The 47866-nt window shown below is 51.4% G+C and carries 69 protein-coding genes, 2 tRNA genes and 2 pseudogenes; 50 read left to right on the forward strand and 23 right to left on the reverse strand.

Annotated features, from left to right (window positions below; genetic code table 11):
• Positions 1-89: 89 nt before the first annotated feature.
• The 19 genes from ACERJC_RS24070 to ACERJC_RS24160 form a co-directional block, all read right to left on the reverse strand.
• On the reverse strand, positions 90-290 hold the full coding sequence (locus ACERJC_RS24070; protein ID WP_111925777.1) for a helix-turn-helix transcriptional regulator: 201 nt from the start codon (positions 288-290) through the stop codon (positions 90-92).
• 126 nt (positions 291-416) lie between these two features.
• Positions 417-719 (reverse strand): hypothetical protein, encoded by a 303-nt coding sequence (locus ACERJC_RS24075; RefSeq protein WP_373672652.1) that lies wholly within the window; start codon positions 717-719, stop codon positions 417-419.
• A 9-nt stretch (positions 720-728) separates the two neighbouring features.
• Positions 729-968 carry a DUF4222 domain-containing protein gene (locus tag ACERJC_RS24080; RefSeq protein ID WP_373672653.1) on the reverse strand — a complete coding sequence of 80 codons (240 nt, stop codon included), beginning with the start codon at positions 966-968 and terminating at the stop codon, positions 729-731.
• 195 nt (positions 969-1163) lie between these two features.
• A complete protein-coding gene (locus ACERJC_RS24085; RefSeq protein WP_373672654.1) occupies positions 1164-1385 on the reverse strand; it encodes a TraR/DksA family transcriptional regulator in 222 nt (73 codons plus the stop codon).
• Positions 1386-1476: 91 nt separating this feature from the next.
• On the reverse strand, positions 1477-1668 hold the full coding sequence (locus ACERJC_RS24090; protein WP_373672655.1) for a DUF1382 family protein: 192 nt from the start codon (positions 1666-1668) through the stop codon (positions 1477-1479).
• Positions 1665-1883 carry a hypothetical protein gene (locus ACERJC_RS24095; RefSeq protein WP_373672656.1) on the reverse strand — a complete coding sequence of 73 codons (219 nt, stop codon included), beginning with the start codon at positions 1881-1883 and terminating at the stop codon, positions 1665-1667. Before ACERJC_RS24095 ends, ACERJC_RS24090 begins: the two co-directional genes overlap by 4 nt.
• Positions 1880-2950 (reverse strand): DNA cytosine methyltransferase, encoded by a 1071-nt coding sequence (locus tag ACERJC_RS24100; protein WP_373672657.1) that lies wholly within the window; start codon positions 2948-2950, stop codon positions 1880-1882. Before ACERJC_RS24100 ends, ACERJC_RS24095 begins: the two co-directional genes overlap by 4 nt.
• Positions 2947-4068, reverse strand: coding sequence for a DNA-methyltransferase (locus ACERJC_RS24105; RefSeq protein WP_373672658.1), 1122 nt, complete (start codon positions 4066-4068; stop codon positions 2947-2949). Before ACERJC_RS24105 ends, ACERJC_RS24100 begins: the two co-directional genes overlap by 4 nt.
• Positions 4065-4829: a phosphoadenosine phosphosulfate reductase domain-containing protein gene (locus tag ACERJC_RS24110; RefSeq protein WP_373672659.1), complete on the reverse strand. Its 765-nt coding sequence runs from the start codon at positions 4827-4829 to the stop codon at positions 4065-4067. Before ACERJC_RS24110 ends, ACERJC_RS24105 begins: the two co-directional genes overlap by 4 nt.
• On the reverse strand, positions 4826-5290 hold the full coding sequence (locus ACERJC_RS24115; RefSeq protein WP_373672700.1) for a hypothetical protein: 465 nt from the start codon (positions 5288-5290) through the stop codon (positions 4826-4828). The genes ACERJC_RS24110 and ACERJC_RS24115 overlap by 4 nt, the downstream gene beginning before the upstream one ends.
• A complete protein-coding gene (locus tag ACERJC_RS24120) occupies positions 5287-5910 on the reverse strand; it encodes a lambda exonuclease family protein (protein WP_373672660.1) in 624 nt (207 codons plus the stop codon). The genes ACERJC_RS24115 and ACERJC_RS24120 overlap by 4 nt, the downstream gene beginning before the upstream one ends.
• The gene (gene bet, locus ACERJC_RS24125) at positions 5907-6653 is read right to left on the reverse strand and encodes a phage recombination protein Bet (protein ID WP_373672661.1); all 747 of its coding nucleotides are present in this window, start codon (positions 6651-6653) and stop codon (positions 5907-5909) included. The genes ACERJC_RS24120 and bet overlap by 4 nt, the downstream gene beginning before the upstream one ends.
• A gap of 17 nt (positions 6654-6670) precedes the next feature.
• On the reverse strand, positions 6671-6955 hold the full coding sequence (gamL, locus tag ACERJC_RS24130; protein ID WP_373672662.1) for a host nuclease inhibitor GamL: 285 nt from the start codon (positions 6953-6955) through the stop codon (positions 6671-6673).
• A 7-nt stretch (positions 6956-6962) separates the two neighbouring features.
• The gene (locus ACERJC_RS24135) at positions 6963-8039 is read right to left on the reverse strand and encodes a coiled-coil domain-containing protein (RefSeq protein ID WP_373672663.1); all 1077 of its coding nucleotides are present in this window, start codon (positions 8037-8039) and stop codon (positions 6963-6965) included.
• 70 nt (positions 8040-8109) lie between these two features.
• The gene (locus ACERJC_RS24140; protein ID WP_373672664.1) at positions 8110-8319 is read right to left on the reverse strand and encodes a cell division protein FtsZ; all 210 of its coding nucleotides are present in this window, start codon (positions 8317-8319) and stop codon (positions 8110-8112) included.
• On the reverse strand, positions 8316-8474 hold the full coding sequence (locus tag ACERJC_RS24145; protein WP_373672665.1) for a hypothetical protein: 159 nt from the start codon (positions 8472-8474) through the stop codon (positions 8316-8318). The genes ACERJC_RS24140 and ACERJC_RS24145 overlap by 4 nt, the downstream gene beginning before the upstream one ends.
• Complete coding sequence (locus ACERJC_RS24150) at positions 8471-8746, reverse strand: hypothetical protein (protein WP_373672666.1); 276 nt, start codon at positions 8744-8746, stop codon at positions 8471-8473. Before ACERJC_RS24150 ends, ACERJC_RS24145 begins: the two co-directional genes overlap by 4 nt.
• A gap of 146 nt (positions 8747-8892) precedes the next feature.
• Positions 8893-9111: a hypothetical protein gene (locus tag ACERJC_RS24155; RefSeq protein ID WP_373672667.1), complete on the reverse strand. Its 219-nt coding sequence runs from the start codon at positions 9109-9111 to the stop codon at positions 8893-8895.
• 21 nt (positions 9112-9132) lie between these two features.
• Positions 9133-9402 carry a hypothetical protein gene (locus ACERJC_RS24160; protein WP_373672668.1) on the reverse strand — a complete coding sequence of 90 codons (270 nt, stop codon included), beginning with the start codon at positions 9400-9402 and terminating at the stop codon, positions 9133-9135.
• 721 nt (positions 9403-10123) lie between these two features.
• Between ACERJC_RS24160 and ACERJC_RS24165 the strand changes: the two genes are divergently transcribed.
• Positions 10124-10333: a hypothetical protein gene (locus ACERJC_RS24165; RefSeq protein WP_175136094.1), complete on the forward strand. Its 210-nt coding sequence runs from the start codon at positions 10124-10126 to the stop codon at positions 10331-10333.
• A 30-nt stretch (positions 10334-10363) separates the two neighbouring features.
• Here the strand turns inward: ACERJC_RS24165 and ACERJC_RS24170 are convergent, their stop codons facing one another.
• Both ACERJC_RS24170 and ACERJC_RS24175 read right to left on the reverse strand, forming a co-directional pair.
• Positions 10364-11230, reverse strand: coding sequence for a DUF7946 domain-containing protein (locus ACERJC_RS24170; protein ID WP_147692221.1), 867 nt, complete (start codon positions 11228-11230; stop codon positions 10364-10366).
• A gap of 46 nt (positions 11231-11276) precedes the next feature.
• Positions 11277-12053, reverse strand: a complete 777-nt coding sequence (locus tag ACERJC_RS24175; protein WP_252066651.1) for a LexA family transcriptional regulator — start codon at positions 12051-12053, stop codon at positions 11277-11279.
• Positions 12054-12137: 84 nt separating this feature from the next.
• Between ACERJC_RS24175 and ACERJC_RS24180 the strand changes: the two genes are divergently transcribed.
• From ACERJC_RS24180 to ACERJC_RS24400, 47 genes and pseudogenes are all read left to right on the forward strand, one after another.
• Positions 12138-12383 (forward strand): helix-turn-helix domain-containing protein, encoded by a 246-nt coding sequence (locus ACERJC_RS24180; protein WP_023277195.1) that lies wholly within the window; start codon positions 12138-12140, stop codon positions 12381-12383.
• A 30-nt stretch (positions 12384-12413) separates the two neighbouring features.
• Positions 12414-12956: a toxin YdaT domain-containing protein gene (locus tag ACERJC_RS24185; RefSeq protein WP_373672669.1), complete on the forward strand. Its 543-nt coding sequence runs from the start codon at positions 12414-12416 to the stop codon at positions 12954-12956.
• Between the two features lie 88 nt (positions 12957-13044).
• Positions 13045-13944 carry a replication protein gene (locus tag ACERJC_RS24190; protein ID WP_373672670.1) on the forward strand — a complete coding sequence of 300 codons (900 nt, stop codon included), beginning with the start codon at positions 13045-13047 and terminating at the stop codon, positions 13942-13944.
• Positions 13941-14630, forward strand: coding sequence for a replication protein P (locus tag ACERJC_RS24195; protein WP_373672671.1), 690 nt, complete (start codon positions 13941-13943; stop codon positions 14628-14630). Before ACERJC_RS24190 ends, ACERJC_RS24195 begins: the two co-directional genes overlap by 4 nt.
• 1 nt (position 14631) lies before the next feature.
• Complete coding sequence (locus tag ACERJC_RS24200; protein ID WP_063452516.1) at positions 14632-15207, forward strand: hypothetical protein; 576 nt, start codon at positions 14632-14634, stop codon at positions 15205-15207.
• Positions 15204-15707 (forward strand): YfdS family phage-associated protein, encoded by a 504-nt coding sequence (locus tag ACERJC_RS24205; protein ID WP_373672672.1) that lies wholly within the window; start codon positions 15204-15206, stop codon positions 15705-15707. The genes ACERJC_RS24200 and ACERJC_RS24205 overlap by 4 nt, the downstream gene beginning before the upstream one ends.
• Entirely contained in the window at positions 15704-16132 is a 429-nt protein-coding gene (locus tag ACERJC_RS24210; protein ID WP_373672673.1) for an ead/Ea22-like family protein, read from the forward strand. The genes ACERJC_RS24205 and ACERJC_RS24210 overlap by 4 nt, the downstream gene beginning before the upstream one ends.
• 3 nt (positions 16133-16135) lie before the next feature.
• Complete coding sequence (locus ACERJC_RS24215; protein WP_373672674.1) at positions 16136-16321, forward strand: hypothetical protein; 186 nt, start codon at positions 16136-16138, stop codon at positions 16319-16321.
• Between the two features lie 3 nt (positions 16322-16324).
• Positions 16325-17012, forward strand: a pseudogene (locus ACERJC_RS24220) (hypothetical protein); the annotation flags it as partial.
• A complete protein-coding gene (locus ACERJC_RS25545; RefSeq protein ID WP_444861460.1) occupies positions 16988-17452 on the forward strand; it encodes a DUF551 domain-containing protein in 465 nt (154 codons plus the stop codon). The pseudogene ACERJC_RS24220 and the gene ACERJC_RS25545, both read left to right, overlap by 25 nt.
• A gap of 228 nt (positions 17453-17680) precedes the next feature.
• Complete coding sequence (locus ACERJC_RS24225; protein WP_373672675.1) at positions 17681-17821, forward strand: hypothetical protein; 141 nt, start codon at positions 17681-17683, stop codon at positions 17819-17821.
• A 78-nt stretch (positions 17822-17899) separates the two neighbouring features.
• Positions 17900-18157 (forward strand): DNA polymerase III subunit theta, encoded by a 258-nt coding sequence (locus tag ACERJC_RS24230; protein ID WP_198447833.1) that lies wholly within the window; start codon positions 17900-17902, stop codon positions 18155-18157.
• 184 nt (positions 18158-18341) lie between these two features.
• Positions 18342-18779, forward strand: coding sequence for a recombination protein NinB (locus ACERJC_RS24235; protein ID WP_200100320.1), 438 nt, complete (start codon positions 18342-18344; stop codon positions 18777-18779).
• Positions 18772-19062 carry a DUF1364 domain-containing protein gene (locus tag ACERJC_RS24240; RefSeq protein WP_015964709.1) on the forward strand — a complete coding sequence of 97 codons (291 nt, stop codon included), beginning with the start codon at positions 18772-18774 and terminating at the stop codon, positions 19060-19062. Before ACERJC_RS24235 ends, ACERJC_RS24240 begins: the two co-directional genes overlap by 8 nt.
• Positions 19059-19421, forward strand: coding sequence for a crossover junction endodeoxyribonuclease RusA (rusA, locus tag ACERJC_RS24245; protein WP_373672676.1), 363 nt, complete (start codon positions 19059-19061; stop codon positions 19419-19421). Before ACERJC_RS24240 ends, rusA begins: the two co-directional genes overlap by 4 nt.
• Complete coding sequence (locus ACERJC_RS24250; RefSeq protein ID WP_112001838.1) at positions 19418-19540, forward strand: PPVAKH motif-containing phage-derived small protein; 123 nt, start codon at positions 19418-19420, stop codon at positions 19538-19540. Before rusA ends, ACERJC_RS24250 begins: the two co-directional genes overlap by 4 nt.
• Positions 19537-20181 (forward strand): DUF1133 family protein, encoded by a 645-nt coding sequence (locus ACERJC_RS24255; protein WP_373672677.1) that lies wholly within the window; start codon positions 19537-19539, stop codon positions 20179-20181. Before ACERJC_RS24250 ends, ACERJC_RS24255 begins: the two co-directional genes overlap by 4 nt.
• A 142-nt stretch (positions 20182-20323) precedes the next feature.
• Positions 20324-20398, forward strand: a tRNA-Asn gene (locus tag ACERJC_RS24260).
• A gap of 5 nt (positions 20399-20403) precedes the next feature.
• Positions 20404-20479, forward strand: a tRNA-Thr gene (locus ACERJC_RS24265).
• A gap of 191 nt (positions 20480-20670) precedes the next feature.
• Complete coding sequence (locus tag ACERJC_RS24270) at positions 20671-20976, forward strand: phage holin family protein (protein WP_373672699.1); 306 nt, start codon at positions 20671-20673, stop codon at positions 20974-20976.
• Positions 20963-21403 (forward strand): lysozyme, encoded by a 441-nt coding sequence (locus tag ACERJC_RS24275; RefSeq protein WP_373672678.1) that lies wholly within the window; start codon positions 20963-20965, stop codon positions 21401-21403. Before ACERJC_RS24270 ends, ACERJC_RS24275 begins: the two co-directional genes overlap by 14 nt.
• The gene (locus tag ACERJC_RS24280) at positions 21400-21786 is read left to right on the forward strand and encodes a DUF2570 family protein (RefSeq protein WP_373672679.1); all 387 of its coding nucleotides are present in this window, start codon (positions 21400-21402) and stop codon (positions 21784-21786) included. Before ACERJC_RS24275 ends, ACERJC_RS24280 begins: the two co-directional genes overlap by 4 nt.
• Entirely contained in the window at positions 21770-21940 is a 171-nt protein-coding gene (gene lysC, locus ACERJC_RS25550; protein ID WP_001472852.1) for an Rz1-like lysis system protein LysC, read from the forward strand. The genes ACERJC_RS24280 and lysC overlap by 17 nt, the downstream gene beginning before the upstream one ends.
• Positions 21941-22082: 142 nt before the next feature.
• Positions 22083-22601 (forward strand): Rha family transcriptional regulator, encoded by a 519-nt coding sequence (locus ACERJC_RS24285; protein WP_032676284.1) that lies wholly within the window; start codon positions 22083-22085, stop codon positions 22599-22601.
• A gap of 152 nt (positions 22602-22753) precedes the next feature.
• Positions 22754-22957, forward strand: a complete 204-nt coding sequence (locus ACERJC_RS24290) for a hypothetical protein (RefSeq protein ID WP_032638867.1) — start codon at positions 22754-22756, stop codon at positions 22955-22957.
• 3 nt (positions 22958-22960) lie between these two features.
• Positions 22961-23599 (forward strand): putative metallopeptidase, encoded by a 639-nt coding sequence (locus ACERJC_RS24295; RefSeq protein WP_373672680.1) that lies wholly within the window; start codon positions 22961-22963, stop codon positions 23597-23599.
• 31 nt (positions 23600-23630) lie between these two features.
• Positions 23631-24119: a DUF2280 domain-containing protein gene (locus ACERJC_RS24300; RefSeq protein WP_373672681.1), complete on the forward strand. Its 489-nt coding sequence runs from the start codon at positions 23631-23633 to the stop codon at positions 24117-24119.
• Positions 24116-25687 carry a terminase gene (locus ACERJC_RS24305; RefSeq protein ID WP_200016061.1) on the forward strand — a complete coding sequence of 524 codons (1572 nt, stop codon included), beginning with the start codon at positions 24116-24118 and terminating at the stop codon, positions 25685-25687. Before ACERJC_RS24300 ends, ACERJC_RS24305 begins: the two co-directional genes overlap by 4 nt.
• A 3-nt stretch (positions 25688-25690) precedes the next feature.
• Entirely contained in the window at positions 25691-27094 is a 1404-nt protein-coding gene (locus ACERJC_RS24310) for a DUF4055 domain-containing protein (protein ID WP_373672683.1), read from the forward strand.
• The gene (locus ACERJC_RS24315; RefSeq protein ID WP_373672684.1) at positions 27081-28193 is read left to right on the forward strand and encodes a phage minor head protein; all 1113 of its coding nucleotides are present in this window, start codon (positions 27081-27083) and stop codon (positions 28191-28193) included. The genes ACERJC_RS24310 and ACERJC_RS24315 overlap by 14 nt, the downstream gene beginning before the upstream one ends.
• 104 nt (positions 28194-28297) lie before the next feature.
• Complete coding sequence (locus ACERJC_RS24320) at positions 28298-29062, forward strand: DUF6651 domain-containing protein (protein WP_373672685.1); 765 nt, start codon at positions 28298-28300, stop codon at positions 29060-29062.
• A 90-nt stretch (positions 29063-29152) separates the two neighbouring features.
• Positions 29153-30295: a major capsid protein gene (locus ACERJC_RS24325; protein WP_373672686.1), complete on the forward strand. Its 1143-nt coding sequence runs from the start codon at positions 29153-29155 to the stop codon at positions 30293-30295.
• A 48-nt stretch (positions 30296-30343) separates the two neighbouring features.
• Positions 30344-30622 (forward strand): hypothetical protein, encoded by a 279-nt coding sequence (locus tag ACERJC_RS24330; RefSeq protein ID WP_373672687.1) that lies wholly within the window; start codon positions 30344-30346, stop codon positions 30620-30622.
• 3 nt (positions 30623-30625) lie between these two features.
• The gene (locus tag ACERJC_RS24335; protein WP_373672688.1) at positions 30626-31036 is read left to right on the forward strand and encodes a protein singed; all 411 of its coding nucleotides are present in this window, start codon (positions 30626-30628) and stop codon (positions 31034-31036) included.
• Between the two features lies 1 nt (position 31037).
• Positions 31038-31421 carry a glutamate 5-kinase gene (locus ACERJC_RS24340; RefSeq protein WP_373672689.1) on the forward strand — a complete coding sequence of 128 codons (384 nt, stop codon included), beginning with the start codon at positions 31038-31040 and terminating at the stop codon, positions 31419-31421.
• Position 31422: 1 nt separating this feature from the next.
• On the forward strand, positions 31423-31803 hold the full coding sequence (locus tag ACERJC_RS24345) for an HK97 gp10 family phage protein (protein ID WP_286487592.1): 381 nt from the start codon (positions 31423-31425) through the stop codon (positions 31801-31803).
• On the forward strand, positions 31800-32192 hold the full coding sequence (locus tag ACERJC_RS24350) for a phage tail terminator-like protein (RefSeq protein ID WP_060816049.1): 393 nt from the start codon (positions 31800-31802) through the stop codon (positions 32190-32192). Before ACERJC_RS24345 ends, ACERJC_RS24350 begins: the two co-directional genes overlap by 4 nt.
• 24 nt (positions 32193-32216) lie before the next feature.
• Positions 32217-33149 (forward strand): annotated as a pseudogene (locus tag ACERJC_RS24355) (phage tail tube protein); the annotation flags it as partial.
• On the forward strand, positions 33147-33380 hold the full coding sequence (locus ACERJC_RS24360) for an Ig-like domain-containing protein (protein ID WP_311048316.1): 234 nt from the start codon (positions 33147-33149) through the stop codon (positions 33378-33380). The pseudogene ACERJC_RS24355 and the gene ACERJC_RS24360, both read left to right, overlap by 3 nt.
• A gap of 62 nt (positions 33381-33442) precedes the next feature.
• The gene (locus ACERJC_RS24365) at positions 33443-33910 is read left to right on the forward strand and encodes a phage-derived protein YdaY family protein (RefSeq protein WP_373672690.1); all 468 of its coding nucleotides are present in this window, start codon (positions 33443-33445) and stop codon (positions 33908-33910) included.
• A gap of 89 nt (positions 33911-33999) precedes the next feature.
• Positions 34000-34230 carry a hypothetical protein gene (locus tag ACERJC_RS24370; RefSeq protein ID WP_071258613.1) on the forward strand — a complete coding sequence of 77 codons (231 nt, stop codon included), beginning with the start codon at positions 34000-34002 and terminating at the stop codon, positions 34228-34230.
• Between the two features lie 39 nt (positions 34231-34269).
• Complete coding sequence (locus ACERJC_RS24375; protein ID WP_373672691.1) at positions 34270-37605, forward strand: phage tail length tape measure family protein; 3336 nt, start codon at positions 34270-34272, stop codon at positions 37603-37605.
• Positions 37605-38069 carry a hypothetical protein gene (locus tag ACERJC_RS24380; RefSeq protein WP_373672692.1) on the forward strand — a complete coding sequence of 155 codons (465 nt, stop codon included), beginning with the start codon at positions 37605-37607 and terminating at the stop codon, positions 38067-38069. The genes ACERJC_RS24375 and ACERJC_RS24380 overlap by 1 nt, the downstream gene beginning before the upstream one ends.
• The gene (locus ACERJC_RS24385) at positions 38066-38548 is read left to right on the forward strand and encodes a DUF1833 family protein (RefSeq protein ID WP_130097135.1); all 483 of its coding nucleotides are present in this window, start codon (positions 38066-38068) and stop codon (positions 38546-38548) included. The genes ACERJC_RS24380 and ACERJC_RS24385 overlap by 4 nt, the downstream gene beginning before the upstream one ends.
• 9 nt (positions 38549-38557) lie before the next feature.
• Positions 38558-38938 (forward strand): nitrite transporter, encoded by a 381-nt coding sequence (locus tag ACERJC_RS24390; RefSeq protein WP_373672693.1) that lies wholly within the window; start codon positions 38558-38560, stop codon positions 38936-38938.
• On the forward strand, positions 38935-41652 hold the full coding sequence (locus ACERJC_RS24395; protein ID WP_373672694.1) for a host specificity factor TipJ family phage tail protein: 2718 nt from the start codon (positions 38935-38937) through the stop codon (positions 41650-41652). Before ACERJC_RS24390 ends, ACERJC_RS24395 begins: the two co-directional genes overlap by 4 nt.
• Positions 41653-41708: 56 nt before the next feature.
• Positions 41709-43835, forward strand: a complete 2127-nt coding sequence (locus tag ACERJC_RS24400; RefSeq protein ID WP_373672695.1) for a putative phage tail protein — start codon at positions 41709-41711, stop codon at positions 43833-43835.
• A 38-nt stretch (positions 43836-43873) separates the two neighbouring features.
• Here ACERJC_RS24400 and ACERJC_RS24405 read toward each other — a convergent pair whose 3' ends face one another.
• Entirely contained in the window at positions 43874-45745 is a 1872-nt protein-coding gene (locus ACERJC_RS24405) for an acyltransferase family protein (RefSeq protein ID WP_373672696.1), read from the reverse strand.
• 158 nt (positions 45746-45903) lie between these two features.
• Between ACERJC_RS24405 and ACERJC_RS24410 the strand changes: the two genes are divergently transcribed.
• Together ACERJC_RS24410 and ACERJC_RS24415 are read left to right on the forward strand one after the other, a co-directional pair.
• Positions 45904-46143: a DNA polymerase V gene (locus tag ACERJC_RS24410; RefSeq protein ID WP_090050952.1), complete on the forward strand. Its 240-nt coding sequence runs from the start codon at positions 45904-45906 to the stop codon at positions 46141-46143.
• Position 46144: 1 nt separating this feature from the next.
• On the forward strand, positions 46145-46534 hold the full coding sequence (locus ACERJC_RS24415) for a HumD family translesion DNA polymerase (RefSeq protein ID WP_373672697.1): 390 nt from the start codon (positions 46145-46147) through the stop codon (positions 46532-46534).
• On the opposite strand, the gene ACERJC_RS24420 is transcribed toward ACERJC_RS24415, so the two are convergent.
• Entirely contained in the window at positions 46535-47692 is a 1158-nt protein-coding gene (locus tag ACERJC_RS24420; protein WP_373672698.1) for a tyrosine-type recombinase/integrase, read from the reverse strand. It abuts the gene before it with no gap.
• Positions 47693-47866 lie beyond the last annotated feature (174 nt).

Here is a 47866-nt window from a genome sequence, read left to right on the forward strand (position 1 = left end):
ATGGTGTCCCCTGCATACATCGAATTGGCATGGCAGGGGATTGTTAGGAAAGGGATTTTTCAGAAGTGGATTTTATTTTACCCGCAGTTTTACCCATCATGGCGATTCAGGAGCTTTTCTTTGAATGCGCAATGCTCACTATATAACCAGCGGGCTCGACCGTGGATGAGTCTGCTTTTTGGCAGAGTGCCATCTTTGATGCGGTCATAGATGAAGGTCTTTCCGAAACCAGTATCTGCCATGATGAATTTCAGATCAACCAGTGAGTCGGGTTGTAATTGGTGTTGCATGGGTTTTATCTCCGGTTTGGGAATCGAACCTGGAAGCCAGACAAAAAGAACCCGGCACGAGGCCGGGGAAAAGGGATAACGGGCTTTCGCACCCAATAGCCAGCTCATAACTGGCTATCAGTTGCGTCATTCGTCTTCAATTTTTAACGTGGTATCGTCAGGAACTTGAATGGTGAGTAATGAGCTATATCCACTTTCGTGCACCTGATATTGCACAGGCCATGCTGGCAGCGGCACGTCTTCGGCAATTTGGCTGATACCTACGCTCCACAACCCGGAGTCGAGGTAATAACCGACTACCTGCATTTCACCTTCGCCAGATTTCAGGTGATAAATGCCAGGTTTGTTAAGGCAGCCAATTTCCTCGCGAATTGCACCCTCGCATTCGAAAAGGTCATCACTTGCGCCATAAAAATGTAATTCCTTCATATTCTCTCCTCATGCCGCACGTTGAGCGCGCAGCGATTTAATGTGCTCGCTCGTCTCCAGTTCGGCGCGTATCTGTGTCGCCTCACGGTGATCGAGGTGCTCAAAATCATTGTTAAAACGGTCTATTGAAGCGGTGTTTATCCAGCCCTGTCGCCAGTAGCGGACTATCTGTGATGTGACGGAATGGATGATGACGGGCCAACCGTGTTGGTCAGCGTAAATCTGACCCCGTTGAATTAGCTGGAACATTGGCTGACTCCTGACTGCGTTTTAACTCCTCGCGGTATGCAGAAACCTCTTTAGTCTTTCTTTTCTGCCGAGGTGATGGCTTTGCGTGCTCCCAAACAAAAGGCCAATTGCTACCCCATACCAACCAGCGTCTATTGCTGATTCGATATGTGTTATTGATGTGAGCACCAAGCAGTCGTCGGGCTTGTCGATTGTTCATGGATGGCCCCTCTGCTTACTCTTCAGCTCGATAACAGATTGGCACTCCGCGCACGTCTGGCAGCCAGGAACGGCAGCGCGCCGCGGAGCCGGGATGTCATCGCCGCACTCAACGCAATGCTCTGCTGATACGGCGTTTCTGTTGCTGTGGTGAGCGGAAAGGGCAGCGTTACGCTGAAGCTCTTCAATCTCTGCTGCGGTATCGATGATGTCTGCCATGGTCAATGCTCCCGGAACTGTCGGTTAATACGGTTGAAGGTGAACGCCAGTAATAAAAAAGGCCGCGATAGCGACCTGGTGATTAGTTCTTTCATACTGCACCGCCTTCATTCTTCTCGGCTTCGACCGCCATTTGCTCAAGCCTCCGTGATAGCTCGGCAGACAGCGTCTGGAATTCTTCCTCGGTCACCACCGGGATCGGAACAAAGCGAATGCCGATGTGAGCGAGGTTATTGGCAATTTCGAGGCTTTTCCTCAAATCAACTGGTGAGGCTCTGTTCATGAGGAACGTTCCTTCAGAATGCCGTTAATCTGGCCGATAGTGACGAGGAATAGGGAGAATGGCTGGCAGATGGTTTTTATCTTGTCGTAATGACGAAGGATGATTGGTCGAGTCACTGAATCGCGATTCCCCGGATTAGCGGCGATGGCAGCCTTGCATTCAACGATGCATTTGCGTGCCTGGGATCGGATGATGTTTTGATGTTCTGGCGTCATAACCCCTCCATATAGGCCCGGATAAATTCAGCCGCAGCCTGTGCATTTATGGCGTTACCGTAACCTTTGAGTCTGCCGACGCGGTTGCTGCTTGCCACTCTTGCCAACCCGGGCTCGACTCGTCCCAGGCGTGCGGCAGCCCCATCAACCAGCGGGAATGTGCCGGGTTCAACTGGACGCCATTTGCCATCTCGACATAAGAGCCAGTCCGCATCTCGCCAAAAACCGTTAACCTCAAGGGCCCGGAAATCCCTGCGAAGTCCTGCAAACGCTGCTGGGTCTTGCTGCCGTCCTGTCGATACATGTTCATGGCCGCATCCACTGATGGCGATCGGGTGTTGTTTGTTGTCGGCGTAGGCCAACCAGTCATGAAAGCCTGGCGTGGTAACTGATCCAGCCGCTCTTTCCCTTCCCGCTGTGCTGTCATTCCCGCAGAGTCCTTCCAGTCGCGTGACGTTGGAGTTACCCAGCCCGCCAATGCCGACGCCGATTGCAATCCCGGCGCCGGTCCGCGCTTTTTGTCTGCAGGTCTCGGTCCACCCGTCGCATCTCCCACTACTGGCGTTGGCCACCCAGTAGGCCCGCTCTCTGATGTGCGGCGCACCGACGCCCGCTGACGTAAACGGCACAAGCCCGAAGGCGTAGTCCATTCCTTCCAGGTCTGCTTGTACAAGGTCGAACCATGCGTTTGCGTTACCTGCTGCAACCTGTTCGCCAAAGACATGCTGAGGTCTGCACTCGCTGATGAGATGGAAGAAGTGGGGCCAAAGGTGCCGCTCGTCAGCAAACCCATCTCCTTTGCCTGCCGCGCTGAAAGGCTGGCACGGGCAGGAGCCAGTCCAGGCTTGTTTATAGTCAGGCCATCCGGCGAGACGCAGGGAATGAGACCAGACGCCGATCCCGGCGAAAAAGTGGCACTGGGTAAATCCTCTGAGGTCGTCAGGTGTGACATCTTCAATACTCCTTTCGTCTACTTCGCCTGGCGCGATATGACCGCTGGCGATCAGGTTACGCAGCCACTGCGCCGCATACGGATCGATTTCGTTGTAATAAGCTGCTGGCGTCATGCTGCCTCCGTCATCTTTTTGAAGGAGTGAGCAATTCGAGCAGAAGCAATGGTCACGTAATCCGGGTTCAGGTCGATACCGATGAAGTTAAAGCCTTCCTCAATGGCTGCCCGGCCTGTGCTTCCGCTGCCCATCCACGGATCAAGCACGGTACCGCCAGGCGGAGTAATCAGCCTGCAGAGATAACTCATCAAAGCGATCGGCTTAACGGTGGGGTGATTGTTCCTCGCGCCATTGGTGCGCCCGGCACCGGCGCGCGGGTCGTTAATGCCGACGCTTCCTTCCTTGCGTCCACCGGTCATGTCGCTGGCTGATGTAGCAATGAATTTCTCGAGGCCTTCATCGCGCTCTTTCGGTTTGACCTTGGCGCAGTAGAAGAAGCGCGCCGCATTGCCTTTGTCGCCGTGGTGGACGGTAGCCACGCGCTTTCGCATGCCCAGCACCTGGCCAGTTGACGCTGCAGACGGTTCGCGTCCGGTTACTGGTGCTGCTGCGCCAGCATTGGCAGGGAAGCAGGCGATCACTTCATCGCTACCGTCGTGAATGATGTTTGCTGGCCAGCGCCCCTCCGGTGCCTGTTCGTATTCGCCAACCGGTTCGGTACCGTCACGCTGATGAGAAAGCAGGCCTCCAGCGCCACCACTAAGCGCCTCGGCGGTCGGTATCCTGCAGGCGTCGATATTGATTGCGCCGGTACCATGCTCTGCCATGTTAGCCGACACCGTTTTTTTGAATGGTTTGCGAGCCATGACTATCGGTTCGTGTGCAGGCTTCAGAGCCGTTCCCCAGCCATCAAAATCACCATCGAGGTTATGCGATTTTGGGAAGCCACTGCCGTAAATCCAGAGGATTTGGTCGCGTATTTCGAAACCAGCATCCTCCGCGTTAACTACAAGTCGGTGATAGGTGCGGGAACCACCGAAAGCCAGCAGGTGTCCGCCAGGCTTAAGAACTCGCAGGCATTCCTGCCACTGCTCAACGGAGGGAACGTCGTAATCCCATTTGTGGTTCATGAAATTTAGGCCGTACGGCGGATCCGTCACGATAGAGTCAACAGAGTTATCTGGCAGCGCTTTCAGAACCTCCTCGCAGCGCCCAACATGCAATTGATATGTCATGCAGCCAACTCCTTTATCGGGATGCGATTCATGTGCATCGTGTAACCCGTCTTCCCCTCCAACGCCGCATACTGCTCCAGCAACTCAGGGTGGTGCGCCCCTCCGATCTTCAGGTCGTTGCGGCTAGCCATGATGCAGAACACGCAACTAAGACGCTCATTTCCCAGCGCGTAAGCGTAGTGTGGTTCCTGACCAGCCTCGCGGATGGAGGCAAACACCTCGCCTGCGTTCAACTCATGAATAGGCAACCACTCGTACCAGGTCAGCACCGAGTTGGAATCCGTCTCGTTCTTGCGGAACGCCTGACGCTTTGCGCGGCCAGGCGACTCCTGAGCGCGCAGACCAAGGCAGTTGACGATCACCTTGAAACCGTTAGCCTTTGCGTAGGCTCTCACCTCACGCTGGATAGGACCGCGCTTCAGGTCACTGGTACATTGTCTGGTGCTGGCGGATGGCCAGCTTGGTACTTCCGGACGGTTCTCAAAACGTCGTGCGACCATTTCCAACAGAGTTTTGTGTGCGGTAGCGACGACGAACGGAAGATCAGCAGCCTTCGCCTGGTCACGAGCCAACTCGAGCGCACCTGGCCATTCAACTGCGCCAAGCGACGCATGTACAACGACGAGCTGGCGCGCCGGGATGACATCAAGCAACTTGATCAGCATCGCCTGGCTGTCTTTTCCGCCTGAGTGGTTAGATACGAACAACGCGCCAGTACGAATTAAATCGCTAATTTCTTTCGGAATGGTGGTGATGTTCATACAACCTCCCGTTCCGGGTCTTTAACGTCCCAGCCATTCCGCTCAATATTCACCTGCAGCCGTTTATCTCCGACCTCTTCGATACTCCGACCGGTAATCTCTGCGACCTCTGCGTTTGTGTGCCGCCACAGGTATGCAATTTCTTCTGCTGTCCATTCAGGCATGACTTTTCCTCCTGACGTTCTGGTCAGAGACTGTAATTTACTGCGTACGGAGTAGATGGAGCGCCCGGTTGCCGCGGCGACTTCTTCAGGAGTAAACCGGCTGAGAAGGAATAATTCGGCTTTGGTCCAGCGTCTACCGGTCATTCGACTGATGAGCTTTATATCAAGGCGATCCGCCTTCCTCTTGACTGCCTTCTCTGAGCGCTCGAGCTTTTCAGCAATAACCGCTACCGGCATTGTCCTTCCAACTTCATGCAGGAACAGGTTTTCCCACGGTTGCCATGGTGAGTTGTTCATGCCGCTTTACCATGCATCCTGATTTTCTGAATCTCCGATTCCAGATCTACAAGGAAGCTCTTAACTTCAGATTCGATTTCGCGCGCCAAGGCTTCATCGAGGTGAATGCGCTTCTTGAAATAGGCGAGGTCAGGCGGCAGACGATCATCGAAACTAACGAAATCACACCATTTCCGTCCGGTGCACATCATCTGCGCATGCATTTGCAGCATGTACTGGCGCTTTGGCTCGCCAGTTTTCAGCGTTTCAAGATGGGTCCATGTATTCGGGCATTTAATTTCGATAAGCCCATCATCGTTAACCAGCCCGTCAGGACTGGCAGCGAAACCGGATATTGTCGGATGATCAACAAGTCCTACCTCAGTGATAATGGCGTCGAATTCGTTGAGCGCGTACATCTCGCGCGCCACTGGCTCAAGTTCTGTACCGCGCATCATCGCGGAATTGGAAAATCCTTCTTCCAGTTTACCGGTAAGCCGCTGGCAAATAAGCTCGGCCATATAGTTCTGCCGGCTGGCTGAATAACCTGATTTTGTGCGTGCCATGACATCAGCCAGACGGCTGGCTGTAACTTTTCCGCAGCGTGCGGCAAACCATTCTGGTGTACGTTGTTCCATCATTCCTCCTCCACGCAATTGGCATCAACCGGCGATGCGTTGCTGACAGCAAGGCTCATGTCATACATGCGGCGTTTTTCTGCCGCACCGATGATTTGTTTCTCTTCAGGGGTCAGGGCCACCCAAAACTCTTCATATTTGGCCGAACCGAGTCGCGCAGCAGATTCACCTTTTGCAATAAGTTCCGGTCTGCGCGTATCAGACTCGTGACCAACCTGAACTTCTGCGGTCGTGCCTTCAATGACGCGCTCAGCTTCGTCCTGGTCGAAGATGCCAGCAAAGCCGAACGCCAGGCGAGCGCACTGGATCAGCGTTTTATGACGTAGCATACGGGTAGGGTGGGACTGCCATGGTTGAGTGTTGCGTTTGCACTCGCCCATGTACTCGGTGACGATAGTCGGGTGCTTACGATCTTTGCGGTAAATCTTGCAGGTGCACGCGCCTTCTTCCTTGTCGTAAGAAAACTCCATGCCGTCAAACTGTGGGTGCTCGTTGATAATGCGCGCCCATCCATCGACTCCGACGACCGGGACAATCCCGCCTTTATCGGGGAAGGCGTAAATCTCTTTGGTCCATGGGTTCAGACCGTACTGGTTGGCAACGATCAGCAGGGCTGTAAACTGCTCGTCCGTTACGTTGCCGCCTTTGAATGCTGTGTTCTTCAGCGTATTCATCAGGTCCGTACCGGCATCCATGCCGAGGCGTTCGGCCAGTTTCCCGGCCATGGTGGAAAGTGCAGTACTCATTGTTAAATCCCTCAAAGTTAAAACGGGCAGCCGGTACGGTGCTCCCAGTCGTATTCCGCCTGGGCGTAAGCAACTGCCGAAATGAAATCGTTGTAGGCTTCGCCAGCTTTATCGCTGCGAAGTCCTTCGTATGGGCTGGAGTCAATCGGGACCGAGAAGTGGAAGAGGCCGGACGGCTCTTTTGGCATCATGTCGATGATTTGCTGTGCCCGGTCGTCGATCCACTTCTCCTTCTCGTCGGTGAACTGCTGATCAGCCCAACGCCGATCTTCGATGCGGTCGTAAGTGAGGTATGCGTTCATGGTTGCCTCAATATTTGATGTGCGCGTCCTGCACTTTTCCGCCAGCGATAGCCAGCATTGCTTTCTGCGCGAATTCTTCGGGGATACCATGAGCTATAAGGTCGGCGATGACGCGACGGTTGATGGTGCGGCGGTGCTCTTTGTCTGCGGCGCGGCGCGCTTCTTCTTCAGCTTTGCGCTTCTCTTCGGCCAGGCGGGCTTCTTCTGCCTGTTTTGCCTTGAGGCGCTCAGCTTCCACTGCCGCGGCTTTTTCGCGTTCTGCCCGGGCTTCTGCTTCCTGCTTCTCGCGTGCCGCACGCTGTTCGGCTTCGACGCGCTGGCGTTCAGCCAGCTCTGCACGTGCTTTCTCTTCAGCTTCACGGCGCGCTGCGGCTTCAATCTCCGCTTTGTGCTTCGCTTCGGCATCTCGGCGGGCCCGTTCAGCTGCTTCCCGTCGAATATTTTCCTCACGTTCCAGTCGAGCTTTTTCTTCCGCTTCTTTACGAAGGCGCTCAAGCTCTGCAGCTTCATGCTCACGCTGCTTTGCGACGATTAGGGCAGCTTCGAGTTGTTGGATGGTGGCGTCTTTAGCCACGCCAGCTTCAGCTGCTGCTTCCTGCCAGCTTTCATCAAGTGCAACGGCTTTTGCTGACTCAATGCGCTGCTGAATTTCAACTGACGGCAGATAGCTACCCACGCCATCAATCACATCAGCCAGGGATCGCAAATCAGCAAGCCGCTGCTGCAATGCGTCCTTTCTTGCCGACTCGGCGTTTTCCCATTCAGTGAGTGGTTTGCGCACCTCATCCTTAAGCGCGTCAAGTCGCTCACGAACAATGCGGCGGCTTTCATCGATCTGCTTCGGCAGGGCTTTAAGTTCGGCAACCAGATCTTTACCGGCGTTGTCGATGTAGGTTTTGGAACGGGCAACCTTGTGCGCCATGGATGCGATAGCGTCGCGGCCTTTACGGGTCGAAACATCCGGAACCAGGCTGCGAGCTTCTTTCTCGATCGCCTCAATAATCGGGTCGAGCTGCTCTTTGGTGGTGAATACTGCCATTGCGCTCTGTTTCTCAATGACGACTAAATCCGTTACTTCGCTCATGGTTTCTCCTGAAATTTGGATGTGCAGATCCCGCCCGCGTAATGCCAGGCCGATCGGTTGAATAGGGTGGTTAGTGCTGGATAGGGTTACCGTGACCGTCCAGGAGGACGTCAATCACGCAGTTACTAAGGCGGATGATTTCTGCATCGGTGTGCAGGTAAACCCATTTGCGCTCCTGAATGACTGCTGAGACGCGATAGGTTCGGCCTTCATGCATTGCCATCATGCCGGGCGTGACGCACTGGCGAATGAGCGGGGTGGTGCCGTAGTGGTGCATCATACCTTCACCTCAACCTGTTTCAGGAGGCCAGCGATATGCATCTGCCAGCGGTTCATCGTCAGCTTTTCGCGTGGTTTCGATACCGACGTCAGCTGCCACTCGTTATCGTTGAGCTTTTTGGCGGTGTACTGCTTGCCGTTGTGGGTGACTGTCATGATGCCTCCCGGGCGCTAAGCATTGCGTCTGCAACGTCATAGGCGACTTCTGCAACAGACTGAGCGAAAGTTTCAAAAGAACTTTCATGGTTCTGTTTTGATGCCAGTAGCGCGGATTGCATAGCCTTAGCTGCGAAGTAGTCGCGCAGCGTCATGCCGCCAAAGTCAGCCGTCTTTCCGGGAGCCAGTTCAATACCGAAGGTGTTCATTGGATCACTGGAGTTGTTAACAAGTACGTATGGGAATGCTGGTCCGCCTGCCTGAATTTTCATAATCATCTCCGCGCTTAAGGCCGCGCCGCCGAACGTTAAACATGACTTCTGCGCTAATGGGCGGTGGATGGCCGCCGGTTGTCATAACTAAGCCGCCTCGGTGAAGCGACTGAGGTATGAGGCATTAAAAAACCCTCCGGAGAGGGTCATTCAGATGCTGCTTTCAACTTGTTGAGGAGATTCGACGCCGACTCTGCATCAGGTCTTGTGCAGCAGTCGAACACCGCATAGCTCAACTCGCCAATGCGCTTGTAAACCGTCCAGAACTTCGCTTCTTCATCACTCACCCGCTCAACTTCACCATCGCGCTCAATCGCGCCATGCACGAAGTATTCATCCATACCTAACCCTCTGTATGTACACATAAAAAAGGGCGCCTAAGCGACCTATTCGACATCTTTCACCAATTTGAAAATGCTTTGACCGTTAATGCAGTCTTCCATCCCAGATCGACTTCCATTTAAGTGCCTCATCATTGAGCTGCCATCTTTCCATGCATAAGTGACCTCAAGAAGAGTGCCATCGAGTGGGCATTCGTAAACCTGACCAATCTTTTTCATTGGATATGCACTTTTCATCACCTTACCCTCTGTCGTTACCCGCTGATGCGGGAGAAATGCTTTGGCGATTGGATGGCCGGTGCTGATCTCCGGCATAAGGCGCTTTTTAGGCGGCTGGAGCTGACTTATTTGCTTAGCTATCCTCGGGAGTCAGTCACGTCCCCCTGCGCATCAGCCTGCGCATTCATCAAATCCCAAAGCACTTCGCCACACTCTCGCAGTGGCCAGCGCCGGTCACCCGGTCACATTTGAAGCTGCTTACGCGTTAACCGGGCGCTAACCGGTCACTCAGTGATGCTTTACGCTTCCTTTCCCTCACTACGCCGCCGTGGGAACCCGACCGTATGAACGCCGTCGTCACGCTGCCTGAAGAGGCAACAAAGTGCGGTCTATCCGCTTTAGTGCTTCATTGGAATAACTCCTCTATGTTGATTCCCCGATGTTCGGGAACTGAGCAACCAACCATCACCGGAGCGTCATCCTCTGCGTGTGCTATACCCGCCGCGCGTTACACACCTGCCTCAATCCTATTGGGCGCTCTGTTCAATTTGCCAGGAGCGATCCGGGTGATTGTGTTGCTTATCTGATTTGTTAAAGAAGCAGGCGACTTGCTGTCCGCCGCTGGCTAACTTCGCTCAGCTGTCGATGTTTCGTTTCGATGGATTGATTATTAACCATTGGTTATTTTCAGTCAATAACCAATGGTTAATTATTTCTGTGTTGGTTATTAAGGTTATGATTTATTGGTTAATTTAGTTTGGTTATGGATTTGCTTGGCATGTGATATGCTGAAAAAAACATCAAAAAGGAGTGGGTAATGGGCTTGGATGAAGAAAGAGTGAACATGATGGTTCACGCCATGGGGCGGGCGGTCATGGAGTTGTCACTGGCAGATTTACCTATGACCCAGCAAAACATCATCGACAAGCTGGAACGGTACCGGAAGGAAACGGGAAACGTGATAGGGAAGGGGGTGAACAGGGATGCGGCGGAGATAGTCAGGAAGGGTAGTAAAGCTGTGAAGTAGGCACAAAAAACCCGGCGCGGTGGCAGGTTGTTAAAGCTCAATATCAACTATGAAAAGTTTACTAATAGCCCCTTTTCTAACTGCTGCTTTGGCAGTTACTTTTACCGCTGACTCATGACTTAGACCCGTTGACAGAAAACGACTAAGTGAAATGAGATACGGGTTGTCTGCCTTTGAAGCAGATGGATCGCTTATTTGTGCTGAGATGCGCTTATCTGAATCATCACCTTCTATAATGACTTTAGCGGTCATTCGGTGAGCGTCGAATTCAGTAAGGAAGATTCGATACTCCCTTAAGCCAAGAACTTCGTCGTCGTCCAACTGGTCTATTACTGCTTTATCTTGCTCATCAATTACAGCAGGCTTGAAACCATTCCCCGGTGTGACGCTTATCTTATTACAGGTGGTACCGATGGGGGAAACTGCCTGTCTAACTGATGGGCGTAACTCACTAGCCATCTTGTCAATCACTGAGATTAGACCTGAGATGGTATCTTTATCTTTATTTCCGAGGGCCTCAATTGCCTTCTCAAGTGCTTCTTTTAGGTATTTCATTTCCTCTTTCTTCTGCGAGTTTTTAGCGAAGATATAAGGCACTAATGCGCCAAGTATAGCCCCCGCAGACCCTGAGAACAATTGAGACTGACTGATAAAATTCATGACAGTATCAAGAGAAAAACAATTGGCCCTAGCTTCGGTAGCGTAAATTTTAACCTCTTGAGTTGAGGTGCTTCGCGAGTACTTTTGGGTTAATGCGAAGGTTCCAGCTGTAGCTAATATCTTCGAAAATCCCTTTAGCGATTCACCGAGCGAAGAAAGTTCAATCTCATGCTTTTCAGCATCCAAACCGTCATATCTAAGTGAAAAATTAACATCGTGTAAGCCAGTGTTTTCCATCACCAGTCCTTATATGCTTTCACCAAAACGTCTCATCAGGCCACCGCTACAGCAATACCGAGTACCAGAAGAGGCGGCCGATTATCTCAACATCATCAATGTCAGCTTCTTCATCAGGGTAGGCCTCATTGTTGTAGCTGCGGATAATTAGCTTTCCGCCTGGTTTCCTGTAGAGCTGCTTAATTCTTTTTAGTTGCCCTTCACCACCATCGCCTTGTCCAATAGCGTAAAGTTTTCCATCGACAACGCGTTTGTTATTTGTATCCACAGCCACAGTGGTTCCATCTGGAATCATTGGCTCCATGCTGTCACCGGTTGCCGGGAAACACAGAACGCCAGAACCATCGGTGTTAGCTCCTACCCGGCGAAGCGTTGCCTTGGAGAACCTCAGTTTAAAGCCGTTATGATCTTCGCTATGAACACGCCCATCACCACACGCAAACTCGATATCCTTCAGAAACGGTACTTCCACCTCATCGTCAGGTAGGGGGGTATTTTTGTCCCAAGCGTCGACAGTTCCCCACTCAGATTCAGGCGGGATGGATGATACCCTGTGCAGTTCAGGTTCAGGATCATTCCTTCCGTATTCCAGCCACTCAGGGCGAACCCCAAGCCAGCGGCTAAGTGCAAGGATATTGGTTTGGTCTGGTATTGCTGATGCGTTAAGCCACTTCCAGATCCCGGGCTCAGATACAGCAATCCCTTGGGACTTCATAGCTTCCCTGATCCTGCCAGCCTGCCCACGCCCACCCACGCCAGCATCAAGCAATGCAGCGCGAAGTCTCTTCGAGAATTCTTCTTTTAAATCGTCTTTTTTAACCATGTGTTAATTATCAATTAGAGTTGACATAACTGTCAGTTAAGATATAACCTTAACTCGTAGTTAATATAGTTAACGGAAAACACTATGAACCCAATGCAATTTGCAATCGAAGCTGTAGGCGGACAAACCGCAGCGGCACGCCTATGTGGTCTGTCGAATGTTGCTATTCACAAGTGGGTAAAGAACGCGGCGTTGCCTCGCACTGAGTACACAGAGAAAACCAACTATTCACAGCTTTTGGCTGACGCATCAAAAGGGCAGTTTACGGCAGAGTGGCTACTACAGGCTGCAAACCCTGACCGAATTAAAAATGAATCGACAGCCGCCTGACCGGCGGCCCTAACCACGAAAGGGAAAGCAATGCATTCACTTGCGTATCAACACAATACCGGAATACACCCGGGAGCGATGATAAACCGCGCTCAAGCTAAAGCGGCGCCAGACCACGAAAAGATCCGCGATGCGGTCCGGGCATGGTCATCGGCGCTGGACAATCAGGACGTCGTTTCGGCGCTGATCATCAACGAATACCGGGAGCAGGGCGGGACTGCCATCAGCTTTCCGGACGACATCAGCCGGGCGCGCCAGAAGCTGTTTCGCTTCCTGGATAACCGTTTCGACTCCGAACAGTACCGCGAGAACGTTCGCCAGCTGACGCCAGCGATTATGGCTGTCCTTCCCCTTGAATACCGTACGCGGCTGCTTCCACAGAACGACACGATGTCTCTGATTGCTTCTGCGATGAAAGAGTGCGCTGAGGCTAAGCAGGCTGTACTCCTCGGCGCGCCTGAGCATCAGAAGCTGAAAGAGGTAAGCGAAGGTATAGCCTCGCTGTTCCGCCTCATGCCGGAGCAGGTAGGGCCGTTGATGACGATGGTCACTTCGATGCTAGGGGTTATGTGATGGGAAGTATCAAAAAGTCGAAAGCCCCTCTGCGGGAACAGAAAGGGCTCTCAGGTGGAATTAACTGGATCAATTCACAGGAGTAATTATGGCAAACACTGCTGAAGTAATCAAATTCCCTGTGCCAGAACCGGCGCAGCAGGAGAATCGCATGGCTGATCTGGACAATGGCTATCTTCGCCTTGCCAACCAGATTCAGGATGCCCTGTGTATCGTAGAGCTTTCGGGTCGTGAGTTTCGCGTACTGAATGCGATAGTTCGCCTGACATATGGCTGGTCCAAAAAAGAAGACCGGATCACCAACAGCCTCATTGCTGATAAAACCAGCCTGGCGGTCAAGCACGTTTCTGAAGCTGTGCTCAGCCTGGTCTATCGCAACATCATCAAGATGCGCAGAATCGGGCAAACACGTTACATCGGGATTAATACCTGTCTGGATAAATGGGCTTATACGAAACCGAAATGCGCAAAGTGCCCGGTTAATTTCTCTCAACCTGAATTAGTAACGCAAGTTATCACCATCCCTGAAAACAGGGATGCCAATTTCACCATAAAAACCATCCCCGAAAACAGGGATAACCATCCCCAAAATCAGGGAGAGGTATCCCTGAAAACAGGGAACACCAAAGACATTATTCCAAAGACAAATATAAAACCTAATACCCCCTCTAATCCCCCAAGGGGGAAGGACAAGTTTGATCCGCTGAGTATTCTGGTTCCTGAGTGGCTCAATCCAATAGCCTGGGAGGAATGGGTAGCCTACCGCAAGCAGTCAGGCAAACCGATCAAAACGGAGCTGACCGTTACCAAGGCCTTCAAGCTGCTAAGAGAGTGTCTGGACGAAGGGCATAACCCGGTCGATGTGATTAACACCAGTATCGCCAACGGATATCAGGGACTATTCAAGCCAAAGTTCGCGGTTAAACCAGCCGCTAAACAGGATTTGGACTTCAACAACACTGACTGGGCCTATGGGGTGATTCGATGAAAACACTTGCAGAGCAGATGCACAATCTCGACCGCGAGCAGATGCGCCGCATGGCTCATAACCTGCCAGAGCAGTACCAGGAGCGACCGCAGGTCGAACAAACGGCGCAGATTTTCAACGAGCTGTTCAACCAGCTTCGAGCGGCTTTCCCGGCCAGCATGGCGAATTTCCGCACCCAGGATGACCTGAACGAATTCCGCCGTCAGTGGCTGCTGGCGTTTCAGGAGAACGGGATCCACTCAATGGCTCAGGTTGATGCCGGTATGCGCATTGCCCGCCGCCAGGAGCGTCCATTCCTGCCGTCGCCGGGCCAGTTCGTCGCCTGGTGCAAGCAGAGTGGCGGGGCGCTGGGTATCACAGTTGACCAGGTGATCGCCGAATACTGGGACTGGCGTAACCGCTCGTTCGAATTCACCTCCAGCGAACAATTCCCCTGGTCGCAGCCGGTCATGTACCACATCTGCGTAGAACTGCGGCACCGCAGCACGGAACGCCAGTTAACGCATGGTGAGCTGGCACGCGAGGCAGGTGATCTGCTGGACATGTGGGCGAAGCGTGTCGCTGAGGGTAAGCCAGTGCCACCAGTGCGCAGGGCAATTGCAGCACCGGCTGCCCAGCACGGGCCGACGCCGATACAGCTGCTCCAGGCGAAGTACAACCGCAACAAGTCGAACGGGATGGTATGAGATGGACAGCTTAAAACAACGCATCGTTGATTACGTGGCCGCTAACCAGCCTGTTAAGCGCGCTGACCTCATCGTGGTGATTGGCATCAGTGGTAAGGGTCTAGATCGGGAAATTGCTGCACTGCGCGGCCTGGGGATGATTTTCAGCATGGCTGGTTTCGGATACTTCACCAGTGAAGCTGACTACCAGGAATGGCGAAAAGGCGCTGGCGCTCTCCACCTGAAGAACCGGGCGTTGAATGGCGCATTCAGCAGTGCTGCAGCACGCAGAGTGAGTGATGAGAGTTATCCGGCGCGGATCGCATCCGTACTGAGTGATGGCAGCAAACTGGGAGCTACTCAAATTGCTGAGGCCATGGGTACCAGTTACCGGAGTATCTCCAGCGTTATTTCGGTGATGGTCAACTCTGGCGAACTGAAGTTTGAAGGCCCAAAAGGTCACCGAGTTTATTCGCTGGCGCAGGCAAAAAAGAAATCAGGCCGCCGTGCTGAGTCGGTGAACGTGATCTGCCAGGAGTGCCGGAACAGTCCGGCGATGAAGCGAGTATTGATGGTTTGGGGGAGGGTAGGGGTATGAAATTATTTGAGATGGAAGGTTTTCTGCGTGGCAAATGCTTGCCTGGCGACATGAAGGTTAACGAAACGAACGCCGAATACCTGGTGCGTAATTTCACAGAGTTAGAGCAGAAGCTTGCAGAGTCTCAGCGCAAGTTCCGTGCTGCTGATGCGACTATCGAGAATCTGCAGATGCAGCTCGATGCAGAGCGAGAAGCGAAGTTGGCGCTGGCTGCGGAGAATGCCTGCCTGAAACAGAGCATCGAAGAGGTAGCAGAGGTATTTGAAACCGGTACTGATGGTGCTCTTGCTACTGCTATTGACGAGTCTTTAAACCTGCTCACTCCGGAAACTGATGCGGTATTAAAAAGGATTCAGGCGCAGGGTGTGGCTATGTTCGCTTCAAAGTGCAAAGAAGAGTCGAAGCGTGCCCACTCTTCAGAAACCAGGGATTCCTGGTGGGTCTCGGGTGAAAACGCTGACGACTTCGCCGCCCAGCTTCGCCAGGAGGCCGCCCAATGAGCAACATCGACAAACGCGCGTTACGTGAAATCGCCGAGGCAGCAGTTGGCGCGCATGAGCGCCTTAGTGTTATGCCGCCTGATGACATTTTCGATATCTCACTGGCAGAAGGAACTCAGCTTGATGCAGATATCACTGCCTTGAACGCGCTTAACTCCGCAGCCAACCCCGCCACCGTGCTGGCGCTGCTGGATGAGCTGGAAGCCAAAGATTCCATGATAGCAGCACAACAACATGAGATCCGTACGTTACTGAATGCGCTTGAGGAAAAACTATGCCCGAAATGCAACGGAACAGGAATGGCTGATAGTGGCGGTACGCAGCCATGGGGCGAGCCTATTGAGATTGAATGCGACTGCCGACAGCAGGATGTCAACACCGCAGAACTGGTATCCGCTGGCATCATCACTAAGGCGGGGGAGTAGGGTATGGCTGACAAATTCAAGATTCGAGCAGAAGACGTTGAGCCGGGTGATGTGGTGATCACCCATGAAGGTAAGCGCTACACGGTGAAGTCGTTCTGGATGGAGGATGACATCGTGACCCTGTTCGGCACTGACGGCTCTGAAACTGAATACGACTACGACGACTTGCTCAACGTGGAGAGGGACTAACCCATGACCAAATTCACCAAAGAACGCCTGGAAGAAATCGCAGAGCTTGCAAGAAAAGCGATGTACAAGCCGTGTGCAATGCACATGACGAATTTATTGGTAGTATGCGATAGCGAAGTTATCGAGGAAATGGCCCGCCAACTACTCGCCAGCATGGAGAAGGAGCCTGAAGGATGGCAATTCCTTGGCGTAAATGGGTTGTGGGTTAGCGTTACAGAAAATGGCATGAGGCAAGCGCTGAAGGAGGGCTGCGAAGTAAGGCCACTATACGCAGCACCACAGTTACCGCAGCCAGCTTCGGTATCGCCAGAATTAAAACCGGTTGGGTATCTGTTCGTATCCGATCAGGGCGCCGTCGTTTACTCTCCGACTGACTGGGGCATGGCTGGGTTCAAACTGGCAGGTCAAATTTTTTGCGATATTGACGCCTGTCGCGCCGCCATGCTTCAGGGTAGCCAACCTGTAAGTAATCGTGATGAGTTGCCGCTGGGCTATCTGCAAGGTCACAAAGACGGCCTTGAATGGGCGGCGCAACTGGCAGAGGCCAATCATCCGCAAACAGGTGACTGGCTTTACGATGACCCGACAGAGCTTGCAAAGGCTATACGCAAGGGCCCGGATATGCCATTCTCCGATGGCAACTCTCCGGTGATTCCGGATGGTTGGGTGGCTTGCAGTGAGCGACTTCCTGATGAAACGAACGATCCAGATGGTGGCGCTACAGGATATCTAGTGCTGTATGCAGATGGAAAATGGCCAGATGGAGGTTTCAAGGTTGGCGTATGGAATGTTACGTATCTTCGTCAATGGTGGCGGGGCTTTATAACCCACTGGATGCCACTGCCAGCAGCACCACATTTTCGGGAAATCGGGAATTCGTCAACCAACAATTTTCGGGAAAAATCGGAAACGTCAACCAATCCGGTAAATCTTAACTTCAATGGGGCGACTGACTGCTGGTGCAGAACCTGCCGCCCAGTGACCGTTACAGATATGCGTTTTGTCGTATGCCCTGATTGCGGCAACAAGCGCTGCCCTCGTGCAAATGACCACAGGAATGATTGCTCTGGAAGTAACGAACCCGGACAGGCTGGTAGCACATATCCAGCAGCACCGCAGCAGGAGGAGTGAGGTGAGTACTTATCTTTTTTTCGGTTTCCTTATTGTTTGCACTCTGTTTTGTATGGTGATGCTGTGGCGGGTGGTCAAGGTGACAGAGTGGCGACTCAAGGCCCTCGAAATGAGTGCTGATGATTATCGGGCACTACCTGAATTTAATAAGATGTTGTGGATGATTTGGATATGGAGGCTAGAACGCTTCCCGAGATGTAATAAGCGGGCATGGCGGGAGGTGAAGTGATGGCTAAGTTAACTTTCGTCATTGAGTTTGAAGATGGCAAAGAGCCTCCTGTGCATGCTCACATGGAGGCGTTCGGCGGGAAGGTTGTTGCGGTGGAGTTCCGTGACGCACTGGAAGAACCTGATAAGGATGAAGGCTGATGCCTAAATCCCCAGCAGAGCGTAAAGCAGCCCTACTGTGATGTATAATCCCTCTCAAAGCATCGAGGGGGATTCATCATGTCAGACTGGAACATCGCAGCAAAACCGAAAGATGAGCAGGACAAAATCAACGTGGATTTAGCGGCAAGCGGCGTGGCGTACAAAGAGCGTCTGAACATGCCGGTTATCGCTGAACAGGTAGCGCGAGAGCAACCAGAGCACCTGCGCGAGTATTTCATGGAGCGAGTACGTTACTACCGTGAGCAAAGCCTGAAGCTACCGAAATCATCCGATCCGCGCTACATCGAAATGGCGGAGCAAAACGCCAAAAAGTAGTTTTGATTTTCTGTTATCAAGCAGCCATAATTAAGTCGCAGTCGGCCTGAACACCCGGTTGTGACTTCTGCGCATTTAAGGGGACTTAAATGCGACCACAATCTGAAACTCTTCACCCGTCACAGATGCTTAGCGGCACCTGCGATTTTCTGCATTCTGCGTTTTACCTCTGCGGAGGTGGCGTATGAGGCAGCAATATCTCCTCCGTAACACCAACATACGCGCCAATGTCATCAATGCGATTAATCAGTTGCAGATTGACGAGAAGCGTCCGGTCGTCATTGAGATAAAAGAGATGACGCGCTCCATCGACCAGAACGCGAAGCTTTGGTGTTGCCTGAGCGACGTCAGCCGCCAGGTTGAATGGCATGGTCGCAAACTCTCATCTGAATCGTGGAAACATATCTTCACCGCCGCGCTGGTTAAGCAGGAAGTGGTGCCTAATCTGGCTGGTGACGGCTTCGTGGTTCTGGGCCAGTCAACCAGTAAGATGACCGTCAGCCAAATGCGCGACCTTATCGAACTCATTCATGCCTTTGGTGCAGAGCGCAACGTCAAATGGGGCGATGAATCACGTTTGGCTATGGAGTGGGCTTCTCGTTTCGGAGGTCAGCGTGGCTAATTTATGCAAAGCCGCTCGTGGTCGTGAATGCCAGGTGCGTATTCCCGGCGTGTGCAATGGCAATCCTGAAACTTCCGTTCTGGCGCATATCCGCCTGGCCGGTTTGTGCGGCACCGGTATTAAGCCGCCTGACCTGATCGCCACCATCGCATGCAGCAGCTGCCACGATGAGATTGATCGCCGTACACGACTTGTCGATGCTGAATACGCAAAAGAGTGTGCACTGGAAGGCATGGCTCGCACGCAGGTTATCTGGCTGAAAGAGGGGCTCGTGAAAGCATGAACCAATACCGTATCTCATTGCCATGGCCTCCGAGCAACAACCGCTACTACCGGCATAATCGCGGGCGCACGCACATCAGCGCAGAAGGCCAGGCGTACCGCGATAGTGTCACCAGAATCATCAAAGACTCGATGCTGGATATCGGCCTGTCCACACCGGTGAAAATCCGTATCGAGTGCCACATGCCGGATCGCCGCCGCCGCGACCTAGACAACCTGCAAAAAGCTGCGTTCGACGCGCTGACAAAATCCGGTTTCTGGGTCGACGACCAGCAGGTTGATTACTACAGCGTGAAGAGAATGCCGATCGTCAAAGGCGGCAGGCTTGAACTGACTATCACCGAACTGGAGGTCGCATGAACCATATCGACTTCCTCCGGTACCAGGCCGAAAGCGTTAAGCGCGCCATGTTGCCGCCAGTAGCAAAGCACAGCCAGCAGCAGCAAAAAACAAAACAGACCGCAGGAGAAGCCGCATGAAACGCGCAGACAAAAATATTGCATGGTCAGAATTGGCTAAGGTTCCTCGCCGTTCGTACCTTGGGAAATACCGCCGTCTCACTCCTGCGCAAAACCGCTGGGTTCGCTCACTGCTTGGCATGTGGGGCCGAGAGTTTGGCGGAAGCGGAACGGAGCATCTTACTGACAGTGCTGGAATGTGGTCGATGATTCTTACCGGCTGGACTGGCGAACAGCAGGAGCGGATCACTACGGTGCTGGCAGGACTGCGCAAGATGGGATATTCCGGTGACCAACTTATCACTCAGGCAAAAGCTATCATTTGGCCTAAGAAGTCACTTTCTGATTTGATGGAGAAAGCCAGTGATGAGGAAGAAGCTGAGTTCATGGAACGGGTAATCCTAAAATCCTTCGCCAAAAACAGCATCGTCTACGAGATCGGAAGGGATTATTACACCTGGCGCAAGACCATTAACGATATGGCGCGTTGGATGCAGTACCATCACGCTCCCTTTCTGACTGAAAAGCAATGTATAGATCGCGTTCGTTGGTGCATTGAATTGTTCAATTCTGCCGTCTTCTTCACGTTAATTGCAGAACTTGGCATCGAAAATAAAGAAACTTGCAAAAAAGACTTGAAAACAAGTTTTGAAGATGCATAATTACTGTATGCTCGGACGTCAAAGGCGAAAGAGCGAGGTGGTGAGGAAATAAGTAAACATCGCACACCGGGTCGATAGACGCCTTGAGATGAAACCACCAAAAATTAATAGCCTCGCAGAAGTGCGGGGCTTTTTGCATTCAGGGTCAGAAGCACAGCGGTTGTGCGTTCGGCTGTTAACCGAATGGTCGAAGGTTCGAATCCTTCCTGTCCCGCCAAATCTGCCGGTTTAGCTCTAATGGTAGAGCGGTCGCCTTGTAAGCGAATGGGTAGCGGTTCAAATCCGTTAACCGGCACCAAAAACCCAGCCAGGGTATCTTCAGCCGCAGAGCTGACATTGCCACACCCTCACATTCCCGCCGCGAGCGGGTTTTTTATTTCAGGCCCCGGGAATCATCATCGACATGCCTCGTTGTTAAATCCAGCCCGAGGGCCTGACCCCTAACTACAAACAGCACCCCGTTCCTTCGGAGGTGATATGGCTAAACGTATGCAAGATAAAGAAAGCATTGCAGGAGTGTCATGGCTGATTGTCCTTGCTCTGTCATGCTGGGGAGGCCTTGTCCGATACCTTATTGATGTGAAGCAGAACAAAGCCACCTGGAGCTGGATCAACGCGCTGGCGCAAGTTGCAGTGTCCGGCTTTACCGGTCTTATTGGTGGCCTGATAAGCGTCGAAAGTGGACTGAGCCTATACATGATTCTGGTAACGTCAGGCATTAGCGGCGCGATGGGTTCCGTGGCACTTACTTACTTCTGGGAACGCCTGACGGGGATGAAGAATGCAAACCAGTGAGAAAGGCATTGCCCTGATCAAGCAGTTCGAAGGCTGCAAGCTTACCGCGTACCAGGACAGCGTCGGTGTATGGACGATCGGCTATGGCTGGACTCAGCCTGTCGACGGGAAACCGATCCGTGCCGGTATGACGATCAAGCAGGAAACGGCAGAGCGCCTGCTGAAAACTGGACTGGTCAGCTACGAAAGCGACGTGTCTCGCCTGGTTAAAGTCGGCTTGACTCAGGGGCAATTCGACGCCCTGGTGTCGTTCACGTATAACCTCGGCGCTCGGTCATTGTCGACATCGACACTCCTGCGAAAACTCAATGCCGGTGATTACGCTGGTGCTGCTGATGAGTTCCCGCGCTGGAACAAAGCAGGTGGCAAAGTCCTGAACGGGCTAACCCGTCGGCGTGAGGCGGAGCGCGCTCTGTTTCTGTCGTGATTAACGCACTGGTTAAGCGTTACTGGCTGCAGTTGCTGGCGCTGGCGTTAATCGGCGTGCTGGCGTTCTTCGTGAACCACTACCGCGACAACGCCATCACCTACAAAGACCAGCGCGATAAAGCAACGGTCATGGCAGACACATCAGAGGCGATCACCAACAACGTGATCACCACGATGAACCTCATTCGCGATATCTCACAGGCTACCCAGAATGCAAAGAACGAACTGGCCCAAAAAGGCGAAACGCGCATTGTCTACATCAGGCAGGCACTTGAAGGCGATCCGTGTGCTAACCAGCTTGTTCCTTCTGCCGCTGCTGACAGCCTGCGGGAATACGCAGACAGTTTACGTTCCGGCCCCGGTGGTGCCGATAAGCGCTGACCTGACCGCAGACACACCGATCCCCGGAATGGTGGTTCCGTTCACATGGCAGGCAAGTCTCGAGTTAAACGCTCAGCTCTACACGGCGCTGGGGCAGTGCAATCTGGATAAGGCAGCAATCAGGAAAATCGAATCATCAAGAGCCTCGCAATAGCGGGGCTTTTTTATGCGCATCTCACGCGCACATCAACGAGAGCCTTTCAGTAAGCGAGCCTGAGAAATGCCGTTATAGGTGGCGACCTCTCTCGGGCGGCTTTTCTGTGAGACAGGCTCACTTTCTAAAAGGTAAAGACGCTATGAATAATCCGTCAGTTATTCCGGCCTTCGACTTCCGCGAAATGGTCACGACCCTCGACAACAAGATAATCACCACATCACTCAAGGTGGCGGATTACTTTGGCAAGCGACACAAAGACGTTTTGCGTGCCATACGTAACCTGAAATGCTCCGATGACTTCACCCAGCGCAATTTTGCGCCCATTGATTTCATTGATAAAAATGGCGATGTTCAGCCTATGTATAACATCACCCGCGACGGATGCATGATGCTAGTGATGGGATTCACTGGCAAAACAGCTGCCGCAGTGAAGGAGTGTTACATCAATGCCTTCAACTGGATGGCCGAGCAGCTAAACCGGCGCATGGCGATGGGTGAAGAATTGCAGCATCGCTACGCCATCAAAGAAACGCGCTCAAAGCTGAAGGGAACGATCGGCAGCCGGTTGATGAACGAACGGAAGAAGGAAAAACGCGTGCTGAGGCTCGAACATGAGCACATCATGCAGGTAACGCAGCCGGAATTACTTATTGGCTGATCGCGGCATTACAGAAGCCCTTCACTGAGGGGCTTCGATAATGATCTGTGTAACCCCGCAAGGATGGTGATCACATCTTGCTGACGGGTAAGCCGTAAGTGGCTAAGCACTTCTGAGAAGCAGGGCAACAGCTGCGACACGTGGAGAACGAAATGGCTACCGTCTACCGAATCACAATCACCAAAAAATCCAAAGAGTCCTTTACTGGGCTCATGACCCGAAGCCAGCCAGAAATCGTCAATGGTTTTGTCGCTCTGGCAATGGATAACGGCAAATGGCGCTACTTCAGCCAGGACAGCATTGATGACTTCCTGTTTGAGCCTGTAGAGCAGCCAGCAGAACAAACGACGGAGTAATCCATGGCTAACGATGACGAGCGCAGGCCATACCCGCCAGTTAACTTCATCGACTCCGACAACTGGCAGCCATACACCAGGCTGATACCCGCCAACGAAGTGCGTGAGTGGATAATCCGGCAAATCATCAGCGATACCGGCAGCATCCATAACCCTGACCACGAACACCTGTTAGAGGCTGATCTCTGCTTCATGTGGGCATCCGATTCGTTTGCGAAGAAAGGGCGACATGTCCTCGGCCAAGCCGAGCAGGTAATGCTCCGCGCAGGTGGCTGGCAGAAGGCCAGAATGGAACAGCAGATGCATGAATGGTTCGGGCGAATCCCGAAGTTCATCATCACGCTGGCAGCTGACTACTGCTCGCAATGCAGCGACATTGAGTTCTGCGCACTGGTAGAGCATGAGCTTTACCACATTGCCCAGGCCACCGATGATTTCGGCGCGCCTAAGTTCAACAAAGAGACCGGGCAGCCAGTTCTCACACTGCGCGGCCATGATGTCGAAGAATTCACTGGTGTCGTACGTCGATACGGTGCTAGCGCCGACGTGCAAGAACTGGTGGACGCAGCCAATCAACCTGCGGAGGTTGCACATCTCAATATAGCCAGAGCGTGCGGGACGTGCATGCTGAAACTGGCTTAAATACTGGACTGTATAAGACGAATGGTGATTTATGGCTGCATTAAAACCTGATGTGAAAGCCTTCATCATTCAGTCGCTTGCGTGTTATGACACGCCATCGCAGGTGGTCGAGGCTGTCCAAAAAGAATTCGGGATCAATATAACCCGGCAACAGGCCGAATCTCACGACCCTACGAAGGCCAGCGGTAAGACGCTCGCAAAAAAGTGGGTTGATCTGTTCAACGCAACTCGCGAGCGCTTCCAGACGGAAATTGCAGAAATCCCGATCGCTAATAAGGCTTATCGGCTCCGCGTACTGCAAAGAATGTCTGTGACTGCCGAGAACATGAAAAACCTCGGCATGACGGCCCAGCTTCTCGAACAGGCTGCGAAAGAAGTTGGTGACGTTTATACCAACAAGCAGAAGGTTGAACAGAACGTTATATCCACTCACAACGTTATGCCCGTTCCATCCTGTGACAACGTTGACGAATGGGAAGCTGCTGCGCAGAAACAACAAAATGAGGTTCTTGGTGGATGAATTACAAGGCTGTATGGAAGCCTCTGCCCGGATCACAGTCTCTTTCGCTGAGTTGCCCATGCAATGAGATCCTTTACGAGGGAACACGTGGACCAGGCAAAACCGCTGCGCAGTTGGCGCGTTTTCGCCGTAATGTCGGTGTCGGTTATGGTTCATTCTGGCGCGGTGTCATTTTTGACACTGAGTATAAGAACCTGGCAGACATCATCACGCAGTCTAAGCGTATGTATAACCTGTTCGGCGACGGGGCAAATTTTCTTCGGTCCGCGAGCGAGTTGCGATGGGTTTGGCCTACTGGTGAAGAGTTGCTGTTCCGGTTCGGAAGCGAAGCTGATGATTACTGGAACTTCCACGGGCAGGAATTTCCGTTTATCGGCTTTAACGAGCTGACCAAACAACCTAACTCAGATTTCTACGAAGCAATGTTTTCGTGTCGCCGCTCATCGTTCCGGCCTGAAGACTATCCGCGAAAAGATGGATCGTTGCTAAAACCGATCCCACTCGAAGTATTCAGCACGACAAACCCATTTGGCATCGGTCACACCTGGGTAAAAAAACGATTTATCGAACCGGCACCGCGCGGAACTGTACAGCGTCACAAACAATTAGTGTTCAACCCTCAAACCGAGCGGGAAGAAGAGATCACGTTAACCCGCGTCGCGATACACGGTTCTTTCAAAGAGAACCCGTATCTGGATCCGCAGTACATAGCAACGCTGATGTCCATCAAAGACCCGAACCGCCGCAAGGCATGGGTAGAGGGGTCGTGGGATGTTACCAGTGGCGGACGCTTTGACCATCTATGGAATGAGGCGCTTCACGTCATTAAGCCGTTCCGCATACCGGATAGCTGGACCGTTGACCGTTCCCATGACTGGGGGGAGTCGAAACCGTTCTCTAATCTCTGGTGGGCTCGCACGGATGGCACTGTCGCGACGCTGCCGGATGGGCGTCAATTCTGCCCGCCCGCCGGGTCTCTGATTCTGATTGGCGAGTGGTACGGTTGCCCGCCTGACGAACTGAATAAAGGGCTGAACATGTCATCTACCAACGTCGCAAAAGGTGTTGCGTGGATTGATAAGCGGCTAACAGGCCAGGAAGTTGACGAACCTGACGAGATAAAACTCGATGGCGTCACTCAGGGACAACTCAACATTATGCCGGGCATCTGTAAAAAGGTTGTTCCCGGCCCGGCCGATAGCGCGATCTACAACACTGGCGATGATGAACTTTCAATCGCTCAGAAAATGGAAGTGCAGGGCGTTAAATGGGTTGAGGCCAACAAAAAGCCCGGCTCTCGCGTTAATGGTGCCGCATTGTTTGCCGACATGCTGGAGGCGGTTGTCGAAGGTAAAAAACTGGAATCCGGGATACCAGAAAAACCCGCGCTTTATGTTTTTGATTACTGCCGTGGCTGGATAAGCCGTATTCCTGTGCTCGTCCGCGACAGCAAAAATCCTGATGACGTTGACACGCAGCAGGAAGATCACGACTGGGACGGAACTCGTTATGAAGTTCTGCATTCACCGCCGAAGAAAGTCGGCAAAGTCACCAAACTTCGGATGTAAACCATGCCAGATATTTCGACACCCAACCTCGACTATAACGACATGGTTGAGGCGTGGGACATTAACGATGCACTGATGGGCGGCACGCTGGAAATGCGCCGGCAGGGCGAATCCTACCTCCCCCGCTGGCCGCGCGAGGATAAAGAGGACTATAAGAAACGCCTGTCTGTTGCGACGCTGCTCCCGGCCTACGAAGAAAGCATTAAGCAAAATACCGGGCGCGTATTTGCTGAGCCAACCGTGTTAAGCGAAAAAACGCCGGAAAAAATCAAAGATTATGCCGAAAACATCGATATGGAAGGCAGCCGCCTTGATGTCTGGGCGCAACAATTCTTCAGCCTGGCATTTCAGTACGGTCTTGCCCATGCGCTGGTGGATTATCCACGTACCAACGCTGAAAAAATTCGCACAAAAGCAGATGAACAGGCTGCTGGTGGTCGCCCATATGTAACGATGTTGAACCCTCGCCAGGTGATTGGCTGGAAATCAACGGTTGTCAGCGGAAAGGTTGAGCTCACTGAGTTGCGCGTAAAAGAAGTCATTGTCGTGGATGGTGACGACTTCGGGCAAACCAAAGTTGAGCAGATCCGCCACATCATGCCGCGTAAAGTGGAAATCTGGCGCCGTAACAAAGGTGATGGTGGGGAATCCTCCTGGGCCCTTTATGAAGAGTGGGAAACCAGCCGCGACGACATTCCCCTTATAACCCTCTACACCAAAAAAACCGGGTTTATGCGAGGTTCTCCGCCACTGCTGAATCTGGCATTGCTGAACATCAAGCACTGGCAAAGCCAGAGTGAGCAGGACAACATTCTTCATGTTGTGCGCGTGCCGCTTCTGTCTGTTTTTGGCCTGGAAGACGATCAGGAACTGGTCATTGGCTCATCCAGCGCTACTAAATTCAGCGACCGCGCAAAACAGGGTATGGAATATACCGAGCACACCGGCGCTGCTATCGAATCAGGCGAGACATCACTGGAAAATCTGGAAAACCAGATGCGCCAGGCGGGCGCGAAGTTGCTGCGTGCAGAAAACACATCAACAAAATCTGACGACCAGACGCATGAAGAACACATGCAGGAAAACTCACCGCTCTACACAATGGCGAGTTCGCTGGAGGATGCGCTCGATAACATTCTGCAAACCATGGCCGAATGGATTGGTCTGCCTGATGGCGGCAATGTTGATGTGCGCACTGAGCTGGATGTTTCTACCCAAACGTTCGATTCATCTGCTGCTATGGCCGTTCAGTCCCTGCGACAAGGGGGCGACATCCGCCAGGTTGATGCCGTTCGCGTGCTCCAGGCGCTTAAATTCATCGATCCTGACGCGAAGCCGGATGACGTGATCGACGAGCTGAAAAACCAGCAGGTAACACTGATGGGTGGTAACGATGGCAACGGTTAACGAGCAGTTGCGTGACGAATCTATAGCGCACGCTATCTGGATTAGTCGTTACAGCACCGGCGTTGCCAACAGGATGGTGAAGCTGCTCAACGAAAGTGATGCTGAACTGACGGCGCGCCTGCTGGTGGCGATGGATGGCATCGAGCCGAATAGCTTTACGGTAACGCGTCTTGAAGCACTGCTGGCGAGCGTACGGGAAATTAACCGCACTGCAATAAACGGCATGTTTTCCAGCCTGTCCACCGAACTGAATGACCTGGCGCAACATGAGGCGGGGTATCAGTTGAGTCTCTTTGACGCGTTGTTGCCGGAGTTCGTGACCGACTTTCATCCGTTGGTGGGGATCTCTCCTGACGCGGTGTATGCCGCCGCGATGGCGCAACCATTCCAGGGGAGATTACTCAGTGAGTGGGCGTCAAACCTCGAAGCGGATCGCCTCAACCGCATCAGTAACGCAGTTCGACAGGGCTTTTTGCTGGGAGATACGAACGAGCAGATAGCGCGCAAGGTTCGCGGCCACGCTAATCGTGGATACCAGGACGGTGCGTTACAGATGAGTCGAGCCAATGCCGCCAGTATCGCGAAAACGGCGGTAGGTCATCTTGCAGCGACGGCACGTAAAAGCTTCGCTGACGCCAATAACGACCTGATGAAGGGTAAGCAGTGGCTTTCCACTCTGGACAATCGAACGACGCAGATGTGCAGGATTCGCGACCGCCTTAAGTATACGCTGGATAACAAGCCGATTGGTCACAAAATCCCGTATTTGCAGGGGCCTGGAAAAATTCATTTCTGCTGCCGTTCCACTGAAACATTCATCCTCAAATCGGCGAAAGAGTTGGGTATCAATGTTCGCGATATCCCGCCAGCGGAACGCGCCAGCATGGATGGTGTTGTGCCCGGCGATACCAACTATCAGGAATGGTTCTCGCGTCAGTCGTTCGATCGCCAGAAGCAAATCGTTGGCGAGAAGCGCGCCCGGTTGATTCGTGATGGTGGCATGTCTCCTGATGAGTTCTACACCGATAAAGGCGAATGGCTGACGCTGGCGCAGTTGCGTGAACGCGATGCGCAGGCGTTCAGGGATGCAGGGCTTTAATCTTCAATAAATCACAACAGGCTGCCTCCGGGCGGCCTTTTTTATGGCCGCAATCCGGATGGTGAGCGGTGCAACGGTCGGATGACCAAATCAAAGGTAACAACATGAAACTGAAGACAGTTGATGTAAGCGGCAAGCAGTATGCAGAAATTGATGCTAACGGCCTGCCGGTTTACGTGCATGACGACGGAAAAGAGATCGGCTTTGATGCCGCTCAGGCCATTGGAAAAATTACCGAGCTGAATGGTGAGGCAAAATCTCATCGTCTGGCTAAAGAAGCGGCTGAAACCAATCTGGCGAAGTTCTCCGGTATCACTGACCCGGTGAAAGCTCTCGAAGCACTGGAAATGATGACTAAAATCGACCAGAAAAAACTGATCGATGCTGGCGCTGTTGACCAGGTGAAAGCCGAAATCACCCAATCATTCCAGACCAAGCTGGAAGAAGCAGATAAGCGCAGTAAGACGCTGGAAGGCCAGCTCTACGATGCCATGATCGGCGGCAATTTCTCTGGTTCGAAATTCATCGCCGATAAGATTGCCATCCCGTCAGATATGCTTCAGGCGCGCTTCGGTCAGTCGTTCAAGGTTGAAGATGGCAAGATTGTTGCCTACGACAGCACCGGCAACAAAATTTACTCCCGCTCCAAGCCTGGTGAAATCGCTGGTTTTGATGAAGCGCTTGAGTTCCTCGTCGAAAATTACCCGCAGAAAGACCACATCCTGAAAGCCAGTGGTAACAGCGGCGGCGATTCCCGCACCACGCAGCACCAGGCTGGACAGAAAACGATGAAACGCGCAGCGTTTGATCAGCTTTCCCCGGGTGAAAAATCCCAGGCAATGAAAGACAAGATCACCATCGTCGAATAATCCGTTTTTGCCGCTTCCCGGATGGGTGGCGGCGCAGAGGCTGGAAGGCCAACCAAAACACAAACCCTAACCAGTTAAAAAGGAAATACCATGGCGAATACGCTGACCGGCCTCCTGCCTGATATGTACGAGGCTCTCGACGTTATCTCTCGCGAGATGACCGGCTTTATCCCGGCAGTAAGCCGAAACAGCAATGTTGAACGCGCTGCTATCGGGCAAAACGTTCTTGTTCCAGTCACAACTTCTGCGGCATCCGCAGATAACACCCCGGGCGTTACCGCGCCGAACACCGGCGATGCGGTGGTCGATAATGTCCAGGTGGCTATCACCAAATCGAAACACGTCCCGGTACGCTGGAACGGTGAAGAAACCAAGGGCCTGATGAACGCCGGCACCTTCTCCACCATTCAGGCCGATCGCTTCTACCAGGCTATGCGTACACTGGTAAACGAAATCGAAAACGACCTGTGGCTGGAAGCGTATAAAAACGCCTCCCGCGCATATGGTACCGCTGGTACCACACCGTTCGGTACTGCCGCAGATATGTCAGATTTCGCGGGCGTTCTGCGCATTCTGGAAGAAAACGGCGCACCGAAAACTGATCTGCAACTGGTTCTCGGCCATGCGGCAATCGGCAACCTGCGCGGCAAGCAGTCAGGCCTGTTTAAAGTCAACGAAGCGGGCTCCTCTGACATGCTGCGTAACGGCATGACCGATCGCATCATGGGCATGGCAATCCGTCATTCCGACCCGATTAGCCTGGTCGCTAAAGGCTCTGGCGCAGGTTATCTCACCAATGGCGCGGCGGTGGCTGGCTCTACCGGTATTGCTCTTGATACCGGCACCGGCACAATCCTGTCAGGCGACATCGTTACGCTGAACGGCGATACCAACAAATACGTGGTTAACTCCGCGCTTGCTGGCGGCGCTATTGCCATCGGTAAGCCTGGCTTGCTGCTGGACGCTGCTGATGGTGCTGCGTTGACCGTCGGCAACAGCTACACGCCGAACGTGGCGTTTGCACGCTCTGCGATTGTTCTGGCGACTCGCGCCCCGGCGAAACCTGAAGGCGGTGATGCTGCTGACGACACCACGATCATCACTGACCCGGTGACCGGCCTGTCGTTCGAAATCGCGGTATATCGTCAGTTCTTGCAGGTTGTCTACCATGTCCGTCTGGCGTGGGGCTACCGCGCAATTAAGAGCGAGCATATCTCCCTGCTGCTGGGTTAACGCACCACTCAATAAGGGGCTTCGGCCCCTTTTCCTTTTGGAGGGCTTATGGCCGGACTGACCAAAGAACAGCGCGCGCAGCGTGAAGCGGAAAAACTTGCTACTGAACAGGCTGCACAAAACAATCCTGCCCAGCAGGAACAGCAGCAGGAACAGCAGCAGGAACAGCAGCAGGAACAGCAGCAGGAACAGCAGCAGGAACAGCAGGCCGTGCTGGTGGTTATGGTTACCGACTTCCCGGCATTCCCCGGCGCGCCGACAACCGCAGACGTGCACCCGGACGAAGTGGAAAACTGGAAGGCGGCAGGGTGGCGCGCAGAGGAGTGATTCATGATCACCTACATCACGGTCGCGGACGTTGATCAAATCCTCGGTGCCGACTGGACCGATGCCAGTAAAAAAGAGAAGTCTGTGAAAATGGCGAATGCCTGGATGAATGGTCTTGGCCTGAAATTACCATGTGACAAAAATACCCACGAAATCATTATCCCTGATGATGTGAAGCAGGCTGGCGCATATGCGGCGCAGGCGGCAGCAAATGGCGGGCTGTATCAGCAGAAAACCAGTTCTGGCGTGCTTACCAGCGAATCAGTTGATGCCGATGGCGTGAGCGTGTCGGAAAGCTACGCCGAAATGGCAACAAACAGCACATCTTTGCTGGATTCCGATCTGCAACTGGCGCTGGCGATGCTCAAACCATACGGCGCCAACACTTCTCAGATTCGTCTAGTCAGGGGGTGATGTGGGGATTCGTGACAAGATTCAGACGAAGGTCGCAAAGGCCTTTGATACCAAGCTGGCGGATGCAGTCAACGATTTCACCGGCTCTTACGTCATCCAAACCGGATGGGACCCGGTAACGGAAACAGGCGGTGAAACCACCGTGACCTACACTGGCCGTGGCGTTCTGTCGAAATACAGCCTCAACCGCATTGATGGCGTCAATATCCTGCACGGCGACCTGAAATTAACAGCGCTGACGAATGAAGTTACTGACGAACCGAAGGTCGATCACATCATCACTGCACCAGATCTGATTACTGGCGAACATCAGCGCTACAAAGTCATTACCGCAGGAACCGACCCGGCGAAAGCTACATATTCCATTCAGTTGCGGAGGGTGTGATATGGCGAACGGGTGGAGTATCGACCCCTCTGTCTTTATGAATCAGGTTGAGGAAGACGTTGGTAAAAAATTGCGTTTTATCTCGCTTCAGTTGCTGAATGAAATTGTCTCTCGCTCTCCGGTCGATACCGGGCGTTTTCGTGCGAATAATCAGGTAAGTATTGGTTCACCTGAATACAGCACCACCGATACAACAGATAAAAATGGATCGGTAACTTTGCAGCAAGGTAGCGCTGTTATCGCGCAGGGAAAACCTTATTCAGTCATCTACATTCAGAATAACCTCCCATACGCGGAACCTCTGGAGAATGGTCACTCGCAGCAGGCTCCGGCAGGTATCTACGCTGTCTCATTCCACGGTGTAACACAGGCCTACAAATGACCCTCACAGAAATTCGTAACGCTGTCATTGCTCGCATGACGGCGCAGACGGCTATTGCTGAAAGTGACGTGACATACCCTAACGACCCGACATTCGACCCGAAAGGAAAAGATATTTGGGCGCGCGTGACAAATATAGCCGGTCAGGCAGGCGCGACGGAAATCGGCGCGGGCCCCGTTGTACACAGAACGGGGATTGTCATTATCCAGCTTTTTGTTCCCACCGGTTCTCACTCATTACCAATAACTCAGGCCGCCGACAAAATTGTTTCTTTGTTCGAGTTCCAGGATGACGGCGCACTGAGCTATTTCGCTGCATCAGCATACGAAGTCGGTGATGCCAATGGTTGGTATCAATGGAACATCAACATCCCTTACCGCGCGACTTAGCGCCAAATAACAGGAGGTAACCAGATGTCATCTGGAGCCAAAGTTCTTAGCGCATTCGTGCGCGAAACCACTCCCGGCGTTACCCCAACGGGTATTCCGTGGAACCTTTTAAAACGCACAAGTTGGGGCGTTGGTCCATCCCAGAATACCAATGACAACGACGAAATCGGCGGCACCCGAATGGCGCAGGGCGCTACGCTGGGAACGGTCGATGTTGGCGGCGATGTCGGGGCAAAATTCCGCTATGGCCAGCATGATGACTTCCTGGCTTCGTGTTTTGGCGCGGAGTGGGCGGGTAATGTGCTGACGATGGGGAATGACCGTATCTCTTTCTCACTCGCAACATACGCGTCGGACGTTGGTATTGCCTCCATTGTTCGCGGCGCCCAGGTAAGCGTGTTCCAGTTGGAAGTTCCTAACGACGGTGACGTTACCGCGACAGTCACATTCGCCGGGCTGGGGTGGGACTCAAAAGCAGACGATACGAGCTATATCGAAGGTACACCTGCCGATAATGCTGGCGAGTTGCGTTACTCGTTCAAAGAAGTCACCGCAATCAACCTGAACGGAATCGACGGTGGTGATGGTTTCTGTATCGACACCTTCAACATCCAGTTCGACAACAACGTTCAGACCCAGCGCTGTATCGGCACTGGTTCACCATATGCAGGGGCTAATATCCCGACTACCTTTACGCCGTCAGGTTCGATCACTTTGTCGTGGTCAAAAGCCGCGTGGGAGGTCTGGAGCAAAACGCTTACCGGCGCAACCGTGCCATTCAGTTTCACGCTGGCGAACGACGAAGGGCAGTACACGTTTAACTTTCCGAAAGTGCAGGTCGCTGGTGACTGGCCGGATGGCGGCAATACCGACATTATCCAGGTTCAACTGGATATCACTGCGGCCGACGAGTCGCCGACGATTACCCGCGCTGTTACCATTCCGGCAACAGGCATCACGGTAACCCCGGAAACAGCTTCTGTTAATGTGGGAGATACAACCAGCCTCACTGCAGCTCTGGCTCCCGCAGGCGCAACGGATACCGTGTCCTGGGAGTCATCCGATCCTGTAGTGGCAACAGTTAACGCGTCAGGTGTCGTTACTGGTGTGGCGGCCGGAACGGCAACTATCACTGCTAAGGCGCGCACTTTTACCGATACGGTAACCATTACCGTAACTGAACCATAAAATTTCCCTTGCCCGTTCCGCTCTGCATGGCGGCGCGGGCTTTTTTCATGCAGGAGTTTCGAATGATTATCCTCAACTCTCGAATTGATATTGGTGGCGAGCGCTGGTTTACACCACTGAAAGACCTGAAACCCATTGAAGGGCTGAAACTACTCGTCAGCAGTATTGATAACGATCAGTACCGCTCGCGTAATGCGCTTATCCGCCGCCATATTGAAAAGATGGATGCCAGTTACCAGGTGGGAACCAGCGAATTTAACTTGTCAGCGGTCGGTGAAATTGACTCTGCCGATGACCTACTCATCGACAACTGCGCGCGATACCTGCTGAAAGACTGGAAGGGTGTCGGTGAGCTTGTCGATGGCGAAGAGGTGCCGATCGAATATACACCGGAACGCGGTGCTGCACTTATGAAACAGGAACCAGCGATTTACTGGCAAATTCTGGCTGAAGCCGCCAGCATCGCCCATGGCAAAGAGCAGCAAAAGCAGGAAACCGTAAAAAAGCCATCGAAGCGCAAAAGTGGCTGAGTGAGTTCGGCGGGGAGCAGGGGGAAAAGGCAAAGTGGCGAAGGGAGAAATTAAAACTCCCGCCAATCCCCGAACCTGAAATTGACGGCGTGACAGGTGAAATCCTCAACGCTTACTCCGTTATTTCCCGTTCCCGGCTGTATGCCGGGATGGCTGGTGCGCCGCTGCCGATCTCGCTTCATGATATTGAGCGCTTTCTTTCTGCGCGTCCCGTACTCATTGATCGTGATGAATTTGACGCGGCCATATTTGCCCTCGATGACGCATGGCGTGAGCAGTGGGCGCAGGAACAAAAAAAACACGGCAAACAGAAACAATAAGCCCGGCATGTCCGGGTATTTTTATGCCCGGAGATCGCAATGGCAGAACAGACATCCCGCCTCGCCATCATTATTGACAGCACCGGCGCTGAGAAAAACGCAGAAAATCTGACGACAGCCCTCAGTGGTCTGACTGAATGGGGCATGAAGGCTGCGGCCAGTGCCGGGAAGGTGACTAAAGCCACTGAGGAAGAAAAGGAGGCGATGAGTAAACTTCGCGCCGCCATCGATCCTGTTGGTGCAGCCATTAACACCGTTGGGCGCCGCTTTACCGAATTAAAAAAATATTTCGACAAAGGGTTAATTGATAAGGAAGAGTTTGAGTTTCTGTCGAGAAAACTCAACGAAACCACGGAAGAGTTGAGTGGAGTAGCCCAGGCTCAGCGTGAAGCGGAAAAAGCAGGAAAATTAGCAGCCGCGCAGCAAGAGGCGCAGGCGCAGGCATTACAGCGCATGCTGGATAAAATTGATCCGCTAACTGCTGCCCTAAGAAATCTTGACCAACAGCAAGAAGATCTTAACGCTGCGCTCTCAGCCGGAAAACTCAACACTTCACAGTTCGATGCCTACAGTAAAAAATTGCAGGAAACTCGTCGGGAAGTTACCGGAGAAGCACAAGCCGAGAGAGAAGCAGCGAAAGCTCATGATGAGCAGCGCGCGGCATTGCAACGCCTGGTTGCTCAGCTTGATCCAGTTGGCGAAGGATTCCGCCGACTCGCAGAGCAGCAAAAGCAACTCGACTCTGCGAAATCGTCAGGGCTGCTTTCCCCTGAGTCATACACAAAACTTTCCGGCACGCTCGGTGAAATGCGTACCGAGTTAGAAAAAACACAGGCGCAGTTAGGCAGAACTGGCATGTCGGCAAAGCAAACCGCTTTTGCGATGCGCATGATCCCCGCTCAGATGACAGATATCGTTGTGGGTCTGTCTACCGGGCAAAGTCCGTTCATGGTGCTGATGCAGCAGGGCGGCCAGTTAAAGGACATGTTCGGCGGCATCGGCCCGGCGATTAAAGGTGTCGGCTCCTATGTGATGGGCCTGATCAATCCTTTTACGTTGGCGGCTGCCGCGGTCGGCGTGCTGGGCGTGGCGTACTACAAAGGCACGCAGGAACAGGATGCTTTTAATAAATCACTTATCCTGACGGGTAACTTGGTAGGAAAAACATCTGGTCAACTGGCAGATATAGCCGCGCGCGCTGGTGTGGCGGCAAATTCAACCACGGGTGCCGCAGCGTCGGTACTGAATCAACTGGTAGAGTCAGGAAAGGTTGCAGGTGATTCGCTGGAGCGCGTGACCACTTCCGTTGTTAAAACGAGTGAAGCCACTGGTATTGCGACCGATAAACTGGTGGACGACTTCAACAAAATAGCCGCCGATCCGCTGGATGCAATCACCAAACTAAATGACCAGTACCACTTCCTGACGCTGGCGACTTACAACCAGATTAAAGCCCTTCAGGATGAAGGTAACCAGCAGGAAGCGGCGCGAGTTGCTACTGATGCATACGCTAACACTATGCAGCAGCGCTCGACTGATATTCAGCAGAATCTCGGATTACTTGAGAAGGCGTGGAATGGTCTGGCCGGTGCTGCGAAAGGTGCATGGGATGCCATGCTTGATGTTGGGAGAGAATCTGGCGGTAATGAACGCATTGCACAAATTCGTAAGGAACTGGACTGGATCGATAACGCCGTTGGTGGGAAAGTCGTTTTTGGTGCTCGACGTAAGGAGCTTGAGCAGGAGTTAAACATCCTGCAACTCACGATGACAGCTCAAGCTGATGTAAGTGGTGCTGTGTCTGAAGCAAATAAGGCTGAGCAACAACGCATTAAAACCCAGCAGGAAGCGGATCGCGTCAACCAGCAGTTCTTGTCGAATGCTGATAAGAGAAATAAGGCGATTCAGCAACAGAAGAAGTTTCTGGATGCCGGGGCGATCAGTGCGGATCAGTATGCGAAAAATACAGCCCGAATTAACGAGATGTATAAGGATCCTAAGGCGCCAAAAACGCCGAAGGGAAAAGCATACAGCGAAGATGCCGGCACACGCCTGCTTGACCAAATCAATCAACAGACCGCTGCAATGCAGTCCCAGCTTGAGGCCAGTGATAAGCTCGCAAGCGCCACTCAAGCGAGAGTGAAGTTTGAGCAGCAGATTGCTGACCTGAAATCGAAATCCCAGCTTACCGCTGACCAGAAATCGCTTTTGTCTCGTTCTGAGGAAATTTTACAGGCGTATAAACAGCAGGAAGCGCTGCAAAACTCCGTCAAAACGCTCGATGATTATCGGAAAATGCAGGATCAGGTCAAAGCGAAGGATGAACAGCAGAATGATTTGTTGCGTGAACGCCTGGCATTGCTGGAAAAAGCAAAAGCCACAGGTAAGCTGGCTCCGGGGGAATACGAGCAAACCCGCGCCAATATCTACAAAAATACACCTGCAGAACTGCCTTCCTCAGTGAAGAGTGTTGTTGGAAACATGTCGCCAACTGGCGGCCAGTTATCCGGCACGTTCGGCGGCATGCAACAGCAATACATGCAACTCGATCAGGCGCAACAGCAACTACAAACGTGGTTGCAGGCGCAGGAAGCGGCATATGCCCAGGCTGCGCAAATTACCACGGAAGGCGAGGCGCGCATGACGGCAATCCGCCAGCAGGCAGCGCAGGCCAACCAGGTTATTGAATCCCAGAAAAACGAAATCATCACCAGTGCGACGCAAACCATGATCGATAGTGGTTTGCAGATTCTGGCGACTGGCTTCGGTGAACAGTCCGGGATTTATAAAGCAGCGTTCGCCGCCAGTAAGGCATTCGCGATTGCGCAGTCTCTGGTTTCCATTCAGCAGGGGATCGCAATGGCGGCGGCTAACCCGTTCCCGTACAACATAGCAGCGATGGCATCCGTTGCCGCAGCTACTGCCAGCATCGTTTCCAATCTGTCAGCTATCGCCGGAACTGGATTTGCCTCTGGTGGTTTTACAGGGCAGGGAGGGAAGTATCAGCCTGCCGGGATTGTGCATAAAGGCGAGTATGTTTTTGACCAGGCTGCAACCAACCGTATCGGCGTCTCGAACCTTGAGGCGCTGCGCAATGGTGGCTCTCTGGATGCAACGCTGAGCAAGCCAGGTTTCGGTACGGGGGCGCAGAATGTCAATAACAACAGTAATGCTATGACCCTGAACGCACCCATCAACCAGAACTTCAATATTCAGCAGGGAGTAAGCCCTGACCAGATGAATCTGTCGCTGGCTCAGACTCAAAAACAGGCTACCAGCGATGCATTGGATCAGGTCGCCAATCAGATCGTGAAAGGCAATGGGAAGGTGGGCAACGCGATGCGAGGAATGTACACCGGAAGGAGAGTTACCTGATGGCTGAAAAATACTACCCTCACGATTATCTTCCCATGCCACTCCAGGACGGTTATGCATTTCAGCCCGTCAGTCCGTTAAAGCGTACCGAAATGACCACAGGCCGCGCCCGCCAGCGCCGGGCTTTCATTTCCACGCCGACACAGGCAAATGTGCAGTGGTTTTTCGAAACGGATGTTCAGGCCCAGCTATTTGAGGCCTGGTACCGGGAAACCATCACTGACGGTGCTGACTGGTTTTTTATGCGGCTACAGACCCCGCTTGGCGTTGAGTTCTATAAATGCCGGTTCACCGATATCTATCAGGGGCCGACGCTGGTCGCCCCGATTTACTGGCAGTTCTCCGCGACGCTGGAGTTATGGAGTCGTCCGGTCCTTGGCGATGGCTGGGCTGAGTTCCCGGACTACATCATCAACAGCAGCATCATTGATATTGCTCTTAACAGAGAGTGGCCTGAGGCATGACCATACTGAATCGACTCTATGCTTCTTCCGGAGAAGAGGTAATTATTGAAACTCTGCAGATCACTATCGGTGATGACGTTCTTTATCTATGTGATGGTTACGACGATGTAACGGCGGTGACGGAGTCTGGTGAGGAAGTGACATTTATTGCCAGTGCCATCGCCGTTGCGCTTCCGGCTCGTAACAGTGACGGAACTCAGGATCTACAGTTTGCAGTAAGTAATATCGATGGAGAGGCATCAACAGCAATTCGTAATGCGCTGGATAATCTTCGTGGTGCAACGATGACTTATCGAAAATACACCTCCAACGATTTAGCAGCTCCTGCGGAACGCCCGTTCACTCTTAAGGTGAAAAGTGGGTACTGGACGGCAACCCAGGCGCAGATTATCGCTGGATACATGAATGTGCTGGATACCGCATGGCCCCGCTATCGCTATACACTCCCGTTCTATCCTGGCCTTCGTTATATGAGCTAAGGGGATTCAATGTTTAATCCTGATAAATACCTTTCGGTAAAATGGCTGAAGGGCGGGCGAACTTACCCTGAACTTGACTGCTTTGGTGTACTGAATGAAGTCCGCCGTGATATCGGCCTTCCTGAATGGCCAGATTTTGCCGGGGTAACCAAGGATAACGGCGGACTCGATCGGGAAGCACGAAAGCTTATGCGTTCTCTTCGTCGATGTGAACCGTGTGAGGGAGCCGGTGTTGCATGCTATTCAGGTTCAACAGTGGCACATGTTGCCGTGGTAGTGAATATCAATGGCCAACTTTACGTTGCGGAGTGTAACCATAAAACAAACGTTACATTTCTGCCATTGGCGCGTTTCATGCGTCGGTTCGTCAAAGTGGAGTTCTGGGCGTGACAATAAGACTTTACCCCTCCAGATTGCCAGGGGAACCGCTGGAAACACATCAACATGGCGCGATGACGATTCATCAATGGATGAAGCGAAACGTTGAAAATTATCGTGCTGATATGAAGCATCCGGTTGCTATTGAAGTTGATGGTGAGAATATCCCGCCGTCGGCATGGTTTGATTTTGCAATTAAACCAGACAGTGATGTGAAAATTTTCCCGATCCCTTATACGGCTGTTGCGCTTGCATGGGTTGCTGTTGCTGTTTCGGTCGCATCTGTTGCTTATGCTCTGTTCTTTGCGCCGGGTGCAGCGGACCCTGGCGGTTTTTCATCCTCGACAGGCGATTCACTGGACGTTAACCCTGCGAAAGCGAACCGGGCAAAACTGGGCGATCCGATTCGCGAGTTGTTCGGCCGCCGTCGTATTTACCCAGATTACGTGGTGCAGCCGGTAACACGTTTTAACCCTGACGACCCGACAGTGATGACCGTTGAAATGTTTGTCGCTTTAGGGTTTGGGTTGTTCTCATTTGGTAATGGCGATATACGCGTCGGCGCCACACCAGTTTCATCACTGGGTGATGGATTCGCTCATACTTTGTATCTACCCGGTCAGAATGTCGCAGGTGATCGCCGTAGTGAGAACTGGTTCAACTCTACAGAAGTGGGCGGAACATCTTCTGGGGCCGGTCTGGATATGGCCCAGACTGCGCCAGATACGGAAGACGTTGTTGCGCAGTCTTTGACAGTTTCAGGCAGTACGATCACATTTAACGGGCTAAGTACCGATGATGACGATCCGGCGACCAATGAATTACCGGAATCGTGGGTTGCAGGTGCAGTGGTTGAACTCATCGTTCCTGATTCATTTGTTGTCACTAATGATGGCGCATACAGCCGAATCACCAGCGATAATCTGGCTGAAATAGCCCCATATGTCGGAATGCCAGTCGCGCTCTGGTACAACAGTGTTGACTATAACCTCTTCATTGCATCTTACACTCCACACTCAGCTCCGCCCGGCGGTGACGTAGTGACTGCATCAGTAACTCTTGCCTATGAGAGTTCGGTCGGAGCACCGTTTACGGGCATTCCGGAAGGTTATATTCGTCTATCGCTGTCCCATGCGGGCAATCAGTACAAAATTCTCAATGTTGATGGCAGCAGCGTAACACTCAGGCGTCTGGTCAACGGTGTAGTTGATAATACCTGGCCGGGGTTTGTTGCCAGAACGGTTCTTGATTTCGATGCTTCTGGAGTGAACCAGAATGATACATGGATGGGGCCATTCATGGCGTGCCCGGAAAATGAAACAATCGACATGTTCGAAGTTAATTTCTTTTTCCCGAATGGAATTTGCGGTTACAACAAAAAGGGTAAAAAACAGAATAGAGAGGTTCGATGGGAGATCCAGTATCGGGTGTATGGTTCAGGATCAGGATGGAGCAGCAAAACGGGATCGTACAATACACAGAACATCAATGGTCTCGGGTACACTGAACGCGTCACTTTAAGCTCTCCTGGCCTCGTTGAAGTTCGCTGCCGGCGCACTAACGAGCAGGGGCAGGACAACAGCCGCGATAACATGTACTGGCAATCGTTGCGTGGTCGCCTTCTGACCAGACCGTCATCGTACGCTGGCGTAACGACTATGGGCGTCACGGTGGAAACCGGCGGCAAACTGGCCGCGCAGTCCGATCGTCGGGTGAACGTTGTAGCTACAAGGACTTACGACACTGGCGCGGCGCGCAGCATCTCTGGCGCGCTGTACCACGTTGGTAACTCTCTGGGTCTGGATATGGATACTGACGCCATTAATGGTCTGGAAAGCATGTACTGGACGCCTGACAATGAGTTTTTTGACTTCGAGACCACAGACAGTACATCGGCACTGGAGGTTTTGCAGAAGATTGCCAACGCAGGGAAAAGTTATTTTCTGCTGACTGACGGGCTGGCATCAGTCGCGCGTGAAGGCGTTAAGCCCTGGTCTGGTGTTATCAGTCCACATGAGATGACGGAAGACCTTCAAACCGCGTTTGTGGCTCCCTCTGACGACGACTATGACGGTGTGGACGTTACGTATATCAATGGGACAACGTGGGCGGAGGAAACAGTACAGTGCAGGACGACGGATAATCCAACGCCCGTGAAAATCGAAGACTACACGCTTGATGGAGTGCTCGACCGGGACCGCGCGTATCAGATAGGTATGCGTCGCCTGATGAAGTATCTCAGGCAGCGTTTGACGTTCACGACCATCACAGAACTGGATGCGCTCTGTTACAACGTTGGTGATCGGGTTGTACTGACCGATGATATACCGGGAAGCAAGACGGTTAGTGCGCTGATTGAAAGTATGACCACGGCTGACGGTCTGACGACATTTAATGTTACTGAGCCGCCAGACTGGAGTTTTGATAATCCGCGTGCACTCATCCGTTATCAGGATGGGACAACCTCCGGGTTGCTGGTGGCTACCCGTGCAGGGGATTATCAGATCTCAGTCCCTGAACAGCCAGAATTTGGTAATATCATCCTGAACGACCCAGCCATTGAACCACCACGCCTTATTTTCTGCGATTCTTCGCGTGTTGGCTATAACGCTATTATTTCTGAAATAGCACCACAATCTGATGGAACCTGCCAGGTAACAGCCAAAGAATATCGCGACTCATTCTATCAATACGACAACGCTATTTACCCAGGCAATGTAGCCTGATTACCACCAATTACCAATGACCCGCTTCGGCGGGTTTTTTCGTTTATGAGGCCAATATGACGACTTATAACACCGGCAATCCGCTGGGGTCCGCTGCTGCAAAAGATTTGTACGATAATGCTCAGAACTTTGATCACCTATCTGTAGACATGGTTAATGAGCAATGGCCAGATCGATTTGGAGTACCACGCCTTACGTGGCATGGAATGGAAGTGCGTTACCAGGAAAAGCTCACATCAATGGGATGGTCGCTGATGGATTCATTCCAGAATGGAGCGACTCTTACTAGAGCGGATCAGGCGTTACGCTGGGCACTTCCTGACGGTGATGGTGAGTATTATAGATGGAAAGGAGAGTTACCAGTTACGATACCAGAAAACTCAACCCCTGCTTCTACTGGTGGTGTATATGACCCTGACCTTAATCCTGATGGTAAATGGGTTGGTGTTGGGGAATCCTCATTGCGAGGGCAATTAAACAACACATTCTCTGATGTTAATTCATTGAGGAATTCAGAAAACCTTATCCCAGATATTCCAGTATTGCTCGTTAATTACTATTCGGGTATTGGAGGAGGAGGCGGGGCGTTCTATGTTGATGATGCAGATACCACGTCAACAGATAACTCAGGAACTGTTTTCATTAACTCTTCAGGGCAGCGGATCAAGCGGGTGCTCGATGGTGTATGCCGCTGGTCAGACTTCGGAATTCTTCCAGGCATGCCGGTTGCGCCTACAAAATCGCAGTGTGAAGCTGTCTGGGCGTGGGGTTTTGCAAACGGATGTATCCGGTACGAAACCTTCCAGAAAGGCGAAATGACGTTCACTTTCCCTCTGTTGTTTCAGGTTCCTGCTGACTGGACCGGCGGGGCGGTTAGCTTCATTGCAGAAGGGCTACATAAGTTTGCTTATGATTTCACTAATGGTGCCACTGATGACGTGATTGAGATCATCCTTAAACTTGAAGACCTGTCAGGGAATACACCCATCCATACTATTTATAATTTTGATAACGTTGGTATGGGACGGTTCCCTGGTAAGAGCATCAGATACACCGCTCTACGCCACACGAACGCAAAAAACTCAATGATCAAGGTTACCGGTAAGAACAACTACGGATATGCCCTGTTCATAGGCGGTAGTGATAACAGCATCGTGTACAATTCAACGTTTTATAACTGCGATGGCCAGTTGCTGGTAACTTCGCCGGCAGGCGCTTACGACAACTTCGGCGATGCAATTTATGTTGGTGCTAAAAATGTGTCCATCCAGAGCCCGGTCATTGAAACAACACAGGGTGGCAGAGCTGGTATCGTATTCGAAGGGACAAGTGTTGATCGTGTTGGTGGTGAGGTAACAAACTGCTTCATTAAGGGATACGATCGCGGTATTCACATTGAAACCATTGGCTACAGAATGGACGCGGTTAATATTACTGGAGGCAGGATACAGGATTGTAATACAAGCATATTGGCATTTAATGGAGTAGCCGCCGATATGGGAAGTGATATGTCTGTTATCGTCAAGGGATTAACATCTCGGCTTGATAGCACAATTTCAGGTCATGCTAATCCGTCTGGTTTTTCGCTTGGGCACCTTATGATCTCAGGTGTAAACACACAGGTAACAACAGAAGGTTGTTCTTGGCAGGCGCAACTTAACAATATAACTATTGTTGGTGGTGGAAAATGGATTAGTAGCGGAGACCGGATGTTTGTTAATTCAGGAGGGATAGCAGCGCCATACGCAAGAAGTATTGAGATAAATAATATGTATGCCCCGGCAAACAGAAACACGTTGTCATCATCAGGTAATGTTATATTCACAAACTCATTTTGGGGTGGCGATATAACGGTAACTGGCGGAAATAAGAGCGTGATAGATAATATAGAGATGACAAGACTCACATTCCCAAATTGCGGTAGAATTAGTCTTGTAGGATCCAATAGCGCCATAGTGAGAAACATAATATTCCAGTTCCCTGATACGTGGGCAATTGACAACACACAAACTTTGCAGGTGCCTGTATGTCCTATTATTGAAAATATCCATGTAAATAGCACACCAACAGGAACGGCAACACTGCAGAGGAATGCAGAGAACACAGGCACATCAGCAAACAGATACAGAAGGGCCATGCCATCATATATTTCAAATGGCACGACATTTACAACAATAAACTAGCTTAAAGGTTATTAAGGTGGCCTTACAAGGCCACCGTTTTACTTACTCATAACTTCAGATATTTTATTGAATATATATTTACCAACAATCTCAGAGCCATATTTTGTAAGGTGAATTTTGTCAGAATAAATTGGTTCACCCTCTGGGCTTTGCACAATGCAATTTTTTGCGTCACATAAAGCGTCATTAGGGTTAATGAAATAAACACCTTTAGTTTTGCTTGCCCATTCTTCTAATATTTTATTTTCAATAATTTCTCTTTTTTCTTCTCTTGCAGGACATTCAAGCTTTAAAATAGTATTTATAGGAAGAGGGTTTTTAGCAAGACATTCAAAAACCAGATATTCAGTGCCCTGTGTCTTTCCAATTACAAATAGCTTTCTATCATTGGTGGATCTAAAGGCCTCCGAATTAACAATGTCAGTTAATTCATTTATGACAATATTAGCATTATCATCAACAACCTCTTCACCAGTGGATAAATTTTTAAACTTCCAGTCACTACTCCATATTTGAGCGTAGAGTACGTACTTTGATTTATATTTTATAAGTGATTCATTGAAGTACTTAGACCTATCTGTACATGCTTTGGCAATTTTGTCTGTAAAAAACCTAACGTAATTATTTGTTGATATACACCCATCCTGGAATACTGCTGCAAAAGGCTTTCCATATTCTTTCAAAAAAGTAGAATACTGCCTTGCAAAACTGTCACCAGTTATAATGAATTCAGGCTCATTATTGTTTATGTTAAATAGTTGAATTCCGTTTCCTTGAGGTGTTCCAGAACCACCATAGTACTTTGCATGAAACTCTTTTGCTGACAGTCCGAATTTTTCATCGACTCTTGATTTAATTCCGTCTTCACTGACATAATAAGATGCATAGAGAGCAATAACAAACATACAGCAAAGGCCAAGGCCGTAGCTTCTTCTCTTTTCAACTGTATAGTAGAGTATTATTGAAATTGCCAAAACAATATACAAGTAAGTTAAAAAACCAACATCAATATTAAATTTACCTAATGTGACAATAACAGGCCAATGCACAAGGTAAATTGAGTAAGACCATAAGCCAGCCTTTTGAAGAATAATATTTGAAAGTATCGAGTTTTCATTATTTGCAAGAATAACAAAGTATGCACCAACCACAGGTAACAATGCTGCATAACCAGGCCACGGAGTTTTATCGCTGATTAGAGCAATGGATGCAGCAATAAGCGCGATACCAGCGATTTCAATCTTACCGGAATGCTCTTTGTACCGAGCGAGAGGGTACAGGAACGCGAGGCCACCAACCATCATCTCCCACGCTCTGGTATAAAGCATAAAGTACGCCGCTGACGGGTCTGTGTATGAAACATAAACAGAAAGCGACAAAGATACTACCGCTGCGACTACAACGGCTATCTTAATTTTTGATAATGATAATATTTTTGATAAAGCATAAACAATGATAGGGTAAATAATATAAAACTGCCACTCTACAGATAACGACCATGTGTGCAGTAAAAATTTACTTCTTGAATCTGCATCAAAATAACCAGACTCAAAAAAATAAGTAAAATTAGAAATGAATAATAAACTACTAAATGAGTGATTCCCTATAACCTGATAGGTCAATGGCTCAAAAATTAAATACCCAACAATAAGAAGCACAACCACAACAGCAACTAGCGCAGGAACTATTCTTTTGCATCTTGCAATCAGGAATTTAACAACTGAAAAATTGTTATTTTCTACCCCTCTGAAAATTATTGATGTCATTAAAAAACCTGAGATGACGAAGAAAACATCAACTCCAGCAAAACCACCCGGTAAAAAAGATGGGCTAAAATGGAAAACCAGAACGGATAATACCGCAATGGCGCGAAGCCCATTAATATCTTTCCTGAAATTTTTCTCAGCCATTAGAAATCATTCCATAACCTGTAACTATATAATTTTATTGATGCGTCGATGGCAAGCATTGTAGACAGAAGGGGGATTCACATCAATCTCTTGATCTTTGATGTGAATAGCAGATACTGTATATATAAACAGTGTTGCATGTGAGGTTTGAGTAACTTATGCCGCGTCGTTATGACATTGAGGCCGCATTCCGGTCTGCTGTAGTTGTTGAACCCAGCGGTCGCAGGACACTACGAACCGTTGATTTTGTGCGGGAACTGAAGAAGGTTAACTGGGATTTTTCTCTACGTGATGCAAATGCCTGGATAGAGGCCAGCATAAGCACGTTCAGGGACATATCCCCGACAGAAGGCGAAGACCGTTTGTTCATGCTCTATAACCCTAACGGAGGGCTATGACATGGGATTTCCATCACCGGCAGATGATTATGTAGAGCGAAGCATATCGCTTGACGAAAAATTTATTGAGCATCCAGCATCTACATACTTCATGAGAGCAGGTCAAACATACTGGCGTGAAGGCATCCAGAATGGTGCCTTGCTGGTCGTGGATAGCTCACTAACACCATGTGATGGCTCTCTGCTCGTTTGCAGGATAGATGATGAGTTAAGGATAAAGCGCTACCGTATTCACCCAAAACCTCATCTGGTGAATCTGGAGAACGGCAAGCGTGAAGAGATACCTGGGCAAACAGGCGACTACAACGTGTCATCACCGGTATTCGGAGTGATAACGTACATCATCAACGATGCACGTTCAGGTGAGTTTGATGACTGTCCGGTAATGTGATTACCCGGCATTCCCGTCTATGTAGTCAGCCCACCACTGCATCATTTCACGACGCTTATCGAGATACTGAGCATGGTTGTAAATGCCACGTATTGATCCGCTGTTTGCGTGCGCCAGTTGCTTTTCTATGGCATCAGCCGGCCATTCATATTCATTCATGATTGTGCTGAACTGGTGCCTGAATCCGTGCCCGCTCGCCAGTCCTTCATAGCCGATCTGACGAATAACCAGAAGGACTGCGTTCTCGCTTATCGGCTTTGTTTTGTCATTGCGTCCGGCGAAAACGAAACTTGATATCGGCTGAGTTACAGGCTTCAGTGTTTCAAGCAAAGAAATTACCTGGTCTGACATGGGGACAAGGTGAACTCGGCGCCCCTTCATCACCTCTTCACCGATCGTAATCATCCTGGTTTCAAAATCGACGTTCGACCATTGCATGGACCGGAGTTCTTTAGTCCTCAGTACCGTGTACTGTAAAACCTGTGTCGCAATCTTCGATACGATGCTACCAGCGAAGCCAGAGAGAGCTTTGTTGAAGGCCGGTATCTGGTCAGCAGGAAGAAAAGGATAGTTCTTCTTGCGATATCCCTTCATTGCATCAGCCAGATCAGGAGCAGGGTTATATTTGGCCCTGCCTGTGACAATGGCGTACCTGAACACTTCCCCGCAGCGCCTTCTTGCCTTATTAGCCCTCTCCATTGCCCCACGATCTTCAAACCTGCGGATCACTTCCAGTATCTGCATCGGTTCTATCTCGTTAATCTCCATCCCGCCAATCAACGGCAGAATGTCATCCTGGAACATGCGTGACAGTTCTGTGCTGTATACCTCTGACCATACCTGTTTTTTATGCTCGTACCATTCCTGGTATATAGAGCCGAACGAGTTGTCTTTGACTGACAGTTTTTTAGCCTTTACCGGATCCACACCGACAGACACATCTTTTTTCGCAAGCCATGCCTTGTCTCTTGCTTCCTGCAATGACATGAAAGGATATTTACCTATTGTCAGAACCTTCTCTTTACCATCGAGCTTGTAACGCAGTTGCCAGACTTTCTTTCCGGTAACCGGCACATAAAGGTACAGACCATTGCTGTCGAGCAGCCGGTACGGTTTATCTTTCGGCTTTGCCGCGTCGATCTGCTTGATGGTGAGCATGGGTAAAATTCCGGTGGGTAAAATTATTTACTCGTTTTTTACCCGCCTGACTATGCGGCTGTCAACGTTCTATTGCGAACTATGGCGAACTGGTCTTTTATTTGATGCTTGCTGTGTAAGGAATTTTGCGAACTATTGCGGAGGGCGGCGAACCATAGAATGGTGTCCCCTGCA

This window comes from Citrobacter telavivensis, assembly GCF_041807075.1.
GTDB classification, from domain to species: domain Bacteria; phylum Pseudomonadota; class Gammaproteobacteria; order Enterobacterales; family Enterobacteriaceae; genus Citrobacter_A; species Citrobacter_A telavivensis.

Bases quoted from the DNA above. Each gene is read 5' to 3' on its own strand.
- ACERJC_RS24070 (WP_111925777.1), bottom strand. From the start codon at position 290: ATGCAACACCAATTACAACCCGACTCACTGGTTGATCTGAAATTCATC.
- ACERJC_RS24075 (WP_373672652.1), bottom strand. From the start codon at position 719: ATGAAGGAATTACATTTTTATGGCGCAAGTGATGACCTTTTCGAATGC.
- ACERJC_RS24080 (WP_373672653.1), bottom strand. From the start codon at position 968: ATGTTCCAGCTAATTCAACGGGGTCAGATTTACGCTGACCAACACGGT.
- ACERJC_RS24085 (WP_373672654.1), bottom strand. From the start codon at position 1,385: ATGGCAGACATCATCGATACCGCAGCAGAGATTGAAGAGCTTCAGCGT.
- ACERJC_RS24090 (WP_373672655.1), bottom strand. From the start codon at position 1,668: ATGAACAGAGCCTCACCAGTTGATTTGAGGAAAAGCCTCGAAATTGCC.
- ACERJC_RS24095 (WP_373672656.1), bottom strand. From the start codon at position 1,883: ATGACGCCAGAACATCAAAACATCATCCGATCCCAGGCACGCAAATGC.
- ACERJC_RS24100 (WP_373672657.1), bottom strand. From the start codon at position 2,950: ATGACGCCAGCAGCTTATTACAACGAAATCGATCCGTATGCGGCGCAG.
- ACERJC_RS24105 (WP_373672658.1), bottom strand. From the start codon at position 4,068: ATGACATATCAATTGCATGTTGGGCGCTGCGAGGAGGTTCTGAAAGCG.
- ACERJC_RS24110 (WP_373672659.1), bottom strand. From the start codon at position 4,829: ATGAACATCACCACCATTCCGAAAGAAATTAGCGATTTAATTCGTACT.
- ACERJC_RS24115 (WP_373672700.1), bottom strand. From the start codon at position 5,290: ATGAACAACTCACCATGGCAACCGTGGGAAAACCTGTTCCTGCATGAA.
- ACERJC_RS24120 (WP_373672660.1), bottom strand. From the start codon at position 5,910: ATGATGGAACAACGTACACCAGAATGGTTTGCCGCACGCTGCGGAAAA.
- bet (WP_373672661.1), bottom strand. From the start codon at position 6,653: ATGAGTACTGCACTTTCCACCATGGCCGGGAAACTGGCCGAACGCCTC.
- gamL (WP_373672662.1), bottom strand. From the start codon at position 6,955: ATGAACGCATACCTCACTTACGACCGCATCGAAGATCGGCGTTGGGCT.
- ACERJC_RS24135 (WP_373672663.1), bottom strand. From the start codon at position 8,039: ATGAGCGAAGTAACGGATTTAGTCGTCATTGAGAAACAGAGCGCAATG.
- ACERJC_RS24140 (WP_373672664.1), bottom strand. From the start codon at position 8,319: ATGATGCACCACTACGGCACCACCCCGCTCATTCGCCAGTGCGTCACG.
- ACERJC_RS24145 (WP_373672665.1), bottom strand. From the start codon at position 8,474: ATGACAGTCACCCACAACGGCAAGCAGTACACCGCCAAAAAGCTCAAC.
- ACERJC_RS24150 (WP_373672666.1), bottom strand. From the start codon at position 8,746: ATGAAAATTCAGGCAGGCGGACCAGCATTCCCATACGTACTTGTTAAC.
- ACERJC_RS24155 (WP_373672667.1), bottom strand. From the start codon at position 9,111: ATGTGTACATACAGAGGGTTAGGTATGGATGAATACTTCGTGCATGGC.
- ACERJC_RS24160 (WP_373672668.1), bottom strand. From the start codon at position 9,402: ATGCCGGAGATCAGCACCGGCCATCCAATCGCCAAAGCATTTCTCCCG.
- ACERJC_RS24165 (WP_175136094.1), top strand. From the start codon at position 10,124: ATGGGCTTGGATGAAGAAAGAGTGAACATGATGGTTCACGCCATGGGG.
- ACERJC_RS24170 (WP_147692221.1), bottom strand. From the start codon at position 11,230: ATGGAAAACACTGGCTTACACGATGTTAATTTTTCACTTAGATATGAC.
- ACERJC_RS24175 (WP_252066651.1), bottom strand. From the start codon at position 12,053: ATGGTTAAAAAAGACGATTTAAAAGAAGAATTCTCGAAGAGACTTCGC.
- ACERJC_RS24180 (WP_023277195.1), top strand. From the start codon at position 12,138: ATGAACCCAATGCAATTTGCAATCGAAGCTGTAGGCGGACAAACCGCA.
- ACERJC_RS24185 (WP_373672669.1), top strand. From the start codon at position 12,414: ATGCATTCACTTGCGTATCAACACAATACCGGAATACACCCGGGAGCG.
- ACERJC_RS24190 (WP_373672670.1), top strand. From the start codon at position 13,045: ATGGCAAACACTGCTGAAGTAATCAAATTCCCTGTGCCAGAACCGGCG.
- ACERJC_RS24195 (WP_373672671.1), top strand. From the start codon at position 13,941: ATGAAAACACTTGCAGAGCAGATGCACAATCTCGACCGCGAGCAGATG.
- ACERJC_RS24200 (WP_063452516.1), top strand. From the start codon at position 14,632: ATGGACAGCTTAAAACAACGCATCGTTGATTACGTGGCCGCTAACCAG.
- ACERJC_RS24205 (WP_373672672.1), top strand. From the start codon at position 15,204: ATGAAATTATTTGAGATGGAAGGTTTTCTGCGTGGCAAATGCTTGCCT.
- ACERJC_RS24210 (WP_373672673.1), top strand. From the start codon at position 15,704: ATGAGCAACATCGACAAACGCGCGTTACGTGAAATCGCCGAGGCAGCA.
- ACERJC_RS24215 (WP_373672674.1), top strand. From the start codon at position 16,136: ATGGCTGACAAATTCAAGATTCGAGCAGAAGACGTTGAGCCGGGTGAT.
- ACERJC_RS24225 (WP_373672675.1), top strand. From the start codon at position 17,681: ATGGCTAAGTTAACTTTCGTCATTGAGTTTGAAGATGGCAAAGAGCCT.
- ACERJC_RS24230 (WP_198447833.1), top strand. From the start codon at position 17,900: ATGTCAGACTGGAACATCGCAGCAAAACCGAAAGATGAGCAGGACAAA.
- ACERJC_RS24235 (WP_200100320.1), top strand. From the start codon at position 18,342: ATGAGGCAGCAATATCTCCTCCGTAACACCAACATACGCGCCAATGTC.
- rusA (WP_373672676.1), top strand. From the start codon at position 19,059: ATGAACCAATACCGTATCTCATTGCCATGGCCTCCGAGCAACAACCGC.
- ACERJC_RS24250 (WP_112001838.1), top strand. From the start codon at position 19,418: ATGAACCATATCGACTTCCTCCGGTACCAGGCCGAAAGCGTTAAGCGC.
- ACERJC_RS24255 (WP_373672677.1), top strand. From the start codon at position 19,537: ATGAAACGCGCAGACAAAAATATTGCATGGTCAGAATTGGCTAAGGTT.
- ACERJC_RS24270 (WP_373672699.1), top strand. From the start codon at position 20,671: ATGCAAGATAAAGAAAGCATTGCAGGAGTGTCATGGCTGATTGTCCTT.
- ACERJC_RS24275 (WP_373672678.1), top strand. From the start codon at position 20,963: ATGCAAACCAGTGAGAAAGGCATTGCCCTGATCAAGCAGTTCGAAGGC.
- ACERJC_RS24285 (WP_032676284.1), top strand. From the start codon at position 22,083: ATGAATAATCCGTCAGTTATTCCGGCCTTCGACTTCCGCGAAATGGTC.
- ACERJC_RS24290 (WP_032638867.1), top strand. From the start codon at position 22,754: ATGGCTACCGTCTACCGAATCACAATCACCAAAAAATCCAAAGAGTCC.
- ACERJC_RS24295 (WP_373672680.1), top strand. From the start codon at position 22,961: ATGGCTAACGATGACGAGCGCAGGCCATACCCGCCAGTTAACTTCATC.
- ACERJC_RS24300 (WP_373672681.1), top strand. From the start codon at position 23,631: ATGGCTGCATTAAAACCTGATGTGAAAGCCTTCATCATTCAGTCGCTT.
- ACERJC_RS24305 (WP_200016061.1), top strand. From the start codon at position 24,116: ATGAATTACAAGGCTGTATGGAAGCCTCTGCCCGGATCACAGTCTCTT.
- ACERJC_RS24310 (WP_373672683.1), top strand. From the start codon at position 25,691: ATGCCAGATATTTCGACACCCAACCTCGACTATAACGACATGGTTGAG.
- ACERJC_RS24315 (WP_373672684.1), top strand. From the start codon at position 27,081: ATGGCAACGGTTAACGAGCAGTTGCGTGACGAATCTATAGCGCACGCT.
- ACERJC_RS24320 (WP_373672685.1), top strand. From the start codon at position 28,298: ATGAAACTGAAGACAGTTGATGTAAGCGGCAAGCAGTATGCAGAAATT.
- ACERJC_RS24325 (WP_373672686.1), top strand. From the start codon at position 29,153: ATGGCGAATACGCTGACCGGCCTCCTGCCTGATATGTACGAGGCTCTC.
- ACERJC_RS24330 (WP_373672687.1), top strand. From the start codon at position 30,344: ATGGCCGGACTGACCAAAGAACAGCGCGCGCAGCGTGAAGCGGAAAAA.
- ACERJC_RS24335 (WP_373672688.1), top strand. From the start codon at position 30,626: ATGATCACCTACATCACGGTCGCGGACGTTGATCAAATCCTCGGTGCC.
- ACERJC_RS24345 (WP_286487592.1), top strand. From the start codon at position 31,423: ATGGCGAACGGGTGGAGTATCGACCCCTCTGTCTTTATGAATCAGGTT.
- ACERJC_RS24350 (WP_060816049.1), top strand. From the start codon at position 31,800: ATGACCCTCACAGAAATTCGTAACGCTGTCATTGCTCGCATGACGGCG.
- ACERJC_RS24365 (WP_373672690.1), top strand. From the start codon at position 33,443: ATGATTATCCTCAACTCTCGAATTGATATTGGTGGCGAGCGCTGGTTT.
- ACERJC_RS24375 (WP_373672691.1), top strand. From the start codon at position 34,270: ATGGCAGAACAGACATCCCGCCTCGCCATCATTATTGACAGCACCGGC.
- ACERJC_RS24380 (WP_373672692.1), top strand. From the start codon at position 37,605: ATGGCTGAAAAATACTACCCTCACGATTATCTTCCCATGCCACTCCAG.
- ACERJC_RS24385 (WP_130097135.1), top strand. From the start codon at position 38,066: ATGACCATACTGAATCGACTCTATGCTTCTTCCGGAGAAGAGGTAATT.
- ACERJC_RS24390 (WP_373672693.1), top strand. From the start codon at position 38,558: ATGTTTAATCCTGATAAATACCTTTCGGTAAAATGGCTGAAGGGCGGG.
- ACERJC_RS24400 (WP_373672695.1), top strand. From the start codon at position 41,709: ATGACGACTTATAACACCGGCAATCCGCTGGGGTCCGCTGCTGCAAAA.
- ACERJC_RS24405 (WP_373672696.1), bottom strand. From the start codon at position 45,745: ATGGCTGAGAAAAATTTCAGGAAAGATATTAATGGGCTTCGCGCCATT.
- ACERJC_RS24410 (WP_090050952.1), top strand. From the start codon at position 45,904: ATGCCGCGTCGTTATGACATTGAGGCCGCATTCCGGTCTGCTGTAGTT.
- ACERJC_RS24415 (WP_373672697.1), top strand. From the start codon at position 46,145: ATGGGATTTCCATCACCGGCAGATGATTATGTAGAGCGAAGCATATCG.
- ACERJC_RS24420 (WP_373672698.1), bottom strand. From the start codon at position 47,692: ATGCTCACCATCAAGCAGATCGACGCGGCAAAGCCGAAAGATAAACCG.